We start from the raw sequence: 57671 nt of genomic DNA, 5'->3' as shown, positions 1-57671 counted from the left end.
TTGCCTCCACTTCTATATTAATGCAATCTAAATCGGACCGATTCCCTGATGGTATGGGCAATGATTCTGATCAATTAGGGCGTAATATTATGGACCACCACCTTGGCGTAGGTGCTTCGGGTAAATTAGATGGATATGAGGACAAATTTTATAAGGGTAGAAAACCTAATGGAATTTACGTGCCCCGTTTCCGGAATTTAGGAGGTAATTCCAATGTAGCTGCTTTTAAGCGGGGCTATGGCTATCAAGGAAGCGGCAGCAGAAGTAACTGGGATGATGTTGTATCTGAATTGTCTCATGGCAAAGACTTAAAAGAAGCAATCCTGAAACCCGGAGGTTGGAACTTTGGAATGGGAGGTTTTGGAGAAGTGTTACCCTATGAAGATAATAGAATGACACTTGATTACAATAAACTGGATGGTTGGGGATTGCCAACGGTAACATTTGATGCTGAGTTCAAAGAAAACGAGTGGAAAATGCGTGAGGATATGAAAGAACAGGCATATGATATGCTGACAAAAGCCGGACTTCGCGATGTTAAAGCTTTTGACAGGCCGGGGGCACTTGGTTTAGGAATCCATGAAATGGGTACTGCAAGGATGGGCAGAGACCCTAAAACTTCGGTGCTTAACGGATTTAACCAGATACATACTGTTAAAAATGTATATGTCACGGACGGTGCCTTTATGACCTCTGCATCTTGCGTAAATCCGTCATTAACTTATATGGCCTTTACGGCACGTGCCGTAAACCACGCCGGCGAACAACTTAAAAAAGGATTAATATAATGGACAGAAGAGTAGCATTAAAAAATATGGGCCTGGCACTGGGTTATACAGTAGCCACTCCAACTCTATTTAGCCTTGTTCAGGGATGTAAAAATGCAGAAACCGTAAACTGGATCCCTGATTTTTTTACTAAAGAACAGGGTAACGTGCTTTATAAACTGGTAGATATCATTCTACCAAAAACAGACACGCCTTCTGCTTCGGAAGTTAACGTTCATATCTTCATAGATCGATTTACGAATGAGATTATGGAAGATGGTCAGCAAACACTGATCAAAGTTTCCTTCGAAAAGTTCATTGAGACGGCTTTAGAGGCCGCAGGTAAAAAGAAAGCGGATGATTTAACTTCTGAAGACCTGGAGCCTGTATTGGCGGAGTCCCTTCAAAAGAAGGATGAAGAGGAGATATTGAATGAAGATCTGATTATTAAAAATCCTTCGGCAATGATTAGAGGTGAAAATGAAGCATTATCGGATGAAGCATTTAGTTATTCGTTTACTAAGAATCTTCGGGATATGACAATTTGGGGATATAAAACTTCGGAATATGTAGGGGAAGAAGTGCTTGCTTATCTACCCGTACCCGGAGAATATATTGGATGTGGTGATGTTGATGAACTCACTGGTGGCAAAGATTGGTCTCTATAAATTATTAATTTGAAAAGAAGAAGTTTCATAAATAAATCAGCTTGCGCGGCAGGTGCCCTGTCCTTATCAGGGTTTTCAGCCCCGGGAGCTATTTTTGAGGATTCCTTAAAACATACTTTTCATCTGAAATATGCACCGCATCTGGGAATGTTTAAACATAGTGCCGGGGAAGATCCAATTGCACAACTTAACTTCATGGCAGACCAGGGGTTTACCGCCTTTGAAGATAATGGAATGATGCAGCGATCCGTTTCCCTGCAGGAAAAAATGGCCAGGACTATGCAAGGGAGGGGAATTGAAATGGGCGTCTTTGTTGCGCATAAGATATATTGGACAGAACCAAATCTGGCGTCAGGGGATTTAGGGAAACGGCAAGAGTTTTTAGACTATATAAAGCAAGCCATAGATGTAGCTCAGCGCGTAAATGCCAAATGGATGACAGTTGTACCGGGCCATTTAGATTTACATTTATCGATGGGATATCAAATGTCTCATGTTATTGAATCTTTGAAACAAGCAAGTGCACTGCTGGAGCCTCATGATTTAACAATGGTTCTTGAACCATTGAATTTTAGAAATCATCCCGGTCTTTTCCTCACAGAATCTCCACAGGCATATGAAATTTGCAAAGCTGTAAATTCCCCATCATGCAAAATACTCTTTGACATTTACCATCAACAAATTCAGGAAGGGAATCTTATTCCTAATATAGAAGCTTGCTGGGATGAAATTGCTTATTTCCAAATTGGCGATAACCCGGGCAGAAAGGAACCTACAACGGGAGAAATAAACTATAAAAATATCTTTAAGTTCATTTATGAAAAGGGTTTTAAGGGTATTTTGGGAATGGAACACGGGAATTCCAGGCCTAATAAAGAAGGTGAATTGGCGGTAATAAACGCCTACAAATCAGTTGATGCTTTTAATTGAACTTTCCTGATACTTTTGATATTCCCAATAGATATCATATCCCCAAGCAATAAATCTTATTATTGCCGTAATCCGGATAAATCATTGTCATTTAATAGTAAAATTGATGATATTAACATTTTTTATATGTTTTTTTTACAATTTGGTAATCTGAATCCGAATTTGGTCCGTATATAAAATTGTTAGCATTAATTAATATTCCCCTGGCAATGGACAATTATTTTATCATTTTATTAATTTACACAGCATTGATTCTTATATCTTATAATGTTGTAAGACCTATTTTTAAAAAATAGGATTAAAAGCACTATTTAGTAAAAATACTTCAGGCTTTTATGGGTGATGTACCCCAAAAATTAAACTTATACAGCGTTTACTTCCAAATGTAATCCTAATTACAATTCAATTTTATATTTATTCCCCGACTAATTTCTATAATTCTATACGTAATCCTTTGGGCATAATTTCATTACATTTTTACAATGAGTAGAGTATGGTTTATCATTTAAACCGTACATATTCGCATTTGTAAGCCAACCCGGTATTTAAGTGTAAAGAAAGAAAATTGTGCGCATGAAAAAACACCTACTGACAGATCCGAAAATGGGGTAGATCTGCCCCAGGTGTTTTTTAATTAATAAACACTATCTACACTATAACTGAAACGGTATAGTATAATCAGCCAACAGCATTTCAGTATAGGTTACGTTCATGAACCGCACATCAGACAATCATCGTCTGCAAGTCCTTCTTTAGAACGTGCGATCAATTCTTTCATTTCTGATTGTGACATTGGCTCAACATCCGATTCCTGTTGTTTAACAGGAGTGGTTTCAACAGGTAAAGCCACTGCCGCTTCCGGTGTTGCAGCAGAAACCTCCGCCTCCGCAGCCACACTAACTGGGACTTCCTTCTTCTTGGTGTTGTCCAGCGTAAACTTAATTGCGTCTACCGCTGCTTTGGTCCTTAAGTAATACATCCCGGTTTTAAGTCCACTTTTCCAGGCGTAAAAATGCATAGAAGTAAGTTTACCATAATTCGCATTCTCCATAAATAGATTTAAGGACTGGCTTTGATCTATGAAATAACCTCTTTGCCTGGACATATCAATAATATCTTTCATACTGAGTTCCCAAACAGTCTTATATAGTTCTTTTATGTCCTCTGGTATAATATCAATATGTTGTATGGAACCATTGGCACGCATCAGTTCCTGTTTCAGGTTTTCATTCCATAATCCCAATTTAACCAGATCTTCTAACAGGTGTTTATTGACCACAATAAATTCGCCTGAAAGAACTCTTCTGGTATAAATATTGGACGTATAGGGCTCAAAACATTCATTATTACCCAAGATCTGTGATGTTGAAGCTGTTGGCATCGGTGCTACTAAAAGTGAATTACGAACCCCGTGCTTTTCTATTTTCTTACGCAATTTGTCCCAATCCCATCTGCCTGATAGTTCTTCATCCTTTACGCCCCATAGATTATGCTGAAACTGACCCTGGGAAATAGGTGAGCCTTCATAAGTTGAATAAGCACCCTCTTCTTTTGCCTGCTCCATAGAGGCCGTAACAGCCGCGAAGTATAGGGTTTCAAATATCTCTTGATTTAATTGTTTTGCTTTATCACTTGTAAAAGGCAAACGCAGCATAATGAATGCATCCGCCAGACCCTGTACCCCCAATCCAATTGGCCGGTGTCTCAAATTGGAATTTCTTGCCTCTTCAACCGGGTAATAATTACGATCTATTACTCTGTTAAGGTTTTTAGTCACCCGTTTGGTTACCCTAAATAATTCTTTATGGTCAAATTCCCCGTTTTTAATAAACATTGGTAATGCAATAGATGCAAGGTTACATACTGCAACTTCATCTGGTGAGGTATATTCCAATATTTCGGTACATAAGTTTGAAGATCTGATTGTACCAAGATTCTTTTGATTACTTTTCCTGTTCGCCGCATCTTTATACAACATATAGGGGGTTCCGGTCTCTATTTGAGATTCAAGGATTTTTTCCCAAAGTTCCCTTGCCCTTATTGTTTTTCTGCCTTTTCCTGCTGCCTCATATTTCGTATATAAGGTCTCAAATTCTTCACTGTGATTTGTGAATAAGCCAGGGCATTCATTAGGACACATTAGTGTCCATTCCGCGTCGGCCTCCACTCTTTTCATAAAAAGATCTGGCACCCACATGGCGTAGAAAAGGTCCCTTGCCCTCATTTCTTCTTTGCCGTGGTTCTTTTTGAGATCCAAAAATTCAAAGATATCTGCATGCCAGGGTTCCACATATATGGCGAAACTACCTTTACGTTTTCCACCTCCCTGATCCACATAACGAGCCGTGTCATTAAATACCTGGAGCATAGGTACAATGCCATTAGAAGTACCATTTGTCCCTGCAATGTATGACCCGGTAGCCCTAATATTATGAATAGATAAACCAATACCTCCGGCAGATTGAGAAATTTTGGCAGTTTGCTTTAAGGTATCGTAAATACCATCTATACTATCATCTTTCATTGCCAATAAGAAACATGAAGACATTTGTGGTTTGGGAGTTCCCGAATTGAATAAGGTTGGGGTTGCATGTGTAAAATACTTCTTGGACATAAGTTCATAAGTCTCAATAGCTGCATCCAAATCGTTCAGGTGTATGCCAACTGCGACTCTCATCAGCATGTGCTGTGGCCTTTCCGCAATTTTCCCATTTAATTTTAAGAGGTAAGATCGCTCCAGTGTTTTAAATCCAAAATAGTCATACCCGAAATCCCTATTATAGATAATTGTTGAATCTAATTTATCAGCATTTTCAGAGATAACTTTAAACACCTCATCAGACAATAACGGCGCCTTTTTACCGGTTCTGGGATTTATATATTCATACAAATCCTTCATTGTTTCGTAAAAAGACTTTTTAGTGTTCTTATGTAAGTTAGATACAGAAATACGTGCGGCCAGTTTTGCATAATCCGGATGCGCCGTAGTCATCGTTGCGGCAATTTCAGCAGCAAGATTGTCCAGTTCAGAGGTGGTTACACCATCATATAAACCTTCAATTACCCGCATGGCTACCTTTACAGGATCTACCAGGCCATTAAGACCATAACAAAGTTTACGTACTCTTGCCGTGATTTTGTCGAACATCATCGGCTCTTTTCTTCCATCTCTTTTTACTACATACATGTGTTTATAATTATTTTAAGTGCTATGTTGGTTATGTTAAGCTGATTTTACGAGCCTAAGACTTTACTAAAATGAATTGATATCCCCATTAAAAAAGGGGTAATACTATGTCGTCCTTTTTCTAGAAATCAGCGTCGAAGCTTATCTTTTGGGCATCTACATCCTTATCTTTATTAAGAACGCCGGCTTTTTGATATTCAGAAACGCGTTTCTCAAAGAAATTGGTTTTCCCCTGAAGCGAGATCATATCCATAAAGTCAAAAGGATTTGTGGCATTGTACACCTTCTCACATTCCAATTCAACTAATAACCTATCTGTTACAAATTCCAGATATTGAGTCATTAGTTTAGCATTCATCCCAATTAGACTCACGGGAAGGGATTCTGTAATGAACTCACGTTCAATATTTAGAGCATCTACAAGAATTTCAGTAATTCGCTTTTTAGGAACTTTGTTAATCAGGTGTTTATTATGCAGGTGTACTGCGTAGTCGCAATGCATGCCCTCATCTCTTGAAATTAACTCATTAGAGAACGTTAGTCCGGGCATTAAACCTCGTTTTTTTAACCAAAATATGGAGCAAAAAGCACCAGAAAAAAAGATTCCCTCTACAGCTGCAAATGCAATTAATCTTTCTGCAAAGCTGGGGGAATCAATCCATTTCAAAGCCCAATCCGCTTTTTTCTTTATAGCCGGAAAATTTTCGATTGCCTTGAACAAAATCCCTTTTTCCTTTTCATCTTTAACATATGTATCTATCAACAAGGAATAGGTTTCGGAGTGAATATTCTCCATCATAATCTGGAATCCATAAAAGAACTTAGCTTCTGAATATTGAACTTCATTCACAAAATTTTCTGCCAGGTTTTCATTTACAATTCCGTCTGAAGCGGCAAAAAAAGCAAGTATATGTTTTATGAAATATTTTTCATCCTCGCTAAGTTTGTTGTTCCAGTCCGTAAGGTCTTCATGAAGATCAATCTCCTCTGCAGTCCAAAAACAGGCTTCACATTTTTTATACCACTCCCATAAATCGTCATGTTGAATGGGAAAAATTACAAATCTATCTTCGTTTTCCTGTAAAATTGGCTCAAAGGCTGCAGTCATTTTATTTCTTTTTATTAGTGTTATTGTAGGATGGAATTTCCTAAGAGTTAGGGCTAACAAAGATTCAAAAATGTTATCAAATTGTAAAGGAGGTTTTATTAAATAGTACCCAAAGTTTTTAACACCGTATGTTGAAATCTAGGTTCGCCAGTGATGTTTGCTGCCTTTTTAGGAAAGTGAGTTTTTAGAAAAATTTATATCATTTTCAAGCAGGAATAATTAAACCAAAAAGTATAATAAAACATACTTGCTGGTTTATTAATTTGAGTGCAATCAAGTTTTACAGACTTAAATCCCTTCCAGGCAAGGGTTAGCAAATGAATTTTGTATTTATTCCAATAAAAAGGACCGGCAGGTGCAATCTTTGGATGAATAAGGAATACCAAAGTAAATAAGTAGAGAATATTAATGATATACGGATCTAAGCATTCCGTAACATTGTTTAATGTCAAAACGCGCAAAGAGCTCTGATAGATGATCAAAAAGAAAAAAAATACCGCCAAACCGCACGGCTCGTTAGATGTTTAAATTGTAATTACTTCTTGGTTCTGCTGATCTAGGTAGTTCCCCCGAAACCTAAAAATCGAGCAAATAACATGACCAACATGATTGGTATGGTTATCCAATTAGCAATTCCATCTATGGGCTGCTTAAAAGCACCAGTAAATCTATAAAGACATACTTTCCCAGAGTCGCACTTATGGTTTGACGGCTTTTCCTTTTTCTTAAAAGTTAAAACCTTTATAATTCTTCAATGAACTTATTCTCAATGGACAAATTTAAGGCCATAAAACCAAATAATCGAGCTTTAATTCTATTTTCTTAAAGCGATAAAATCTCCTTCTATGGTTAAATTTTCGCCGAGGTGATTTTCAAAATCCACATTTATATTTCCTTCTACTAAATTTTCATTTACGTTATAAAGCCCAATGCTCCCATTTTTTGTAAAAAATGGTACTTCCCCATATTGATCAATATTGGCAAACCCAAAAACTCCAACAAAACGATCCAGGAAACCATCAATATTTCTTGACACCCTATATCTGCCTTCTTTTAATTTTGCCGAATCGTAGTTTTCTGAAATAAAAAACCCTATTGAATTTGCAGGTGTCGTCTGCCCGACCTTTAGAGCTAATTTAAAAGTAGTGTACTCTTTTCCTTTCCGGGTTTTCTTTGTAGCAGTCGTAAAATTTACTGTACCATGCAAGAGTAATTCACATTCTCCCCTAACCTTTAACACATAACTACCTTCAGGCAAAATTGGTTCATCCGCACTGACATTCAAATTTTTATTAACCGTAAAGAGCATCGGAAAAATTAACCATAGACCAACCTTAAGGGATTTAATAACAAAATGTGGCATGGTTGCTAATTTTAAAATATTACTTGGATCATTATTACTCTCAGAAACCCCGATCTTCAGCTAAAAGCTTATCAATATTATTTTCTCCCAGGACCACTTCATCAACATTAACAGAGTGTTCCTTATTATCCGTCAATACAGCAAGCAGTATAGCCAGGATTAAAAGGGTAAAAAATATAATACATTTTTTCATTGGATCTCATTAGATTTTTGAGCATATGCTCGTACTCGTAATTCCAAATTATTTTAAGACCAAATTATGTGGTAACAAATAATCCTCACAATCTATTTGTATAATTGGTATTAAAATATGTATAAATGGTACCTCCAAAGGGCGGTAAAAAATTCGTTTATTTTATTTCATTGATATTCAGATGATTATAAATAAATGGTTTCTCTCTATAGACACGAAATATTGGCAGCAAATTCTAAAATACGTCTCTTAGATGTCAGTTCTAAGTATTTTTCCGCCAACCATACGCCCATTCAATCTATCTATACATATTTTGAAATGAAAGGGAAGCAATAATTCTAAATTTGTAACTTTCAGGTATATTTAAAAGTAATGTTAGAAGCAGTTATAGTAGATGATGAAAAGAAAGCGCTTCAAAGTCTTTCATGGGAATTGACAAATTTCAGTGATGAAATTAGTATAGTTGCCTCTTTTACCGATCCTTTTGAAGCCTTATCTTATCTAAAAAACTCCACGCCGGATTGTTTATTTCTAGATATTGAAATGCCTACCATGGATGGTTTTCAATTCATTAAAAAATTGAGCAATAGAGATTTTCCCGTCGTGATTACTACGGCCTACAATCAATATGCCATAAAAGCACTGAAGAATGAAGCCATTGATTATCTTTTAAAACCCATTGATACAGACGATCTTAGTGAGACTATAGTAAAAATAAAAAAGTTTAATGCGAAAAATTATACTGCAGATAAACTTGAAAAGATATTATTGAATTTTAATTCCAATCAAAAGTATAAGAAAATAACTTTTAATACAGATGGAAAACTGGTATTCCTGGAGAGTGATCAAATTCTATACGCTGAATCGGACGGAAATTATAGCACCATTTATCTTAAAGATGGGCATAAGATGGTACTCACCAAAAAACTAAAAGAAGTTAATGAATTGCTCCCAAATGATTCCTTTTTCAGGATCCACAACTCTTATATAATTAATCTCACCAAAATTAAGGAGTTTCTTAAGACAGACGGTTACGTTGTGCTAGAATCCAATCATAAAATACCCGTATCACGTCAAAAAAAATCTGATTTTTTAGATTTGTTATAATCAATTCGAGAATTACTAATGGCAAAAAGTAGCAATACCCCCCGTATCCCTTCTTTTTTTACCCCTTATCTCGTGATATCATTTCTTCTTATCACGCTTGTTTTATTTCAGGCCAGGGCGCAGGACATTTCCAAAAATTTCAAAGAAACTACAGAAAACCTTATTTCAGAGGCCCCTAAAACTTTTAAAGGTTTGAATACTATTCTCGAACCCATTAAACGGGATACTAGTTTGATGCGTTATTTTGCAAACGCTTCTGAAATTGGTAATTACCCCGAAGGTATTTCCTATGCCTTAAATGAATTGGGAATATCCTACCGAAACTATTCACTATACAGCAAAGCCATTAAACTCCATGAAAAAGCTTTAGAGGCTGCCAATGTAAATGATAATAAAGAATTTCAAATTTATAGTTTTGCGCTGTTAAGTGCTGTCTATCGCAGAACAGAGGGTATCCCATCAGCTCTGGACTATGCGCAAAAGGCTGTACTACTTGCGGAGAATATAGAAAACCCTAATAACCATATTAAAAGGAATTTAAATTTCACTTTTAACAATATAGGCCATATTTACAGGACTTTAGGTCAGTATGACCTTGCGATTTACAATTTTAAGGAATCCGCAGTGCTCGAGGAAGAACTGGGTAATTCGCTTGGTATTGCAACAAACTATAAGGATATAGGTGAGTGTCTTGAGGCCGAAGGTGAATTGGAGGAAGCCTTAGAATATTATGAAAGATCACTGAACTTAAACAAAAGTGCGGGGTCTGTTAGACTAGATATATTATCAAATCTTGGAATTGCACATGTTTATGTTCATCTAGGTAAAGCCAGGGAAGCTATTGAAATTTTTAACACCATTCTAAAACCCGCTGAAGAACTTGGCGATATGAAAATCATCTCTGAGATTTACGTAAATATTGGTTGGGCACAGATCAAAAATAATCAGATAGAGGAAGCCGAATTCAACCTGAACAAAGGCCTTGAAATAGCTAAGAAATATAACCTGCTCACGGAGATGGAAGAGGCTTACTCCTTTTTATCTGAGTTATGGGAAGATCAGGATGATTTCAAAAAATCCAAAGAGTTTTTTCTAAAGGCAGATGAAGTAGAGGAAAAAATATCCAATGATCGTAACAAGCGTTACCTAGCTGATTTAGTTAACAGGTCGGAAACTGAAAAGAAGAACACCCAAATAGAAGTACTTGCCAAAGAGAATGAAATAATTAATCTAAGGTTGCGTAAAAATCAAAATACCTTATTAATAAGTTTGCTATTGGTTGCCCTTCTTACCATTATTCTATACATTTTATATAGACAAACTCAACTCAGAAGTGATAAGAAATTGCTTACTCTTGAACAAAGTATGCTCCGCAGCCAAATGAATCCACATTTCTTGTTCAATTCTCTCAATTCAATTAAGCTTTATATCATCAATAACGAAAAAAAGAATGCTGTTTTTTATCTGAATAAGTTTTCAAAGCTCGTGAGGAAAATACTAGAAGCCTCATCGGTCAGGGAAATCCCATTAGCCGAAGAACTTGAAACGGTTGAACTATACATGAATATAGAAAATATCCGTTTTTCTAATGAAATCCAGTTTGATATTGTCGTGGATGAGGGAATAGACACCCATATCATTAAAATTCCTTCCCTTATTTTACAACCTTTTTTGGAAAATGCCTTATGGCATGGACTTTCTTCAAAAGATGGTGACAAATCAATTTTATTGCACGTAAGTAAAGGTAATAATGCATATATAAATATTGAGATAACAGATAATGGGGTAGGCAGGGCAGTTGCGGAAAGACTAAAAGAAAGCAAAGTTTTAAAACGTAAATCCGTTGGGATAGCCATTACCAAAGAACGTTTGGCAAATTTTTCCAAGGATTATCAAAATACATTTAAATTAGAAATTGAAGACCTTTTTGATCCTGAAGGTAATGCTTCTGGCACAAAAGTAATTCTGCGTATCCCTATTATTTAAACCTGGCCTCTGCAATTTTTTCTAATTCTTCATACCAGTTTACGCCAAATTTTCTGATTAAAGCCTCCTTTACAAACTTATAAATAGGAATTTTCAATTCTTCCCCCAATGAGCAAGCCGGGTCACAAATCTCCCATTTATGATAATTCACTGCGGTAAGTTGCTCATACTCTTTAATTCTTACCGGATACAAATGACAGGATACGGGTTTTTTCCAACTTGTAGCGCCATTATTATATGCCTCTTCAAGACCACATTTTGCGACTCCCTTTTTGGAATATACCACATATGCGCATTCTTCCTTATTAATTAATGGTGTCTCCCACTCTCCATCCATCCCTTTTACGAAAGCACCTTGCTCCTCTATGGCCAGGATACCTTCGGGCCTGAGAAAAGGTTTAACATCCGCATAAATATCCACTAAAATTTCAGTCTCCTTATCTTCCAAAGGGGCACCGGCTTCACCATCTATACAACAGGCCCCCTTGCATGCTGATAAATTACATACAAATTCCTTTTCCAGAATATCGTCTGAGATAATTGATTTGCCAATTTCAAACATCCTATTGAATTAAGCTGTTAAAGATACTTTATTGAATTTTACATTCATAAAATATTTGACCTACTGTAATCCATAGACCTATTATATGACGTAAATTTGCCAGCTTATTAAAATATCAGCATAAAATGAATTTTAACTTTAGAGAAATAGCTACAGCGAGCATGATCCTTTTTGCCGTTATTGACATTATAGGCAGCATTCCTATTATAATCAGCCTGAGAAACAAAGTTGGTCATATACAATCTGGAAAAGCTACGATTGTGGCCGCATGTATTATGGTGGCTTTCCTTTTTATTGGTGAGGAAATTCTAAAGCTAATTGGTATAGATGTGAACTCATTTGCGGTAGCCGGAGCTTTTGTATTGTTCTTTCTGGCCGTTGAAATGATTTTGGGGATTGCCCTTTATAAAGATGATGAGCCAGAAAGTGCTTCTATAGTCCCTATTGCGTTTCCACTTATCGCAGGTGCCGGCACTATGACAGCCCTTCTCTCTTTAAGGGCTGAATTTCATGTAGAGAACATTATTGTTGCTATTGTAATTAATATTATTTTTGTTTATCTGGTGCTAAAGTCATCCAAATCCATTGAACGCGTATTAGGAAAGAATGGGATAAATATTATCAGAAAAGTGTTTGGTGTAATCTTGATGGCCATAGCAGTTAAATTATTTGCATCAAACATTAACCAACTTTTTTAGGATAGGGAATTTCCTGTTGTCTTATTAAAGAATTAGAAACAATTAATATGAATAAAACATTCACAATTATATTGATCGTCCTGGCGGTTGTGCTTATAACTTACAATGTTACTCTTATTGATTTTGAGGACCCCATCAAAGGAAATAGCATAGTAGCGTTAATTGGGATTGTTGCCTCTTTGTGTGCTATTTTATTATTGATAATATATCTTACTTCGAAGAAAATTCAGAAAAAAATAGAGGATAGCTAATTACTGGATTCTATCAAATCTTTTTCTTTCTTGTGGATGGTAGGTCGATCCAATTCCAGAACTTTTTGAAGCATTTTGTCCGAACTGGACCTGATTTTTGCATTTAGATTTGCTGAAAATAACTGTTCCGCTAAGGCACCTTTCAGGTATTGCTTAATCTTCTTTTCAAAATCATAGAAGTTTAATTTAATGTTTCGATCTATAGAATAATCGACAAATTTTTCAAAAAGAATATCATCCACATTAAATTCTCGTACAAACGACGTTTCATTATAATCAGAATATCTATTCCTGTCTTCCTCTAAATGTTCAAATATAAATCTGGACATAAATCCAAGACTCTCCAGACTCTCTACGGCTTCTTCTTCGTTAGTCCCTATAGGAACAAAAACATCAGGTATAATGCCACCACCTCCATAAACCACTTTTCCCTTTGGGGTGGTGAATTTTAAAGAATCTGCCACCTTTATACTATCCACCGAAATGAGTTCCCCATTCTGATAGCGATCCGTAAATTTTTGATAATAATCTTTACTTCCGTTTTTATATGTCTTCTGTATAGAGCGACCTGTAGGTGTGTAATATCTTGATACCGTTAAACGAACAGCAGAACCATCTCCCAATTCCATTTCGCGTTGTACCAACCCTTTGCCAAAGGACCTTCGGCCAACTATAGTTCCAATATCATTGTCCTGCAAAGAACCCGCTATAATTTCACTGGCCGAGGCCGAACGTTCATTTATTAAAACATAGACCGGTTTATCTTCGAAACTACCTTTTCTGGTAGCAAAAGTTTTTTCTATTTTACCCTTTTTATTTTTTGTATACAGGATGAGTTTTCCATCCTTTAAAAATTCATCTGCCAACTGTTCTGCTATACCCAGGTACCCGCCGGGATTGTCCCTGAGGTCAAGGGTAAGTTTATCTGCCCCCCGACGTTGTAAAATCCTAAGGGCCGTATTAAATTCTTTATAGGTAGTTTCGGCAAACCTGTTTATTTTAATATATCCCATTTCAGGTGTAAGCATATAATACGCCTGAACACTCTTTATGGGGATACGATCTCTTTTAATATTTACAGTAAATAACTTGTCTTCCGATTTGCGATATACCTCCAATTGAACAGATGATCCGCTTTGCCCTTTGAGCTTTTCAACAATAACTTCACTTCCTAATCTTTTGCCATAGAGCGTGTCATTACCTGCCTTTAATATACGATCCCCTGCCTTAATGCCCTTTAGGTAACTTGGTCCTTTTTCAATGGTACGTATTACAGTGATCGTATCTCTGTACATATAAAAATTTATTCCTATCCCAACAAAATCCCCTTTCATATTTTCAGCAACGCGCCTCATTTCTTTTTTGGGTATATAAACCGAATGGGGATCTAATTTATCAAGGATATTATTTACAGTAACATCTACTATACTATCCGTATTAATATCATCAACATACTCATAATCAATATAATCTATGAGTCTGTTAAGTTTATCCTTTTTAGAATTAGTGGTAAATAATTTCTCCGGGGTATCATTAAAATGAAGTTTCCCCCCAACAAAAATTCCCAAAGCTAGCGCCAGGGCAATAATTGTAGGCCATAAATAATGTTGCTTCTTCATAAGCTATTTATTCCGTATCTACACTTTCAATCGCAGGGAGATGCCGCAATTCCACTCCTGCTCTTTTAAGAAAATCCAATCCTGAATTATCCTTATATAATATTTGATATACCACACGTTTTATGCCAGATTGGTGAATTAACTTGCTGCACTCCCGACATGGAGATAAAGTGATATATAAAGTAGCTCCCTCACAAGACTGCGTGGAAGCCGCTACCTTGGAAAGCGCATTAGCCTCGGCATGAAGAACATACCACTTGGTATATCCTTCATCATCCTCACAAAAATTCTCAAAACCAGTTGGTGTCCCATTATAGCCATCTGAAATAATCATCCTATTCTTGACCACAATTGCACCAACCTGTTTGCGTTTACAATAGGATAATTTGCCCCATTCATGAGCCATTCTCAAATATGCCTTATCGTATTTTTCCTGTTTACTTCGCTTCACTAAACAGAATCTTTGTATGCGCCATTTAAATTCCGGTAAGGCACTAAGATACCTGCTTTGTAAAATTCCTACAACCTTAAACGGTTAATTTTTAATTAAAACCGTTGTTTGGTATAGAGAAACTCGCAAAACATAGGATTTAATCAATTTAAATTGATTTTCATCCGACCGCATGAAGTTACCATGGCCAGCTTTTGATGAGGAGTGGTATGGTAAGCAGAAAAATAATTACGGAAATTAATACGGTAAAAACTAGCTGTTTCATACCCAGTTTCTCCTGAAAAATATAGGCTAGCATTAAAATAGAAAATATGACCATGATTTGAGAAATTTCTATTCCACTGGCAAAGCCCAAAAGAGGGCCAATCTTATCCTCTTCATCCATCATCAGCATTTTGAAGTAATTGGAAAACCCGAACCCATGTATCAAGCCAAAAAAAGTTGTCGCAATTTCGGGCAGATATCCCTTATAATTGCCCTTGATAACTAAGGCTTTAAAAATATTGAACAGGGCAGTCACCAGGATCGTGATCGGAATTAAAAATTCTACCAATTGCACATCAACAACAACCACTTCATAGACGGACAACCCTAAAGATAAACAATGAGCTACAGTAAATAATGTAGCCAACACAATTACTTTCTTCCACTGTTTAAAAGTAAAAGGTGCGGCAAGGGCCAGAAGAAATAGAACATGATCATATGCTCCCCAATCCAAAACATGGTTAATACCAAGTTTGCAATAGAACCAAAAATCAAACATGAATAAATCCTTTTATTTCAATAGGGATTACAAATTAACCTTTAATACTGCCCAAACATTTCTGTCATTCCGAATGTTTCCCTACAATCCTCTTTCCTTTTGTATTTGTTCATAGGCCTTTTGAACTTCCTTAAACTTCTCCTCAGCGCCTTTTTTAATAGCCTCATTTTCTGTAATTACCTTATCCGGGTGGTATTTTTTGGCCATTTTACGATATGCCTTTTTTACCTCATCATCCGAAGCAACTTTTTCTATTTCCAAGATTTTGTAAGCATTATCAGCAGATTTTATAAACATAGCTTTTATGCTTTCAAAATCTTGCCATCCTACCCGAAGATAACCCGCTATTTCTTTTATTTTTTCTATTTCCAGGTTACTTACCGCACCATCTGCCTGTGCAATCCCAAAAAGAAAATGCAATAATTGCAATCTTACTTCATACCGGGTGCGTTGATTCAGGTAAGTGCAGATTCGCTGTGCAGAAATCTCTCGATTCTTTATGACTTCGTTAAATGTTCGAAATATTGCATTAGCTTTTTCTTTTCCGTAGGTACTAAGAAAATATTGTCTAACATAATCCAATTCCCGCTGACTGATCTGCCCGTCTGCCTTAATTACAATTGAACATAGGGATAGCAGGTTAAGTTCAAAATCTGCCGGCGATACTTGCTGTCTCGTAAAATCGCTGAAGACTGTTCTTGGACCAGATCCACTGGATAGATTATCAATTAAACTTCCGATTAAAAAGCCCAAAACAGCACCAGGAAAACGAAATAGGAAATAACCAATAATTGCGGCGAACCACCTAATCATAACTGTAGTAAAATTTGGGCAAATATAGAATAATATGAATGAATACGAGACTTAAAGAAAGGTTAAGCTTTTCGCTGGGATATTACAATTTCATTATCTTTGTCTTCAATTTAATTAAAAAAATGCTTATGTATCCTGAAGAATTAGTAAGACCAATGAGAGTAGACCTGGCTTCAGCCGGTTTTGAAGAATTATATACAGCAACTGCCGTTGAAAATGCCATTAAGCAAGATGGAACTACCCTGGTAGTAGTGAATTCTGTTTGCGGCTGTGCCGCTGCCAATGCCAGACCAGCTGCAAAATTAAGCCTGGAAAATGAAAAAAAACCTGATCATCTGGTTACTGTTTTTGCAGGTGTAGATACCGAAGCCGTGGATGCCGCGAGAAATCTTATGGTTCCATTTCCACCTTCATCACCTAGTATGGCCCTGTTTAAAAATGGTGAGCTTGTACATATGATTGAAAGACATCATATTGAGGGAAGACCTGCAGAATTGATTTCTGAGAACTTAGTTCAGGCTTACGAAGAATTCTGCTAGAAGTACCTGGCAATAATTAGACTTTATTTAATTTAAACCTTTAGGTTAAATCCTTATAAAAATTTGTAAAAACCCGCTTCTATAGGAGCGGTTTTTTATTTTTGTGTCATGCGAAAATTATTGGCCTATCCTCTTACTGTTCTATATTTTATTCTTTTTGGAATAACCCTGGTCATCTTTCACCCCATTCAATGGATTTGCTTTAACCTATTTGGTTATAATACCCATAAAAAATCAGTAAGTATCCTTAATTTATTTTTAATTCGGTGTACACATGTGTTAGGAACCAGGTATACCTTTACCAATCCTCACCAAATTCCAACAAACAAGCCGCTAATTATTGTTTCCAATCATCAGAGCATGAATGATATTCCGCCAATCATATGGTACATGCGTGCGCATCATCCCAAATTTGTAAGCAAAATTGAACTGGGAAAGGGCATTCCCAGCGTTTCATATAATCTCAGGCATGGCGGATCTGTGCTTATTGATAGAAAAGATGCCAAACAAGCGTTAACAGAAATATCCAAACTAGGGCGATATATTGAAAAAAATAACAGAAGCGCGGTAATATTTCCTGAAGGAACAAGGAGCAGGACCGGACATCCAAAAAAATTCCAGACAACAGGTTTAAAGATTCTTATGAAAAAAGCTCCATCGGCCCTGATAGTGCCTATTAGTATTAATAATTCCTGGAAGATGCTTCGGTATGGGAAATTCCCTTATGGGATTGGTTCTCATCTAAAGTTTCAGGTTCATCAACCTCTGGATAACAGTGGTAATGCTGATGAATTGATTGAAAAAGTTGAACAGTTGATAAACAGTGGGGTAACTTCTTATTCATGAACGAGAATTCCATAATCAAAAAGACAAAAATCTTTGTTAAGAATAGGTTTGTCGGAGCCGAAGGAGGTCATGATTGGTTCCATACCAAACGAGTATTGGCAAATTCTATCCATATAGCCAAAGAAGAAAATGCCGACTTATTCGTGGTGCAACTGGCAGCACTACTGCATGATATCGCCGATTCGAAATTCCATGATGGCGACGAAACAATAGGCCCAAAAATTGCTTCTGAATTTTTAAAAGGCCTGAAAGTAGACAAATCCAGCAGGGAACATGTCATAAGAATTATTGAAACTGTTTCATTTAAGAATAGCCTATCCCTTGAAAAAGAGCCCTTTAATTCTATTGAATTGCAGGTCGTACAAGATGCAGATCGCTTAGATGCCATTGGGGCTATAGGAATTGCAAGGGCTTTTAATTATGGGGGGTTTAAAAACAGAGCACTCTATAACCCTAAAATTGAACCAAAAACTACGATGAGCAAGGAAGAGTATAAATCTTCCGGTTCCCCAACGATCAATCACTTTTACGAAAAATTACTACTCTTAAAAGAAAAGATGAATACAATTACGGGAAGAAAGCTCGCAGAAAAACGCCATGCCTTTATGCTTAATTATCTGGACCAGTTTTATAAAGAGTGGGAAGGAATCTATTGATTACCGAAGTTTTCTTGTTGGGCCTATTAAGTACTGAAACAAAAGAATGGAAACAATCAGAGACTTCTACCATCTGAAAAAGTAGATTTAACTATCCCGGCAGGCGAAAAAACATTGGAATAGTGTTATCATGAAAGCTGTAATTTATTTAGCTACAGCTATTGACCATTAAATAGATTCCATTGTCCATGTTTATATTCATTGTGTAGTTCTCTGTTTAGTTTGGGGAATTTTCGCCCTTTGTAATATTTCAATTTAGCTAGTCTGGCCATTTCCTTTATTTGGTGGGCAATCTTGCCTTCGCCCGTATTGCGCAGACCAAACCTGCTATCGTTTAAAGTACCTCCGTGACATGATGCAATAAGATTCAGTACTTTTTCTGCCTTATCCGGCATCGCTTTGTTGATCCAATCCGAAAAAATATGACCGATAGCACCATTTAATCTGACTATGGTATAGCCGAAAGAAGACGCCCCATAATCTGCTGCTGCCTTTGAAAGCTTAATTAGCTCATGGCTATTTATTCCAGGTATAATTGGAGCTAGCATGGCATTTACCGGGATTTTGTTTTCGGTTAAAGCCTTGATTGTTTCTAAACGCTTCTTTATAGTTGCTGTCCTTGGTTCTAATATTCGTCTGGTATTTTCAGATAGCGTTGTAATGGAGATATTAACTCCTACCAATCCATAAGTATTCAATTCCTTTAACAAATCTAAATCCCTTAGGATCAAAGAATTCTTGGTTATGATTCCCACAGGATGGCGGTATTTCAAAAATACCTCAAGGCACGCCCTTGTTATTTTATACTCTTGTTCAGCTGGCTGGTAACAATCTGTATTTCCGGAAAGCACAATTGTATTGGCCTTCCATTTGCTGTTTTTCAATTTGGATTCAAGCAAGCTTGCGGCATTTTTCTTTATCAGGATTTGTCTTTCAAAATCCAATCCAGCACTCAATCCCCAATATTCGTGAGTATTACGGGCATAACAATAAATACAACCATGCTCACAGCCCTGGTATGGATTCATGGAATATTCCATACCCACATCCGGACTGGTTACTTTGTTAACAATTGATTTTGGAAAAACCGGCAGGTATTGTGTTTTCCTTTGTGATACTGCTTCTCCTTCCTTAGCACAAAAGTCAAGGAAGTCGCTCCGTATTTCATGAATATGCTTCAGAAATTTATTGGGTGTATTCTGTTGAGCCCCTCTTCCTTTTACATATTTTTTTTGTTTCAACAAATGGATTTTATCCAAATTTATGGATATTATCCGATTAAAACAATTATTTTAATTGATGGAGACGTTTACCAATTGTTTCTTTGTCCCCCTCTTAGCGTAAAACAGAACCGCACTATCGTCGTTATCCATAAGCGGCTTTGAAATCATTAGTGGCAAGCGAGCTTCTTTATCATCAATTATTTTTTCATAACTCATTTTACCCTGATCGTTGAGTTGGATTACAAATACATTTCTATTCCTGCTGAGACCCTGTTTGAAAATAATTCGTTCATTATTAAGTAACTGAGGGTTCTCTGCCGAGCTACTAATAAAAAAGTAAGTATCGTTATTTTTGGTATACGAACAGTAGGACACATAGGCACCATCACCTTGAGTTACTTCAGATTTATTAATATTTCTTGCCCATAGCATTTCCCCTTTCAGATTAAGCTTTGCACTTACTATGTCATTATGATGAAATCGTTCTACGCGCAGTCTCCCTCCGCTTGAATTGGCTTGTACGGAAGAGGTAACAAAATACTCTTCTGCATTAAATAATATTTCATCATTTTGTGTAAAACTCACATTCTTAAAAACAAGGTTCTTTACCTGTTCTACTTCCTCTTTACCAAATTTATCTGCCATAAATTGGCGTGAAAAAGGATTGTACTTTCTTATTTGTACATCAAGAGTTATTGGATCTAATTTAAAATACCCAATTCCATTGTACCTGTTATCCTTCCTGTTTGCATAAAACCCTACGCATATGAGATTGCCCTTCCTTAAAATAGGTTTGAGAGACTCTGAGTACTTCTCAGGAGCATCAAAGGTTTGGATACGGGCTCCTTGTTTTGAAAGCATTATTAATTCATACTGAAATTTACGTTCCTGCGCTTTAAATCTTTTTTTCTTAAAATAGGCCTTGCCAACGATGTATGCCCTATTAAGGTCCTGAGAAACGGCTATGTTTTCAAAAGCATAATTTTTATCCTCCACTTCATTTGAAAAATCTTGTTCTAATACTTTCTTGAGTGAAGCGTTATACAAATAAATATGATGTTTGTTTGTCTTACCCTTTTTAAAATGCGTACTAATTATAAAAGCGTTTTTGTCATCATTGAATAAGGCAGTTGTTGTAAATCCTTTGGTAAAATTTCTGTTATAATAGTTGCGGTCATATGGTTGTTGTACCTGATCCGATTTGATGGATAATAACTTCTCTTCTGTAAAATTAAATTCGGTTATTGGGCTTCGGTACACTAAATAATCATAGGACATCGTTTCCAGATTATAATTCAAAAACAGCAAATATAATTGTCCGTTTTTTACGAATCCCTCTATAAAATCGGGACCTTTCAATTTGTAATTGTATTCTGAAATCAGTTCCAGATCCTTGTTATAGTGTTCTATAAAATAACCTTTAGGTTTCAATATCATCCCGGTATAATAGGATCTTACTAAAACAGTACCTCCCTGGCCATCTTTAGATATAGAAACTAAATTGGAATACTTGTATCTGTCATTATACTTTTCTCCAAAATCATAGGAAAGAGGCATCTTTTGCCCGTACGCAAACATTGCAGTGAAGACTGCAAAAAAAACAATAAAATGAATTTTCATGTTAGATAATCAATTTAAAGCTCATCAGGTTCCCGGAAAGTCTGCTTTTCTTTTTTCTAAGAAGGCAGTAGTACCTTCTTTAAAATCAGCTGTTCCAAAACAGCTTCCAAATGCATTAATCTCTGTCTCAAACCCTTTCGCATTACTCTTAAAACCCTTATTTACGGCTTTTATTGCATAAGAAATTGCAACAGGAGAGTTATTCGTTATTTTGCCCGCAATTTTCCGGGATAGGGATAAAAGCTCTTGTTGGGGCACAACATAGTTAACAAGACCATACGATAAAGCCTTTTCTGCTGTGATCATTGCAGCTGTCATGATAAGTTCCATAGCCCTCCCTTTACCAATTAATTGAGGTAGCCGCTGAGTACCCCCATAACCGGGAATTACACCAAGTGAAACCTCAGGCAGGCCCATTTTTGCATTATCACTAGCCAGTCTGAAATGGCATGCCATGGCCAATTCAAGTCCTCCTCCAAGAGCAAAACCATTAATGGCAGCAATTACAGGTGTAGAAAGGTTTTCCAACAGGTTAAAAAGGTTTTGCTGTCCTTTAGAAGCAAGTTCTTTGCCCTGTTTAACAGAATAATTGGCAAATTCAGAGATGTCAGCGCCGGCTACAAATGCTTTCTCTCCGCTTCCGGTAAGTATAATGGCCCTGATATTTTTATCTTTTTCAAGGGCCTTAAATGCCTTACTCAACTCCCTGATCGTGGCCTTATTTAATGCATTTAATTTTTTTGGCCTGTTTATAATAACCGTGGCCAACCGGCCATCGTATTCTACTAGGATGTTTTCAAAGTTCATACTGGGTATAATGTTTAATTTTTTATGCCTTTGGGAAATAAAATCGTAAAGACAGTCCCTAATCCCGGTTGGGATGTAAAATTAATACTGCCGTTATACGTTTCAACAATATTTTTTACCATGCCCAGGCCTAAACCCATTCCGCTGGACTTGGTTGTAAATTTAGGTTCGAATACCTTATCCTTAAAACCATCCTGAATTCCAACACCATTGTCCGCCACTGAAATCTTTACTTTATCTTCCTCAGAAACTACCGAAACCAATATTCTTGGCGATTCTACTTCGGGAACTGCTTGTATGGCATTCTTTACTAAATTGGTAATTACCCTGATTAGTTGTGTACGGTCTAACCTGGCTATGATTTCTTCTTCATCTGCCAAAAAATGAATGTATTTTTCATTGAAAATATCTAACGCCAGTTTCACAATTTTTACAACATTTATATTTTCATTCTGCTGAGCCGGCATTTCCGCGAAACTTGAAAAGGCTGAGGCTATACTGCTCATTGTATCTATTTGCTGAATCAAAGTCTTAGAATACTCTCTTACTTTGGTTTGCACATCTGGGTCATCAGGGTCAAATTTCCTTTCAAAACTTTGAACGCTTAATCGCATTGGAGTAAGAGGGTTTTTAATTTCATGAGCTACCTGCTTCGCCATTTCGCGCCAGGCCTGCTCCCTTTCACTCCGTGCAAGTTTCGCCGCGCTAATCTCCAGTTCATCAATCATCTCATTATAGGAATCTATCAGTTTTCCTATTTCGTGACCAGGATTTTCAATGAATATTTTTTCGTTTCTTTTGGTCAGCCTGGTCTGTGTTATCTTATCGGAAATCGTCTGTAAAGAGCGGGTAATATATTTTGAAATAAAATAGGCCAAAACAATCGCAATCAGCAGCATAAAGAGATAGACCACCCCCAGGCGCATAAGAAATTCCCTCAGTTCCATATCGTTGAACGAATTATCCTGAAAATAAGGCAGGTTTAATATCCCAATAGGTTTATACTTTTCATCATTGATATAGGTATAAGAAGCCTGATATTTATCTCCTGCAGCGGTATCGTCCTGAACGTAGCGTTTCTGTACGGAGTTGGCCAACATATCAAGTATTTCAGGTGACAGATGAAGCGAAATAGAATCGTTCCGAAACCTTGGTTTAGAACTCTTGATTAAGTTCCCCCTCAAGTCGTAGATATTAAAATTCACATTCTGAACATCGGCTATCCTGTAAATTTCATCTTTAAATATTAGAGCAAGGTTTTCTGTTGTAACAGGGTAGGTAGTCTCTTGCAAGGTATATGCTATGCTTTGCTTTATTTGACCTTCCTTTCGCTCTAAACGAACCTGATGGTAGTCTTTAGACTGCTCTCGGTATTGATAAATAGTAACCCCGGCTATTAATACTGATGCAATAAGCACCAATAAAATCATAGCTACAAAAATCCGAGATCTAAGGGATAACTTTCTAAGCAAGGACTCCTTATTTGAGTTTAAAGATAGCAATAATCAGGCCAAAGCGTCCTATCAATTTCCTCAAATCAAAGAAGATTAAGCATTCGGATTTTTATCCCGAAACCTTTTGTACAATCGTATTCCAAGCATAAGTAGGATGCCAAGGACAATAATTCCTAAAACTCCAAATATCCAGTTAAAGGTTCCCTTCAATATTACCAGAAAAGTGACTGCAAATAAGATGATAGTAGCGCCTTCATTCCAAATACGCATAAAGTTTGAAGAATATTTTACTTCATCCCTTTGTAATTGAAGATATATCATGTGTGTTTTCATATGATAAAAAATTAGTAGTACTACAAAAAACAATTTAATATGCATCCATGGTTGTTCTAACCAGGCAGGAATCAAAAGCAGTAACCAAATTGCAAAAATTGTACACAAAATAGCTGAAGGCCAGGTAATTATATACCACAGCCGCTTTGTCATTAACTTAAACTGATTTGAAAGGATTTCTTTCTCCGGTGAAGGCTTTTCGTATGCTTCAATATGATAAATGAATAACCTCGGAATGTAAAACAACCCGGCGAACCATGTAACTACAAATATGAGGTGTAGTGCCTTTATGTAATTATAATATTCCTCCATTATTTTTTATATCGAATTGCTCCGATGCCGGCATTCCACAGTCTTTGGTTGAATTCCGGGAGATCCTTGTTTAAAAACGTATTGCCCTTCGTTTTTAATTGCTGCCATTCCTTATCTAATTCATTTTTGCGTGTTATTGATGAGCTATTAACCCTGGGGATAGCGCTGCTGGATTGATTAATTAGAAAAAGGTATTCTGCCGTAAATTTATTCGGAAAATTCTCTACATCATCATATGCCTTGGATTTACGTTGAATCATATCCTTATCCCACTTGTCCAATTCATCGAATAATCTCATCCCATCGTTCTTTAATACATCATCTTCCAGGTCTTCAAGGATGGTTTTGAGCTGAGTCTTTGCACTAAACAGTGTATTAACCATCTGGTGCATTTCTGTGAGATTTTGTTCCATTTCCCTCATAAAGGCATCGTATTCCTCATATTGACCCGCCCGGGTTTCAAATCCCAGGGTTTCAATTATCCTGGCTTTGGTACTGACACTTTTTTCACCCAATTTCAATTTCAAAGTATAAGTGCCCGGCGGTACCTTATGCCCCCTGAAGTTTGCCTCAATATATGTTCCGGGAATTCCGGGCATTATGGGATAACGCATGTCCCAAACAAACCTGTTTAATCCTTTTTCTTTAGAAAGCAGTGGTGCTGGCGGAGGTCCACCCCCATTGTGTTTTATATAGTTTGGATCCTTTTTGGAACCTATCTTTCTAATTAGCTCACCTTTTTCATTTACAATATCCAACGATATTTCAGTGGAATCAGTCATTTCCGGTAGTTCATAATACACCACCACTCCGTTAGCAGGGTTAACTCCATTAAAGGGGTCCGTACCTTTAAAACTGGATGTATTTCCGCTCATAGGGCTCCCCCATGAACCATTGTATGCATCCTCTGGTTGCATTATTTTAAGACCTGTATCCTGAAAATCATATTGATTAAGTGCTCCCAGGTCATCTAATATCCAAAATGATCTTCCCGAAGTAGCCACAATCAGATCACCCTGATGTACCTTAAGGTCGGTAATTGGTGCAATAGGCAAATTAAGCTGAAATGACTGCCAGGACACCCCTCCATTCCAGGATATATATATCCCCTTTTCTGTGCCGGCATAAAGGAGGTCTTTCCTTGCACTATCTTCCCTGACTACCCTGGTAAAGGAACCATAGGGGATCCCTGCACTTATATTAGTCCAACTCTTACCATAATCTGTGGTCTTATACAATGCAGGTGTGTAATCATTAAATTTATAGCGAGTAGTTGCAATGTAAGCTGTAGCGGGATCATGCGGAGAAATATCAATAGCATTAATTAAACACTCTTTAAGACCTTTAGGCGTTACATTCTCCCAGCTGGTTCCTCCATTTCTTGTAATATGCACATAACCATCATCACTCCCTGTCCATAGCACATCTTTTTCATGTGGTGATTCAATAATATATGAGATAGTTCCATAATTTTCAGCCCCTACAGCCTCAACAGTATATGGGCCTCCCCCTTTGCCCTGTTTATCGTCCATATCACGGGTAAGATCCGGAGAAATCTCTTCCCAATTCAGGCCTTTATCCCTGGTTCGTAAAACCAATTGGGCACAATGGTAAAAAGTATCCGTTTCATACTGGGACCTGATAATGGGGGCACTCCAATTATAAAGGTATTTCATATCCCTTGCCGCTCTTCCTAGATACTGTATGGGCGCGGCCATGATTTTTGTTCCTGACTTGGTCTTCATATCCAGAATTTCTATGGTACCCAAATAATTGCCTCCCATAACATACCTGGGATTATCAGGATCAAAAGCCAGAAAAGCACTTTCCCCACCTGCAGCATATGTCCAGTCTTCTTCTGTAATAGCATCTCTGCCCAAAGAAAGACTTGCAATCTTTACTGAAGTATTATCCTGTTGTCCACCATAAATGTTATAGGGAAAAAGCCTATCGGTACTTATACGATAAATTTGCGCAGTTGGCATAATATCCTGTGTTGACCAGGTTTTTCCATGATTAAAGCTGATAGCTGCTCCCCCGTCATTAGCTATAACCATATTCTTGGAATTATCAGGATTAATCCAGAGATCATGATAATCCCCGTGAGTACCGGTGATCATTTCCCAGGTTTTACCCCCATCAATAGATCGTAAAGCCTGAGCACTCATTACATAAACCGTATTCTCATTATTAGGATCAGGAAAGACCTCTATGTAATACCAGGCACGTTGAACCAGTCTGTTATCACCGCTAACCATTGTCCAGCTATTTCCAGCATTTTCAGAAACAAACAATCCACCTTTATCCTGATCAGAATCACTTTCGATTAATGCATAAACTTTATTGGAATTTGCAGGACTAACCGCAATGGCCATCTTACCTTTTTCCTCCGGTAAGCCTTCAAGCAATTCTGTCCAATTCCTTCCGCCATCAACAGATTTGTACAAGCCACTTCCTGAACCCCCACTAATGACTATATCAGGTTTCCTTTGGTGATGCCACATGGCCGCATATAATACTTCGGGTGTGTCAGGGTCCATAGACAGTTCAGAACAACCTGTCAGCGAATTGACAAATAATACCTTTTCCCAGCTTTCGCCTCCATCCAAAGATTTATAAATTCCCCGTTCTTCAGTAGGTGCATGAAGTGCGCCTTGAGCAGCAACATAAACAACATCGGGATTGTCCGGATGAATAACAATTCGGGAAATATGCTGCGTTTTACTCAACCCCATCTTCTTCCAGCTCTTCCCGGCATCTATAGACTTATAAACCCCATCTCCATAGGAAGTCATTACACCTCTCGGTGCATGTTCACCCATACCAACATAAACAATATTTGGATGAGAAGCCGAGACTGCGACCGCACCAACGGAACCAGTTTCAAAAAAGCCATCAGAGATGTTTTCCCAGCGCTGACCCGCATCCGAAGTTTTCCAAAGGCCTCCACCTGTAGTGCCCATATAATAGGTTAATGGATCTCCAACAACCCCAACGGCTGATACAGATCTCCCACCTCTGAAAGGTCCGATATTTCGATACTTAAGGGGTTTAAAATAAGTTTCTGCATCCTGGGCAAGGCCCAAACTTATTGTAAATGCAAGAATGAATACTAGATAAATTTGTTTTAACATAATGGTATAGGATCTTAAAAATAGCTACTTCTCGATGAATAAATAATTCAGATTTAAATCATTAAAGGCTTTATTAAATTCTTTGATCTCCTGGTCAAGCATTGCATCAAAAGACGTTAGCTGCTCATTAATTTTTAGAGTCAATTCATTCTTCACAGCAATGTCCTGTTCGGTGGGAGGAAAGTCATCTAAAGAGACCAAACTGTTTAAATGTGCCAGTTTGTTTGTAAGACGGATTGGAAAATTTAAAGGATCCTGGCCGCTTCGGTTCTTGGTTTGATACAGTGCTTTTTCAATCTCCCCAAAATCCTTTTTCATTTCCTTGGCCTTTTTTACTAAATCTTCAGTTGAGGAGTTCCCTTCGTATTGTTTGGTAAAAGCATCTAACCGGGCGTTGATTTTGCGTATTTTCTTTATGGATTGATGTGCTTTGTCAACTGTTGTATTTATATCGCTTATAAAATCATATTGCTTTTGCATATCGCTTACAGAAACTTCTGCTCTAGGATCAGCCAAAATAGTAAAGGTCTCTGACAAGTCTGTACCATTTCTGTTCAAAGCAACTTTGTAAGAACCCGGGACTGCTTTTGCTCCATCCAGGTTTGCCCACCATAGTATCATTCCTTCCAGCTTTTCTGCTCCTTTACCCCTGGTATCCCAGACATGAACATTGCCATTCTTTTTTACTTTTAATTTCTTATCCTTTTTGTCGCTATAGGTGCTAAAACTAGCCAGGGTATCACCAGACATTGACATATACGTTAGTGCTATACTGTCCTTTTTATCCCAGTCTTTTAAATAAAACTGAGTAACTACTCCGGCAGGGTGATTTTGGCCTTCAGTTTTTGAAGGCTCTTTTGCTGCCCTTCCCTTTGTCCTATATGCCGATTTTGGCTTATACAAAATGGTTGATGCGTTTTTCTTTGATTGATCCAACTGATGTAAGACAGTTAGGTCATCAATAATCCATAAACTACGCCCCTGGGTTGCAACTATCAGATTGTCATCTTTGACAGCAAGATCTGTTATAGGAACTACCGGTAAGTTAAGTTGGAAAGACTGCCAGTTTTGGCCATCATCAAAACTAATATACATTCCCGTTTCAGTTCCGGCATATAGCAGTCCCTTTCTTTTTGGGTCTTCCCGAAGCACCCGCGTAAAATGTTCACTGTTTATACCGTTCGTTATTTTTGACCACGTTTTTCCATAATCGGTAGTTTTGTAGAGGTAAGGTTTGAAGTCGCCCAACTTATAGCGCGTAGCGGCAACATAACAAGTTCCTTCCTCAAAGGCCGAAGGCTCAATGCTGTTTATCATACTCCACTCAGGCATTTCTGATGGTGTAATGTTTTCCCAACTTTCACCTCCGTTCCTTGTAATATGAATTAGTCCGTCATCACTTCCTACCCAAAGCAGGCCCTCTTTCAAAGGACTTTCATTGGCTGCAAAAATGGTGCAATAGTATTCAACACCCGTATTATCTTGTGTAATTGGCCCGCCACTGGAACGTAGTTTATCCGGATCATTTCTCGTCAGGTCATCACTCAAAAGTTTCCAGCTTTGTCCCTCATTTTCACTTACATGTACATGATTTGAAAAGGTGTATAATTTCTTTGGATTATGTTTGCTAAAAATGATGGGGAAGTTCCATTGAAACCGATATTTCATTCCCTCGGCACCGTAGCCCATTGGGTTATCCGGCCATACATTAATCCCACGAACAGTCCCTGCCTTGTGATTAACCCTGGTTAAAAAGCCCCCGTAACTACCGCCATAAACAATATCATTATTCAAAGGATCTACAGCAATGTGCGCGGATTCACCTCCAGCGGTTTCTTCCCAATCATCTTCACTAATACTACTACCATCACTTCTATGTTTGATACGGATAGTTGAATTATCCTGTTGGGCTACGTAAATACGGTATGGGAAATCATTATCTGTGGTCACCCTATAAAACTGGGCTGTGGGCTGATTATAATAGGTACTCCAGGTTGCACCACCATCATATGATACCTGCGCCCCTCCATCATCACCTATAATCATTCGTTTTGAGTTTTCAGGAGCAATCCATAAGTCATGGTGATCGCCGTGGGGGGCATTGAAAGTGTTGAAAGATTTGCCGCCATCTGTTGATTTATGATAGCGAACATTTAACACATAAACAACATCCTCGTCTTCTGTATCCGCATAGAGACGTGTATAGTACCAGGCTCTTTGTCTTAGTTTTCTTTCACTATTCACTTGCTTCCAATCTTTACCTCCATTTTCACTTCTATAGAGACCTCCCTTTTCTTTATGTTCCACTATAGCCCATATCCTTTCCGAGTTTTTTGGAGATACTGTAACCCCGATAATTCCTAAGGTATCCTTAGGGAAACCATCATTTTTGGACACTTCATTCCAGGTTTCTCCACTATCAGTGCTTTTCCATAAAGCTGAGCCATCTCCCCCGCTACTCAGGCTGTGAGGGGTTCTTTTGGCCCGCCATGTAGAAGCGAATAGAATTCTTGGGTTGTTAGGATCCATTACAAGGTCAACCGCACCGGCTTGCTCATTAACAAAAAGAGTTTTCCGCCAGGTCTTTCCACCATCAGTACTCTTGTAAATTCCACGATCTTTAGTCGGTTTATAGATATTACCCAATACAGCGGCATAAACAATATCCGGGTTATCAGGATGTATACGAATACGTGGAACATGTCTGCTCTTTTTAAGGCCGGCAGACTTCCAGGTCTTCCCGGCATCCTCAGTCTTCCAAACGCCATAACCAGAAGAAACATTACCTCGTAAGGTTTTCTCCCCGCCACCAACATATATTACATTAGGATCACTTTTAGCTACTTCCACAGCACCTATACTTCCGCCAAAATAGCCATCTGAAATATTTTCCCAGCTACGACCTCCATCTGTAGTTTTCCATACGCCCCCTCCTGCAGCTCCAAAATAAAAAAGATTGGGTTCTCCGGGAACACCTGTCACTGCCGCCGATCTCCCTCCACGAAAAGGGCCCACGGATCTGTATTCGAGGCTTGAATATAATGCTTCCGGAAATGCTGCCGCTGTGGTTGCTTTATTACCTTTTTTTTGAGCGAATGTCAGCGAGGTAAAAGAAAAAAGAACCAAAAGAAAAAGCCTGATTTTTGAGGAAATTAACTTCATGTTTGTATGCTTTGTGTTTGAAGGCCTAAATGTAGGGAAAATGTTGGGATTTGTACTCGTATTTTTGAGTCCGATATTTTTGCTTTGTTATCTTAATTAATCGTAATTTACTACTATTAAATTTCTGTTTTTAATTGAAAGAAATCCAATATCCTTTGATAGTCGCCAAAATAAATACTACTGGATTATTCAGCTTTACTAACTCCTATAATTTGGCCAATATATTCAGGATTTCGAATAAAAAGAAAATGGTAGAAATTTTAGATGTTACCCAATGATATTAGAAAAGAGAATTCCTTTGCGGTATTGGTTGAAAGAAATAAAATGGGATCTGCTTATTGTATCTGTGTTTTCCATAATTATTTATTTTTTTAAACTTTATATAATTAACCTGGAAATTCCAATAAGTATAGGAGCTTTTTTAGGAACAGCAATTGCCTTGTTATTATCTTTTAAGCTCTCACAGTCCTATGACCGCTGGTGGGAGGCCCGTAAAATTTGGGGAGCTATAGTTAATGATTCAAGAACTTTTGTTATACAATTGAAACAATTCTGCAAGGAATCCGATCAGGGTACCATAAAAACAATGGCCTATCGACAAATTGGCTGGTGTTATGCCTTGGGACAATATTTGCGAAGGCAGCCTATGATGGATCCTCTAGAAAACTTTATTTCTGAGGATGAACTATTAGTTGTAAAAGGAAAAAAACATATCCCGCTTACATTACTTGACCATAATGCACAAAGTGTAAGGTCCCTTTATAAAGCTAATTCAATCAATGATTTCCAACAAATTCAGTTAGACCGTACACTATTGAACCTAACAGCTTCAATGGGTATGGCTGAGCGGATAAAAAATACAGTGTTTCCAAGAACCTACAGAAATGTTCTGCATTTTTTTATTTATATCTTTTTGTTATTGTTGTCTTTGGCCCTTGAAAGTGTCTATGGGTTTTTGGAGGTTCCAATTTTGATATTGATTTCAATTCCTTTTTTTATGTTAGAAAAAATTGCCTTTGTTATTCAGGATCCTTTCGAAAATAAACCTACCGATACCGCTATGACAAGCATAGCCCGGGCCATTGAAATAAACATAAAGGAACTCCTGGAAGAAGAAGAATTACCTGAACCTACAAAAGATAACGGGTACTATATTATGTAAGTTCGTGTAAGTTCAGCAATGAAATGAAATGTAAACGCTATGACATCATATATACTCAAGCATAAGTTTTCTATACTGGGTTTTTTAATTGTGCTGGGAATTCTATCTGGTTGCAAGGAACAGACTGGTACAGAAAAAACGGCACCAATAGCTAAATTATATTGTACCTCTCTCGATAAATCTCAATTATTAAAAGAAATTGAGATTAAGGAGAGTGCTATTGCCGCAACAACTTCCGTGGTGGCGAAAATTAAGGTAGACCCCTCAACCACCTATCAGGAAATGGATGGGTTCGGTTATACACTTACGGGTGGCAGCGCATTACATCTTCAGAAAATGAATGCTCCAGCCCGATCTAAAATTTTAGAGGAACTCTTTGGGAATGGTCCCAACAGTATCGGAGTGAGTTATTTAAGGGTAAGTATTGGCGCTTCGGATCTTGATGAATATCCCTGGTCTTATAACGACCTGCCGCCCGGAAAATCAGATCCCGGTCTGAAGCATTTTACGTTGGCCTATGATACCCTATACCTCATCCCAACACTAAAGGAAATACTAAAGATAGCACCGCGAATTAAAATTATGGGGTCCCCATGGTCGCCACCGGCATGGATGAAGGACAATAAAGATACACGAGGAGGCAGCCTGCTAAAAAAATACTATCCTACCTATGCGAATTATTTTGTAAAATATATAAAAGCCATGGAAGCCGAGGGTATTCCTATTGATGCTATAACCATTCAAAATGAACCCTTACATCCTGGGAATAATCCTAGCCTGTTAATGCTTGCAGAGGATCAGGCGGAGTTCATTAAAAAATTTTTGGGGCCGGCTTTTAAAGAAAATGGAATAAAAACGAAAATAATTCTTTATGACCATAATGCAGACAGGCCAGATTATCCTATTTCTATCCTGGACGATCCGGAAGCTGCACAATATGTAGATGGCTCGGCATTTCATTTGTACGGTGGTACTATTGATGCTCTTTCCGATGTGCATAACGCCCACCCTGATAAGCATCTCTATTTTACGGAGCAATGGATAGGTGCACCTGGGAATTTTGAGGAGAATCTTAGCTGGCATATAGAAAATCTGATCATTGGTGCACCAAGAAATTGGAGTCGCAATGTATTGCAATGGAATCTTGCCGCAGATGAGAATCAACAGCCTCATACGGATAGAGGTGGTTGTACCCGGTGTCTTGGGGCTATTACCATAACAGGAGATAGTATCATTAGGAATCCGGCATACTATATTATTGCCCATGCCTCCAAATTTGTTGCCCCGGGTTCTGTTAGGATAGATTCTAATCAGGGCGATAATATTCTCAATGTAGCCTATAATACTCCCGATAATAAAACAGTAGTGCTATTGCAAAATAAGAAGAATGAAACTGTAGTTATTGAGCTCCATAAAGAAGATGAAAAATTAATAATCACTATGGGAGCCAAAGAAATAGCTACTTTGGTATGGGAATAAAATCATCAGACCAGTGATCTCTTCACTTCTTGTCTTAAGTAGAAACCGGTAACCAGGGTGGACAAAACATCGGCAATTGGGAAAGAAATCCAAACCCCCAATTCTCCTAAATAATTTGGTAAAATCAGGATCAAGGGGATAAAAAAGAATCCTTGTCTGGTTAAAGTCAGGAGCAAAGCCGGAACCGCCTTGCCAACTGCCTGAAAGTATGCAGCTCCTATGAGTTGAATAGAAATAATTGGTGTTGCGGCAAAAACCCAACGCATCGCAGATGGAGCATGCTCCATCACATAGGCGTTAGTTGCCATTTCCAGGGCTGACATATTGGGTTTATCGCTTAAAAATAAAGATGCTATTTCAGCCGGAAACACCATGAGACCAATAAATACCAAAGTTGCAACTAAGGAGGCGTATTTAATAGCTGTATTAATAGCCTCTTTAACACGATCGTATTTATGAGCTCCATAGTTATATCCGGCAATTGGCAGGAAACCCTGGGTAACGCCAAAAACAGGAAAAAGTGCGAACATTAACATTCGTCCAATTATTGCATAGACCGCAACCAGGGGTTCACCTCCAAGGTCGAACAAAATATTGTTCATAAGTAAATAAGTGACACTGGTCACCGCCTGTCGGGAGAGCGTAACAAATCCCAGAGAACCTATTTCCCCTATAATAGCCCTATTTAACCCAAAATGATGCCAGTTGAGTTTAAGTTCAGAATTTTTTGAATTGAAAAAGTAAAAAATATATGCAAAACACATTAGGTATCCTGCGGTGGTAGCCCATGCAGCACCGTGCATTCCCCAGTCAAAAACATAAATAAAAAGGTAATCCAAAACAAGGTTACCTATTGAGGGTATTATCATCGCTATCATGGCGAACTTTGGTTTACCCTCGGCCCGAATAACCGTGTTGCCCATCATACAGAGGGCTAAAAAAGGTACACCGTACAGTACTATGATATAATAGATCTTGGCAGGTTCAAAGATGGCGCCTTTCCCTCCAAAGGCCGGTATTAAGCTGTCTACATAGTACAGTCCTAATACCACCATAGATGTAGTTACCAGTAAGGTAAGCGTAATTTGATTGCCAAAGGTTTTTAGGGCTTTCTCTTTCTTATCACTCCCAAGGGCACGTGATATAATACTGCTCCCTCCTATTCCAATAGCCATTCCCAATGCCGCGATAAAAAAAGAAACAGGAAGTACAACATTAATAGCCGCTATGGCAATTGAGCCTATCCAGTTACCAACAAATATGGTGTCAACCAGTATATTTAGCGACATTACAAGAATGCCGATGGAAGCCGGCACTGCTTGTTTTATGAGGAGTTTCCCTATAGGTTCAGTACCTAATTGATCTGCAGAGACTTTAGCCATTATTGGGAAATGATCATAAAATTATAATTATATAGCCTGATGAACTGAGTTCTTAAAAGTCGAAAAAATACGAAATCAAAGCTTGCTATTAAACCGGCAGGGTTTTATTTTTATTCCATTCATTTATCCATTGTGCCATTAGGCTCACCCATGAATCATTATCGTTTAAGCAAGGAATATGTACATAATCCTCTCCTCCTGCTTCCAAGAATTGTTCTTTACCTTCCATTGCAATTTCTTCCAGAGTCTCAAGGCAATCGCTTACGAAGGCAGGAGTAATCACTGCCAATTTCTTAACGCCTTCTTTGGCCAAACGTTCAAATTCAAAATCCGTATATGGCTTTAACCATGGATCCCCGGCAAGACGAGATTGAAATGAACTACTCACCTTTTCTTCGGGCAGATTTAATTCTGTTTTTACTAATTCGGTAGTATCATAACACTGGTGTCTGTAGCAGGTGTGGTGTGCTACCGAATTAATCTGACAGCACTTCCCGTCAATTTTGCAGTGGAATTTAGTAGGATCTGACTTTCTAATGTGCCGTTCCGGTATCCCGTGATAAGAAAATAAAATATGGTCGTAATCAAAGTTTTGTAATCCCTCATAAATTCGTTCTGAAAGAACCTTTATGTAATCTGAATTCTTATAAAAGGCCGGTAGCGTAGTAATTTTTAACTCGGGAAAATAGTTCTGTTGTTCCTGCATGGTTTTCACCACCACAGTTTCATAGGAAGACATAGCGTAATGCGGGTAAAGTGGTACAAGTAATATTTCACTAACTCCTTTGTCTTTTAATTCCTTTAAGGCATTCTTAATGCTCATAGAACCATATCGCATCCCCAGGGCTACAGGCAGTTCGGTTTGCTGCCTTACCTTGGATGTAAACCGCTCTGAAATTACTATTAGAGGTGACCCCTCTTCCCACCAGATCTTAGCATAAGCTTTTGCAGATTTTTTAGGACGGGTTTGCAAAATTATTCCCCTTACCAGTAAATTTCGCAACCATTTTGGCACATCTATGACGCGCTCATCCATTAAAAATTCATCGAGATACGGTTTTACTTCCTTAGCTGTAGGAGCGTCCGGAGATCCTAAATTAACCAGTAATACACCCTTCATATTTCCCTGTTAAGCAATTTTTTTTAACAATACAAAAATACTACTTGGAATGAAACTCCGTTAAATTTAGGCGAATACTTTTCTGATGACCTTATAAACAATTCTTATTGAGCTAACCACTCAGACTTAGAATTTGTTGGATATTATTTGGTTTTGAAAAATATTTTAACTTAGCTAAAAGTCCCCCCGAGGGCCCAAACATACCAAAATAATGCGCTTACGCTTTGTATTCATTTGCTTTGTTTTTTCTGCGATGGGCTATGCCCAATCGGAAAATAGTTTACTCTGGGAAATTTCCGGAAATGGCTTAGAAAAGTCCTCCTATTTGTATGGCACAATGCACGTTAGTAAAAAAGTAGCTTTTAGGCTGGATGATGTTTTTTATGAGGCCCTGGACAAAAGTGAAATAGTTGCCCTGGAATCTAATCCCGAAACCTGGCTGGATAGTGAAGAGCGCTTCGGTTCAAATTCACTGAAAGAAGGTTATGGTTTTACTACCAAAGGCTTTTATACCCACGCTTTTGCCTTACCGCACCCACGTAAAAAAGATCTTGCTTCTTATCTGGCTTTTGAAGAACGATTGGTCAATGGTATCCTTTATAGAACCAATGAATACAATCAAAACTTTGAAGAAGATACTTATTTGGATATGTTCATCTACCGGGCAGGAAGTCGGTTTAACAAACCCATTCTTGCGTTGGAGAAACTAGAGGAATCAGCTACCCTTGTCGGAAGGGCAAGTTTGAATTCTATGAAAATGAAGCCTGATGAATGGTTGCAAAAACGAATGCAGCAACAAGATTTAATGTTTTTAATGCAAGATGCTTACAGAGAGCGCAACTTAAGCCTGCTCGACTCGATTGATAAGGCTATGTACACCGACCATTATTTGAAGAATATGCTCTATATCCGCAATGAAAATATGGCAAAAAGTTTGGATTCGGCTATTCAAAATGCCAAAGTATTTGCAGGAATAGGAGCGGCTCATTTACCCGGTGATCATGGAGTCATTGCTTTATTGAGGCAAAAAGGATATGTTGTTCGGCCTTTAGTTTCAGAAGCCACTGAGAAAGGACAAAAACTCAAGGAAAAATTCTCAAAGAAAATTAAAAAGCATGCTCTTACAATGGTAGGGCCGGAAGATAAATTTTTTACCATTTCACTCCCAAATAAATTATATCCGGTATCAGAAAAAATTACTACAGTTTATGTTTCACCGGATTTAGCAAATGGCAGTTATTTTATGGTGAATAGGATTCCAACATATTCCAGTCTAAAACCAGGTGGTGACTATACTTTAGAGGATATTGATCAATTGTTGTTTGAAAATATACCTGGTAGTATATTAAGTAAAACCCCTGTTGCCAACAAGAGATTCAAAGGCCTGGATATAAGGAACAAATTAAAAAACGGCGATCACCAAAGATATCAGATTTACGTTACACCCCTGGAAATCCTGATATTTAAAATGGGAGGTAAAGGTGATTACATAGTAAATAATTCAGATCGAATATTTAATAGCCTAAAATTTAAAAAGCCGGATGAAGGAAGCAGGTTAATATCTTCAGCGTATAAAGATTTTGAAATATCCATGCCGGAGCTGCATAGATATACTAATACGACCAGAATTGGCAGTCGGCATATTGAAGGATACGATCCTGAAACGAAATCCTACTATTTCTTAAAGAAGAATACTCTGAATGACTTAAATTATATTGAGGAAGATACTTTTGAGCTTAAACAGATTCAAAAACGACTATATCAGGATCTCAAACTTAAACCTCAATACAATGATTATGAAGCTGAAGCTCTTACGTCTAAATCCGTTTGGGATTCGGTAACTGGGCAAGATTTATACCTTAAAACCGTAATCAAACGCGGCGATTATTATTTACTTGGTGTTCGGACAACAAATGAAAAAAACGCTAAAGATTTTTTCAATTCTTTTAAATTAAAAGAAATCGCATATCCAGAAGTATTCAAAAAGGTCGTGGATACAGCCTTGCATTTCAGCACTATTACATCAGTTGATCCGCCCAAATTTGTTCAACACAGCAATTATCGGTTCGGAAACAAGAAAAAAACAAAGGCTTACAGCCCTTATTCCAAAAAGACAATTTATCAGAATAAAAATAATGAGGCTATCGAAGTTGAGATAACTAAATCTCATGACTACCTTACCTTTTCTAATGTTGATTCCATTTGGGAATTGCGCAAAAAACACTATTTAGATAAACATTTTCACATTAAAAATGAAAAAACCACAGTATATGACGAAGGATATCATGAGATAGAATTCGTAATAACAGATTCCGCCAGTACCCGGGGTATTTTGCTCAAAAATGTAATACGCGGCGGGCTATTTTATGAAATTAAGACCGTAATTGATACCATTTCAAAACCCAGCGCTTTTGTCAAGGCTTTTTATGATAATTTTAAACCAGAAGGAGAACCCATAGGAAGAGATCTCCTGGAGGATAAAACTTCAGATTTTTTTAGGGCACTAAGAGAAAATGATAGTATTGTTTTGAAAGGCCACAAGTATCTTTTGTTTGATGAACGCCATGTTGATTCATTAAGCTACTACATCTCACATTACCCTTTTGATGAAGATAAAAAACAAATACAATCATACCTTATCACCAGACTTGGAGAAATAGAACACGATAAAGTCGTCCCGTTCTTTACAAACTTGTATACAGAATCATACAATAACTCCACTGCTCAAATTAAAATTCTGCAGTCCATTGCTCGTAAAAAAGATGAAAAATCAGTGGATCTATTGCTCCAACTTATGTCACAAGATCTGCCTTTACTTACAAATGCCAAGGAAATAAAAAATATTTTCAAACCTTATCATGACAGTTTGGGATTGGCAAAGAAATTATATCCACAAATATTGGAATACAGTTTGATTGCCGAATACAAAGCACCTATTTTTTCACTTTTGGCTAAACTTAAGAAGGAGGGCTTTATTAAGCCTTCAGTATACAAGAAATACCGGGCACAACTATTAAGTGATGCCAAGATTCTATTGAAAAGACACCTTGGTGAACAAAACAATACGCAGCCCAGGACAAGGCTGGCAAATTATACAAGGTTGAGAAACAATGAAATATTGGAAGATTATGTTGTTTTGCTTTATCCTTTTGCCCGAGAAAAAGAAATGGATAAGTTTTTCAACCGAATCCTACTTGTAAAAGATCCTCAAATACGCAGTACTTATTTAACACTCCTGGCTTCGGAAGGAAAGGATATTCCCACGGCTGTGATAAACGCCATGGCGTATGACATTAATACAAGGATATTATTGTATAACAAATTGATGGCGCAAGGGAAATCCGATATTTTCCCGCATCAATACAGTTCTCAGCAATCTTTGGCTGAAGCCTATATTTACAAGGATAGAAAATTTGATAGAAATAAAGACACCATTATTTATATTGGACATAAATCTCTAATCTACAGAAATAAATCTTGTTCTGCATTTTACTTTAAATCCCAAAACAATCAGGATTATCACAAGAATTTTAAAATACACATGGTGGTATTTGATGATGATGATCCTTTCAATTCAGTTCCTTTTTATGTTAATGACGGGCTGCGAATGGCGGATACAGATACTGAGAAAGAGACTGTGGAATTCGTGACAGAAACCTTTCTATTAAAAGACCGTTACAGGGCAATTCCCTATAAGCCAAACAATTACAGAACTTATGGGAGTATAGGCTTCTAAGTTGTATTTTTGCAGTAATTGCAAACAGCCATGAAAATATTTCCATTACTACTATTCTTTTTCATATCCCTTAACACTAGTGCCCAGGCTGTTATTTGTTCTGATCAGGACAAAATTGCTTTTGATGCTAAAATGGGAGAAATACAAAACCTTGAGCAATCGGATATTGGCGGAACCATGGTCCTTGTTGGCAAAACATTTCTTGGAATTCCATATGCAGCCAAAACTTTGGAAATTGGAGAAACCGAGTCGCTGGTAATAAATTTGCACGGTCTGGATTGTACGACCTTTGTTGAAAACGTTTTGGCTTTTAGCAACTTAATTATCGAAGACAAAATGAATTTTGATGCATATGCCGATGAACTGGAAAATATACGCTACAAGGATGGTAAGTTAGATGGCTATGCATCACGATTGCATTATTTTTCTGAATGGATTGCAAATAATGAAAAGAAAGGACTGCTGAAGGATATTACTGCAGAAATAGGAGGTCAGCAAATCAATAAAGTTATTAACTTTATGAGTACTCATAGAGATCTATATCCCTTCTTAAAAGATGAAGATAACTATCAGAAAATCAGGGAATCTGAAAATTATCTCAATCAGCAATCCATATGTTTTTTACCACAGGATCTTATTGAGGCCAATGAAAGCAGCATACGAAGCGGTGATATTATTGCGCTGACAACCTCCATCAATGGGTTGGATATAACCCATACTGGAATTGCCTCCAAAGAACAAGACGGTCGCATTCACTTATTACATGCTTCTTCTTCAGGAGAAGTTGAGGTTTCGGAAATGCCATTAGTGGATTACTTAAAAAAAGTAAAGAACAATACAGGAATAATGGTGGCCCGACCACTATAGCCAATTACTTGTATTTCTTTTGATTTGGATATCTGAATTTTTACAGAGAACTGCAGCTATCTCCCCAGACAATAATTTATACCCCCCAACAAATGTTTTTGAAAATCGGGTTCATCATAGGATTCCTCCGTATGACCCCCTCCTGTATAAAAGACACGTCCCCCATCAAACTCATGATACCAGGCAATTGGATGATTATCACCGTTTGTACCTCCTTCATAAGAAGATTCATCCAGGAAAATCAGTACCTGCATCTCTGTATTTACAAGCTTGTAGTTGTACCATTCATCAGTGCGCACCCAGCTGTCCTTTAAATGCGCTGTAGCCGGGTGTTTTTTGTCAACGACATTCATTTTGGCCTCTCTGACATTCGGGTTGTTCGGGTGACTTGTAAAATATGCCCCTACTAATTTACCATACCAGGGCCAGTCATATTCTGTGTCGCTTGCTGCATGAATACCCATATAATTACCCCCATTATTGATGTACGTTTTAAATGCTTTTTCCCCATCAGGACCCAAAACATCTAAAGTTGTACTTAAGAATAAGACCAAATCATATTTTTTTAAATTAGCATCATTGAATTGCAATGAATCTTCTGTTTGAACAATTGAAAAATTATTCGTTAATCCTAGATTTTTAAGGGTACTTACCCCTTTTTCAATGGATTTGTGCCTATACCCCATAGTTTTTGTATAGACCAGAATTTGAGCCATATCTTCTTTTATTAAAGGTATATTCTCTTCTTTTGTTTGCGATTGAGAAAATGTGATGAACAAGACACAAAAAAGCAAAGCGGCAATAAATCTTCCAGGTATTTTCATGAGTGTGTTATATAGATGATTAAATCTTAAAAATTTATTTGAATAATACAATTAATTCTGCAATGACATTAAATATTTCTTTGGAGTAGTCCCATATTTCTTTTTAAAGGAAGCAATAAAATGGCTGGATGTACTATAACCAATTCTATGCCCAACTTCATTTACATTATACTCACCAGATTCAAGCATTTTACGGGCGAAGTCCATTTTATAATCAAACAAAAAACTAAATACGGGTTCCCCATACACTTGTTTAAATCCCTCTTTTAATTTTTTTAGTGGAAGGCCAATCTCTTCGGATAGTTGAGCCAGGGTAGGAGGTTCTGCCATTCTTTGTATCATGATTTCCTTGGCCTGCCTTATTCGTTTTATATTATCCTCGTCTACGAGGAAGGGACATTGTTCCAAATCTGCATCTTCACTTTTGTTAAAATACAATGCGATAAGCTCGTATACCTTAGCTTTAATATAAAGCGACTTAATGGATGGATGCAGGTTATAATTAATTATCTGGCTTAGGATGACCGCGATGGCGGGAGTTACACTTTCCTGTGCATAATATTTTTTCTCCTTGTTGTCTTCACTTAAAAAAGGAATATAATCTGCCTCTTTGGAAAATAGAGAGTGAAACCTTCTTATTGTCATTATAATCGATACCATCCATGAATTACCGTTAAGTTCCAGGTTCATAGGAAGGTCTAATTGTGTGTTATACAATAGCAAAGAATTTTCTTCTGTTACCTCAAGCGCATAATGGCCTCCGCTGAAGATAAATTTAGCGTTCCCTTTAAGGCAGAAGTGAAATTGTATATAGCTGCTATCAATATCACGTATAACCTTTTGAACCTCCGGGCTTTCGTTTTGGATTTTTAAAACATAAAAATCTTCGTTTATCAGGACTTCTCTAAAAGAACCTTGAGCGATGTTTTTGTCCACCATTTTCGTGAATTCATGAACCATCTATTTAGATAGATTCTAAATAAAAAGCTTGTTGATATCTGTTAAGGGCATAAAAGTAAGGGTTTTTGTAAAATTTGAGAGATTTTTATGTAAAAAAAACTTAGAGCGATAAATTTTGTACCGCCAGCGTTATTTTTATTCCTTGGATGCTATTATTTTTGTGAGCTATATTGACAATTAATGAAGAGGTATCATATCTCCAAACATAATTCTTTCTATACGGTAGGGTTGAGCTATAAAAATGCTGATGCCGTTACAAGGGGAAAATTTAGCTTAGACCGTGAAGCGACGGATGCGCTATTATCCGAAGCTAAATCTGTTGGGATTGATGGACTTCTGATTATTTCTACTTGCAATCGAACAGAATTGCACGGCTTTGCACAGCACCCCTTTCAATTAATTAAACTTCTTTGTGATCATTCCAAAGGATCAATTGAAGAATTTCAGGAAGTAGCTTACGTATTTAAGAATTATGAAGCAATTAATCATTTGTTTCTTGTGGGCACAGGCTTGGATAGCCAAATTTTAGGAGATTTTGAAATTATAAGTCAATTAAAGCGAAGTTTCTCCCGCTCCAAAAAACATGATCTTACCAATCACTTTTTTGAACGGCTTATTAATTCTGTCATTCAGGCCAGTAAACGAATTAAAAATGAAACCGAAATCTCTTCGGGGGCTACTTCCGTTGCATTCGCATCTGTGCAGTACATATTAAAAAACGTCCCGAATATCGCGGATAAAAATATTTTACTTTTTGGAACTGGGAAAATAGGTAGAAATACTTGTGAAAACCTTATTAAACATACCAATCATTCGCACATAACGCTAATTAACAGAACAAAAACCAAAGCTGAAAAAATTGCGGGGAAATTCAATCTTGTGGTAAAAGATTTCGGAGATTTGCAAACGGAAATTCGAAAGGCTGATGTTCTAATCGTGGCAACCGGAGCAAATACCCCGACTATTTCCAAGGAGCTAATTTATACAAATAAACCACTTCTGATCCTGGATTTATCAATCCCCAAAAATGTAGCCGATAGTGTACCTGAGGTAGATGATGTAACAGTATTGCACCTGGATCATCTTTCGCAAATTACCGACGAAACCCTTGAACGAAGAAAACAATACATCCCTCAGGCTGAAACAATAATAGATGAGGTAAAATCTGATTTTAACAGCTGGCTCGAATCCAGAAAATTTGCTCCTGTCATAAGTGCTCTTAAAAAGAAACTTAAATCAATAAAAGAGGAAGAACTGGATTTTCAGTCTAAGAAGATTACGGATTTCAATGCAGAACATGCCGATATCATCTCAGAAAGAATTATACATAAGATTACCAAACAATTTGCCAACCATCTGAAGGATTCCGAGAATGAAGCTGATGATAGCTTGGAACTCATACAGAGGGTCTTTCAACTAGAATTAAACTCCTAATGAAAAATGTTTTTCGAATTGGGACACGCGATAGTGAACTTGCACTATGGCAGGCGAATGACGTTAAGAAAAAACTTGAAGGGCTGGGGTATTCGGCACAATTAATCCCCGTAAAATCTGATGGGGATTTGGACTTAACTCAACCTCTTTATTCCATGGGGATTACCGGAATATTCACAAAGACCCTGGACATGGCACTCCTTTCCGGTAAAATTGATATTGCAGTACATTCTATGAAAGATGTTCCCACGGTTTTACCAAATGGAATTATTCAGGCAGCCGTATTGAAACGCGGTAATTATAAAGATATTCTAGTACATAAAGGATTAGATTTTCTAAACACTGAAGGAATTATAGCTACCGGAAGTTTAAGAAGAAAAGCGCAATGGCTGCATCGCTATCCCTTACATGAAGTAGTTGGCCTAAGGGGGAATGTAAACACACGTCTAAAAAAACTGGAAGACAATTCCTGGAATGCAGCAGTATTTGCAGCCGCAGGTTTGGAACGGTTAAAGAAGGTGCCTGCAAACTATACAGAGCTTAACTGGATGATCCCAGCTCCTGCACAGGGGGCCATGATGGCAGTTACAAAAAAAGAGGATCAGTTTAGCAAGGAGGCACTTGCCTCAATAAATCACAAAAGAACAGAAATTTGCACCAGGGTAGAACGCGAGTTCTTAAATGAATTGGAAGGTGGTTGTACGGCACCAATCGGGGCCTTGGCTACAATTGAGAATCAGTTTTTGCATTTTAAGGGTATTTTACTTTCTCTTGATGGTCAACGCACGGTCAGCATCAACGAGAAAATAGAGCTCACTCAAGTTGATGGTTTTGGTAAAACAAGCGCCAGGGCGTTACTTATGAATGGAGGAGAAGAATTGATGCGGGAAATAAAAGTCAGTTTAAACCAATGATAAACCTCCTTTCCACAAGACTCCTTAGTACTGATCAAAAGAAGTTTTTAACTAATGCCGGTTTGCATTTTCAGGAATACGAAGCCATAAGAGTCCATTTTAAAGAATTCCAATTAGACGACAATTTTGATCATTATATTTTTACAAGTCAGAATGCCGTCAAATCGTTTTTAAAACGGGAATCGCTTTACCTTAAAAATAAAGAGTTAACTAAAAGCTGTTTTTGTGTAGGCGAAAAGACAAAACTCCTTTTGGAAGAAAATGACCACAAAGTGATTAAAATGACCAAAAATGCATCGGAATTAGGCTATTTTATATCAAAAAATTATAAAAATGATTCTTTTTTATTCTTTTGTGGAAATAGAAGGCTTAATGATTTACCTGAAATTTTAATAAAAAACAAGCTTCATTTTAAGGAACTTGAGGTCTACCAAACCATACTGATACCTCAACAATTTTCAGAGTCTTTTGATGGGATTTTATTTTTTAGCCCAAGTGGAGTGCAGAGCTTTACTTCAGCAAATGAACTGGGTAAAAGTACAGCATTTTGCATAGGTGATACCACCGCAAGAGAAGCAGCTTTACATACAGATTCTATCGTAGTTGCTGATAACCCTACTATAGAAAGCCTGCTGAAAAGGGTGACATTTCATTATAATTTGAGCATAGAAAAATAATATGAGTATAAAAAACGATCTGTTTTTAAGAGCATTACGAGGTGAAACAGTAGAGCGTCCTCCCGTGTGGATGATGCGACAGGCAGGTAGATACCTGCCTGAATTTATGAAAATTAAGGAGAAATATGATTTCTTTACAAGATGTCAAACTCCGGAACTAGCTTCTGAAATTACTGTCCAGCCTATCAGGCGTTTTGGTATGGATGCTGCCATTCTTTTTAGCGATATTCTTGTAATCCCTCAAGCCATGCAGATCGAAGTGCAAATGAAGCCGGATTTCGGGCCTTATTTGCCCCAACCTATTCGCTCCGGAAAAGATGTAGACCGGGTATTGGTCCCTGATGTTAATAAGGAGTTAGATTATGTAATGCAGGCTATTGTTGCAACTAAGGAGAAATTACAGGATGAGATTCCACTGATAGGCTTTGCAGGATCCCCATGGACTATTCTTTGCTATTGTGTACAGGGGCAAGGAAGTAAAACCTTTGATAAGGCCAAAGAATTCTGTTTTACACAACCAGTAGCCGCGCATAATTTATTGCAGAAAATTACCGATACAACTATCTCGTATTTGAAAGCTAAAGTGAAAGCAGGTGTCAACGCAGTTCAGGTTTTTGATTCCTGGGGCGGTATGCTTTCACCAGTTGACTATAAAGAATTTTCCTGGAACTATATCCAGCAAATAATCGACGCACTCAAAGATGAGACCGAGGTAATCGTTTTTGGTAAGGGCTGTTGGTTTGCTTTAGGTGATATGGCCAAATCTGGTGCGACAGCGATCGGGGTGGATTGGACATGCTCTGCCAGGAATGCCAGATATTTAACTGGAGGGAATATCACATTACAGGGAAATTTTGATCCATCAAGATTATTATCCCCCCCGGAGGTGATTAAAAAAATGGTCACTCAGATGATTGATGAATTTGGAAAAGATAGATATGTAGTTAATTTGGGTCACGGAATTCTACCCAATGTTCCCGTGGAAAACGCAAAGGCATTCATTGAAGCCGTAAAAGACTACAAGCCCTAAGATAGCAAGGTCTTTTAATTTATAAAGTTAGGGTATCGGAAAAATGCGGGTATACATGGAAAAAGATTTTGTTAAAAAGCTATATCCCACAGAATGAACAACCCCTTGATATGAAATTATTTACAAGATCATATGAAAAATAAATTCTACTCCTTTATAGAAGAGCTCCAGGAAACTATCACGTCCAAATTAGAGGAAATTGATGGTTCTGCTAAGTTTCATGAAGATCTTTGGAAACGGCCCGAAGGAGGTGGTGGCCGTACCAGGGTGATTGAGAATGGAGGGGTCTTTGAAAAAGGTGGCGTAAACATATCCGCTGTTCATGGTGAACTCCCCAAGAGTATGCAAACCTATTTTGGTGTTGTGGATGCTGACTTCTATGCATGCGGACTAAGTCTTGTGCTCCATCCTGTAAATCCCATGGTTCCAACGGTACATGCCAATTGGCGCTATTTTGAAATGTATGATAAAGAAGGGGCAATAGTTGATCAATGGTTCGGAGGTGGTCTGGATCTTACACCCTATTATCTGTTTGAGGAAGACGTCAGGCATTTTCATTCCGTTTGTAAAGCATCTTGTGATGCCCATGATCCCAATTTTTATAAAATTTATAAAAAGAAATGTGATGACTATTTCTGGAATAGTCATAGAAATGAAGCTCGAGGTGTAGGAGGCTTATTTTTTGATTACTGCAAAGTCACGGAGACAATGAGTATTGAAAACTGGTATGATTTTGTCACTGAGGTTGCCAACGGGTTTTTAAAAGCCTATATACCTATTGTTATAAAAAGAAAAAATCTCAGCTATAGCAATAAGCAAAGGACTTGGCAGGAAATTCGTCGTGGCCGCTATGTTGAATTTAATTTGGTTCACGATAAGGGAACACTATTCGGATTAAAAACAAATGGCCGTATTGAAAGTATCCTTATGAGCTTACCGCCACATGTTCAGTGGAAATATGATCATCATCCTGAAGAAGGAAGCGAGGAGGCTGTTTTATTAGAAGTCTTAGAAAATCCAAAATCGTGGGTTTAACGCATTTAATTTCTAATTATAATGTGAATACGGTTTAATTATGAAACAAAAAATATATCAAATAGATGCATTTACCGGTCAGTTATATTCCGGAAATCCTGCTGCCGTATGTATTCTGGATAGCTGGATAGAAGATGACCTAATGCAAAAGATTGCTATGGAAAATAACCTTGCGGAGACCGCCTTCGCTGTTAAAAAGGGTGCCGAATATATCATAAGATGGTTCACACCCGAGTTGGAGGTAGATTTGTGCGGCCATGCTACCCTTGCCACAGCTTTTGTCATTTATAATTATTACGAGCATAATGAATCTAAAATTGAGTTTTTCTCCCCGAGAAGTGGGAAGTTAGCGGTGGAAAAAGGTAAAAATGGCTTGTTAATCATGGATTTCCCTGCAGATGAAATTAAAAATTCAGAACCCGTACAAGCTATTAACGAAGCAATAGGAAAAAAGCCGTTATATACATTAAAAGGAAAGACGGACTATCTTCTCATTTATGAAAATCAGCGTCAGATAGAAGATATAACCCCAAATTTCTTTCTTTTAAATCAGGTTGAAGCCAGAGGTATAATAGTATCTGCTCCAGGGGATAGCACAGATTTTGTGTCCCGCTTTTTTGCTCCCCAATGCGGCGTTAATGAAGATCCGGTGACCGGTTCCGCTCATACGAGCCTTATTCCTTATTGGGCAAAAGTTATGGGCAAATCAAAGCTTACCGCAAAACAACTCTCTAAAAGAGGAGGCGATATTTTTTGTGAATTCCTGGACAGCAGGGTAAAAATTGCAGGAAAAGCAGTTCCCTATTTAAAAGGTGAGATTATTTTATAGAATACCCGCATTTCTGTTACCTTTAAACTTAAAATTAAGTCAATGTATCCACTTCGAAGAAATAGAAGATTACGAGCAAACAATGCCATCAGACATTTGGTGCGCGAAACAATTTTAACCCCCAGCGATTTTTTGGTTCCACTATTTGTTGTGGAAGGTCACTCGGTTAAAGAGGAAATTCCATCGATGCCTAATTATTATAGATTAAGTCTGGATAATTTAGGTAAAGAAGCGAAAGAGCTATGGAATATGGGCCTATGTGCGGTTCTACTTTTTGTAAAAGTGCCTGAATCACTAAAGGATAATAAGGGAACTGAGGCCCTAAACGAACATGGGCTAATGCAACGCGCTATTAATACGGTGAAAAGTGCATGTCCGGAGATGTTGGTTATGACAGATGTTGCCCTGGACCCTTATTCTTCGCTCGGACACGATGGGATAGTAGCTGATGGTCAAATCCTCAATGATGAAACCAGTGAGATCTTAGCACAGATGAGTATTTCTCATGCTGAGGCGGGAGCAGACTTTGTTGCACCAAGTGATATGATGGATGGCAGAATCCAAATTATAAGAGAAGCTCTTGAGGATGAAGAATTGACAAATACAGGAATTATGTCTTACTGCGCAAAGTATGCAAGTGGTTTCTACGGCCCGTTTCGTGATGCGCTGGAATCTGCACCTGTGGATAAAGACAATGTACCTAAGGATAAGCAAACCTACCAAATGGACCCATCTAACAGAATAGAGGCCATTAAAGAAGCTCATATGGATGTTGATGAGGGCGCGGATATAGTTATGATTAAACCCGGAATTTGTTATCTGGATATTGTGAGGGAAATCAAAAATGAAGTGGAAGTGCCTGTGGCAGTCTACCAGGTATCAGGAGAATATGCCATGCTCAAGGCCGCCGCTGCAAAAGGTTGGTTAGATCATGACGCCGTTATGATGGAACAATTGATCTCGATTAAAAGAGCTGGTGCGGATATCATCGCCAGCTACTTTGCGAAAGATGCCGTGAAACTAATGGGATAGTCAATTTACCATATCATTTTATGCGTAGCTTTCCTTTATATAATTATAGATTTGTTTTTTTTATACTTTTTGGTATTTTTTTGAATACCCTTACTTCTCAGGAACCTATTACGGAAGAAGGTAAAATCGTAAATCATTTCAACCAAAACTCCGGAAAACTGATCCCCATAGTTTCCGTTTCTAAGGATACCAGCCATAAAGTTGATTCTATTATAACCAATGGAATAATTGAACAAGCTTTTCCCGGAGCTCAGGTTTTGGTTGCCAGAAAAGGTGAGGTTATCTTTCATAAAGCCTACGGTTTTCATACCTATGACAGCCTGCATCCCGTAACTCTCAATGCAATATATGACCTGGCTTCGGTTACAAAAATTACCGGTCCTTTACCAGCACTAATGAAATTATATGATGAAGGTAAACTCGATTTAGACCTCCCTTTGAGCACATATTGGAAAGCCTGGAAGCAAATAAAAGACAAAAAAGATATAACGCTTAGGGAATTGTTAGCCCATCAGGCGGGTATGGAGCCCTATATTATTTTTCTAAAAAAAGTGCATAAAAATGGTCGGTTAAAACGAAAATATATCCATAACAAGCCCTCAGCCAAATTTGAAAATCAGGCATATGACAACATTTTTGTGAAAAATAGATTTAAGAAGAAAATATTTAAGGCAATTGACCGATCTGAAGTGGATGAAAAAAAGAGTTATCGCTATTCCGGACTGGCATTTTTACTATTCCCCCAACTTATTTCACAAATAACCGGAAATAGTTATGAGTACTACTTGCAAAAAAATTTCTATATCCCCATGGGCGCAGCCACCCTGGGGTATAAACCTAAAACCAAAGCTTTTCGCAATACCATTATCCCGACAGAGGTAGATACACTATTCAGAAAAGATCTTGTAAAGGGATGGGTACATGATGAAAATGCGGCACTTTTGGGAGGTATTTCGGGAAATGCCGGGCTTTTTGGAACTGCCAGGGATATGTATAAAATAATGCAAATGTATCAGAATTATGGTACTCTGAATGGTCGAAGATATCTTTCCGAAGCAACTCTTAAAGAGTTTACAAAAGTTCAGTATCCAAAGAATAACAACAGGCGCGGACTTGGATTTGACAAGCCGTTGTTAAACAATAAGGAATTGCCCATATCTGAATCATATCCGGCCGTGAGCGCTAGTAAAGACAGTTTTGGACATAGTGGTTTTACGGGAACCTTTGTATGGGCAGATCCAATAAACCAATTGGTATATATTTTTTTATCAAATCGTGTTAATCCTACCCGCCAAAATCGAAATTTATATAATTTGAATATCCGGACACAACTGCATCAATTGTTTTACGAAGACAGTAGATCGCTGAATTTATCAAAATAGTAAATCATATTATTAGTATTTTAGTATTCTAATTGAACCAAATGGAATTACTTCTCTTTTATGCTTTCATCTCAATCTTTTTTTCTTTTTTATGTTCTATTTTGGAAGCCGTTCTCTTAAGTGTTACTCCAACTTTTATAAACGTAAAGAAAAAAGAAGGGAAACAATATGCCTATACCCTGGAAGGGTTAAAAAAGGATGTAGACCAGCCTCTGATTGCAATCCTTACCTTAAATACAATTGCCCACACTGTAGGTGCAATCCTAGTAGGGGTACAGGCTAAGGTGGCTTATCAGGAATTTTATGGGAGTGCGACCCGCACAATTTTCGGTATTCCTTATACCGAAGAAGTCATGGTAGGTGTTGTGTCAACAATAATGACCATATTAATTCTGGTCCTTTCAGAAATTATCCCTAAGACTATTGGCGCAACTTATTGGAAAAAACTTGCCAACATTAGTTCTAAAATTCTGAAAATAATGGTTTTGCTCTTAAAATGGACTGGTTTGCTTTGGGTACTTCAGTTATTTACACGGCTAATTGGCAAAAAAGAGGTGCATGGCAGTGTCCTCAGCAGAGAAGATTTTACTACAATGGCTGATATCGCTCATGAAGAAGGGGTTTTTCAGGAATCTGAATCTAAAGTGATCAAAAATCTATTAAAATTTGATGAAGTATGTGCAAAGGATATAATGACGCCCAGAGCTGTGATGAAAATTGCCGAGGAATCTATGTCCGTTAAAGAGTTTTTTGAAGAAAATCCAAAATTAAGATTTTCCAGGATTCCCGTATACACAGGGAGTGTTGACATTATTAATGGCTATGTTCTAAAAGATAACGTTCTGGAAGAGATTATAAATGAAAATGTAGATATTCCTTTGGCAACAATAAAAAGAGACCTCCTTGTTACTAAGAGAAATACCCCAATTCCACAACTGTTTGAGACTTTGATTGCAAAAAGGGAACATATTGCCCTCGTGGTTGACGAATATGGCTCTGTAAGCGGACTCGTTACTATGGAAGATGTCATTGAAACCTTATTGGGACTTGAAATCATGGATGAAAGCGATAATGTAGAAGATTTACAGCTCCTGGCACGAAAAAAATGGGAAGTCCGCGCAAAAAGAACAGGTATAATAGAATAATAAAATGACAACTGCCTTCATGAAAACACCCCTGGGTGATGCCAAACTGGAAGGAGATGAAAATGGTCTTTCCTCTGTTACAGTGCTTGAGCATTATGAGGCAGAAAACGATATAATTCCCGAAGCCTTAGAAGAAGCCGTATACCAGTTAAATGAATATTTTGAAGGTAACAGGAAACATTTTGACCTATTATTAAATCCTGAAGGGACTGAATTTCAAAAAAAGGTTTGGAACGCATTATTGGAGATACCTTACGGTAAAACGATGTCTTATCTGGAGCTTTCAAAGAAACTAGGCGATGTAAAGGCGATTCGTGCAGTAGCTTCTGCCAATGGTAAAAACCCATTATGGATCATTGTCCCGTGCCATAGGGTAATCGGTTCCGATGGTTCATTAACTGGTTATGCAGGTGGACTGCACCGCAAAAAATGGCTGTTAAACCATGAGAGTCCCACAAAGCAACAATCGCTTTTCTAATTCCCCAGACTGATTGGTTTGTACCATCTTCTATTAAACATTAATTCCGGCGCAAACGGGCTATTTGTCGTACATTATCTACCTATTACCTTCAATAATATTGCAAAGGCCCAAATTTGGCCATAGGCAAACAAACTATATGGTTGGTTAACTGGTTTTTAGTTCCTAATAAAGTTTGTTGGTGCAAATTCAAGGCTGGTATTCTTCAATAATTCACCTTTTTCGGAAATAACCAGAACCCCGCCCTCAAGGGTTTCTATATCCACAAATATGGCGTAACCCATAAGAAATGTGTTGCTTTCTTCGTCAAAATCAAAAGCGGTAAGTTCAATTTCCTGTCCAAGTTCCTCCTGAACTTGAAGTACAATAGAGATCATATCAATGATTCTGTTCTCTTCTGAAATAAAATCGTATATGGCCGGACCGAAAGGAACAGATGAAGGTTGTGCATATAGATTTAGATAATAAAGTTTGTCATCTACAATTTGGGCCAAAGACTGTATTGGTCCAGGAGAAAAATACCTGTTTACTGAGAAGGAATCCCGCTTTATTACTTCCAATGTTTGTATATCATAGGTATTAAGTTCATAATCTCCTTCAGAATTCCCTGAAGCAATGATCAAATTCCCCTCTTTATCTATCAAAATACTCGGGACTGTTTTTCCAAATTCAAAAGTTTGTACCAGGGTATTACTGTCAACATCTATTACCACAAGTTTGTAATCGGATCGTTCATCCAAAAACGTGATAAACAGACGACCCCCATAATAGAGGGGTTCAAATACATCAGTCACATTAAATTCCAGGAACAAATCTATTTCTTGATCAGTAGCCAGGTTAAATGTCCGTATACTGTAATTCGTGGACCCCTCGGGGACATAAAATCCCATAAATATTTTATCTTCTGAATTGGTCCCCCAAATAACTGATCTATCATCTGATACCCTATAAAACTCATTTATAAAGGTGCTTTCACCAGTTATGTAATTTCTTTGCACGGCAGAAAAACTGCCAGTTGCAAAACTAAAAAACGTAATAAGGTCGGATACCTGCCTCAACGTAAGGTACTCTCTGTTGATATTGCTTTCCGTCGTTAAGTTGAATAAATCTCCTTTATCCACAAGTCCATCGTAGTTGAACTGAAAAACACTTTGAAAATTCTCCCCTATTACCGTATAATTAGGGAATTGAACTTCAGAATCAAAACCGGGTTGATTATCGTCATTGCTACAAGCTGGAAATAGTGTGACAATAATACAGAGGTAGAGAACCCATGGGAACCTATAAGATTTCATGCAACTTTTTTTTTTAAAGATACACAATATCTTGTATGTAGCCGTAATAGCAATTTACTTTGAGCTTTAGCGCACAAAGGTTTACGATCTAATTAATAACAAACTGGGATTTATGATCAGGATTGAAAGAATTGTCAGTACTAGTTAGTACCAACTGTGTTATCTGTCTTAACATCTTTGGAAGTATCCAAAACAGCACCTTCTCCCGGGGTGACAATTTCTAAATCATCTTCATTATCTGAATCATCATTTGTACAGGAGACTACAAAAGAAAGAGAAAATAAAAAAGCCAGAGAAAGTAGCTTTTTGACGACATTTATATAGAATTTTGGTTTCATATCAACAAAAATCAGTAGATCTATTAAGGTAATTTAAAACGATTTTTTGTTCGTTTTATTGAATCCCGGGATTACAATTCGATAAACTGCATCCTTTTTGCAAGAACTACTCTTATCTTGGAATAAACTACTTATCAAGGAGAGGATAAGAATTCTGAATATTGTTCTTATCTTTAAGTGAATTGACCCAAAGATCATCAACTTACTAAAAGGGTGAATTTAATTCAACATGAAGTTTATTTATAGTTATTTGGGATGATAAAGAATCTAAATCTTGAACATATTCTTTTTTTAGACATCGAAACTGTTCCCGAAGTACCCGAATATGCCCAATTAGATGATTACAAAAAAGAACTTTGGGAACATAAGTCGCAATATCAGCGAAAAGATGAGTATACTGCTGAAGAATTTTACGATAGGGCAGGGATTTGGGCAGAATTTGGAAAAATAATATGCATCTCCGTTGGGTATTTCATAAGTAAAGAAGGAATACGAAATTTTAGGGTTACTACTTTCCACGGAAAGGAAGAGAAGATACTAAAAGACTTTAAAAGATTGGTAAATGAACATTTCAGTCGCCCTAAAAATCTCCTTTGCGCCCATAATGGAAAGGAATTTGACTTTCCCTATATTGCCCGCAGACTAATCATTAATGGTATTTCACTGCCATATAAGCTGGACCTTTTCGGTAAAAAACCCTGGGAAGTGCCACATTTGGATACTATGGAGCTCTGGAAATTTGGGGATTTCAAGCATTATACCTCCTTAAAGTTAATGGCCAATGTTCTGGGTATTCCCTCCCCTAAACAAGATATTGATGGTAGTATGGTCCGGGAAGTTTATTATGAAGAAGGAGATTTGGATCGCATAGTGGCTTATTGTGAACTAGATGTTATCACTTTAGCACAAGTCTTTCTTAAGCTGCGCAATGAGCCATTATTAGGTGAAGATCAAATAATACATATCTAAAACACAGAATATAGTATCCCGGAAATACATTAATTGAACTTCAATTGAATGTATACAGGGAAATGGTCACTATAGCCCCCTTTATACTTTTGACCTACGTATGTTCTAAATGGATTTCCGGCATATTTACCTCCCCATTCTTTTAGTTGATGGTCGTCAAAAATATTGGCATACGCAAAACTATGTGTGCCTGCTGCATAATTGAAAAAGCTATGTGAAACCAAAATCTGATCAAAAAGTGACCAGCTTCTTCTGTAGTTTGCACTACCCCTTTCCGGGGTCCATAGTTTTTCCATTGGATTGTACAAGGATTTAGACTCAACCAGGTTACGAATGCTCTGGGCGTCAGGACCATCGTTAAAATCCCCCATTACAACGTAATTCGGGTTTGAATAATTCTTTTCAATTTGCGACATATAATCGCTTATAATCCCGGCAGCTTTGATTCTTTTATATTCGGTATCCAACTCCCCATCCCTTCTAGAAGGCCAGTGATTTACAAAAACATGAATTTCCTCACCGTTTAATAATCCATGGACATAAAGGATATCCCTGGTTGTATCTCTTTCCCCTTCGGGATTGTATATTAGTAAGGGAATGGGCGTTGAATATAAGATGTTAAAGTTTGATTTGAGATATAGCAAAGCGGTATCTATTCCCCGCTCATCAGGAGAATTATAATGAACATAGCCGTAATCTTCATTTTTTAATGCTCCTGAAGAAATTAAGTCCTTTATAACTTTTTCATTTTCAACTTCTGCAATTCCGACAAGTACAGGTGGCCGGTTTGAATTTTTCAAGCCAATTCCTGATATGGTGTTTGCTAATTTGAGTAATTTCTTCTTATACCTTCTTTTCGTCCATTTCTTCTTGCCCTTTGGGGTAAAATCTTTATCTAAGGTATTAGGGTCATCGCCTATATCAAATAAGTTCTCAAGATTGTAGAACGCAATTGTATGAATGTTTTTGAGTTTATTCCTTTTCAGAAATGAAAATAGCATAAGTTTTTCTTTGGGTTTTCAAAATTACGAAAATCACTTGATTCCAATTACTTAGATTTGCACTATAATTTGTAAGATGTTAGAGAAGCAGAATATAGAATATGAAAAAACCATTCTGGTGGGTGTAATGAACAAACACCAGAATGAGGAGAAGGTAAAGGAATATCTTGATGAACTGGAGTTTCTTACGTATACGGCAGGAGGAGAAGTAATGCAACGTTTTGTGCAACGCATTGAAGTCCCTAATCCAAAAACCTATATAGGAAGTGGTAAAATCCTGGAAATAGCAGACTATGTAAAAGAAAACGAAATAGGGTCAGTCATATTTGATGATGAACTTTCTGCGGTACAACAGCGAAATATTGAGAAAATATTGCGCTGTAAAATACTCGATAGAACAGGCTTAATCCTTGACATTTTTGCTCAGAGAGCCAAAACAAGTTATGCACGTACACAGGTAGAACTTGCCCAGTATGAATATTTATTGCCACGGCTTACCGGATTATGGACACACCTTGAAAGACAAAGAGGGGGTATTGGTATGAGAGGACCGGGGGAAACTGAAATTGAAACCGATCGTCGAATAGTCAGGGATAGAATAGCACTTTTAAAAAAGAAACTTACCAAAATTGACCGTCAGATGAGCACCCAGCGAGGTAATCGTGGTTCTCTGGTACGTGTTGCCCTCGTAGGGTATACCAACGTAGGTAAATCTACCCTTATGAATGTGATTAGTAAAAGCAAGGTCTTTGCGGAAGATAAATTATTTGCTACCCTCGACACCACAGTGAGAAAGGTGGTGCTGGGCAATCTACCCTTTCTCCTTAGTGATACCGTTGGATTTATTCGTAAACTTCCAACACAACTGGTTGAAAGTTTTAAAGGCACTTTAGATGAAGTAAGAGAGGCAGATTTGTTGCTACACATTGTTGATATTTCACATCCGAATTTTGAAGACCATATAAGTTCTGTAAAACAGGTATTAAATGAAATTGGCTGTTCAGATAAGAAAACAATAATGGTCTTTAACAAAATTGACTTGTACGAACAGGAAACAATAGATGTGGATGACCTGGTTACGGAGAGAACTTCAAGGCACTTTACGATTGATGAATGGAAACATACCTGGATGCAGCAATTAGGTGAGAATGCCATCTTTATATCTGCACTTAAAAAGGAGAATCTTGATGAGTTCAGAAAAAAAGTATACGATAAGGTTAGGGAAATCCATATTTCCCGATTTCCATATAATAATTTCCTCTATCCGGAACACCTTGATGAATATTAAATCAAATCCACTATTTTTTGAATAATTTTATGAATCCCATTTTCAATACTACTTTCATATTGGAATAGTAAATGTGTCATTTGTCCGACAATTTTTACACTTCATATTTTTCACAACATTCTTAATGCAATTCACAACAATAATTTCAGAATATAAAAGAACAGACATACATTTACATTGTAATTAAGTGAAAGTGTTTAACCCCAAATCAAAGCATAACTTAATTTAAGTGTTATTCCTCCCAATTTTAATTGGGATGATTCGAACCCAAATCGGCACTTAACCAAAATATTAGATTACAAACCCAATTTTACAAACCTACTTTTCTAATAAAGCCCTGACGGAAACGCCGGGGTTTTTTTATGGTATCAAACTGTTTGCGCTGTCAAAATAGAAATGAAAAACAAAATCTTCCTGATCTTCAGAACTATGAAAATAGCAGGGTTTAAGATGAAGTGTCAAATCTAAAGTGTATTTCATCGTTAGAAATAAACCACTCATATTTTTCACAACATAAGGGGATAGTTACACAACATATTTTGTGTTCAAAAGCTTGCTCTGCATATCTTTACATTGTAATTAAGTGATAGTGTTCAACCCCAAATCTGACCCTGAACTTAATCTTAAGTATTCGATTCCCCAGATCGATTCTTAACCAAAACAATAATTACCAACCAAATTTTACAGACCTGCTTAACTAAAAAAACCCTGACATTACTGTCAGGGTTTTTTAATATCATCC

At 37.5% G+C, this 57671-nt stretch carries 49 protein-coding genes (1 of these 49 running past the window's edge); 26 read left to right on the top strand and 23 right to left on the bottom strand.

Features of this window, described 5'->3' with window-relative positions; translation table 11 throughout:
- The 3 genes in view from Q0X77_RS04755 to Q0X77_RS04745 are tightly spaced (at most 9 nt apart) and all read left to right on the top strand, a layout consistent with a single transcriptional unit that may run on beyond the window.
- Positions 1-788, top strand: the final stretch of a protein-coding gene (locus Q0X77_RS04755; protein WP_297793807.1) for a GMC family oxidoreductase. 931 nt of this gene lie to the left of the window's left edge; only the last 788 of its 1719 coding nucleotides appear in the window; its start codon lies beyond the left edge, outside the window; it ends in the stop codon at positions 786-788.
- Complete coding sequence (locus Q0X77_RS04750) at positions 788-1435, top strand: gluconate 2-dehydrogenase subunit 3 family protein (RefSeq protein WP_297793804.1); 648 nt, start codon at positions 788-790, stop codon at positions 1433-1435. Before Q0X77_RS04755 ends, Q0X77_RS04750 begins: the two co-directional genes overlap by 1 nt.
- 9 nt (positions 1436-1444) lie before the next feature.
- Positions 1445-2365, top strand: a complete 921-nt coding sequence (locus tag Q0X77_RS04745; protein ID WP_297793801.1) for a TIM barrel protein — start codon at positions 1445-1447, stop codon at positions 2363-2365.
- Positions 2366-3074: 709 nt separating this feature from the next.
- On the opposite strand, the gene Q0X77_RS04740 is transcribed toward Q0X77_RS04745, so the two are convergent.
- The 4 genes from Q0X77_RS04740 to Q0X77_RS04725 all read right to left on the bottom strand — a co-directional run bounded on the left by Q0X77_RS04740 (position 3075) and on the right by Q0X77_RS04725 (position 8216).
- On the bottom strand, positions 3075-5552 hold the full coding sequence (locus Q0X77_RS04740; protein WP_297793799.1) for a ribonucleoside-diphosphate reductase subunit alpha: 2478 nt from the start codon (positions 5550-5552) through the stop codon (positions 3075-3077).
- Positions 5553-5673: 121 nt separating this feature from the next.
- Positions 5674-6660 carry a ribonucleotide-diphosphate reductase subunit beta gene (locus tag Q0X77_RS04735; protein ID WP_297793795.1) on the bottom strand — a complete coding sequence of 329 codons (987 nt, stop codon included), beginning with the start codon at positions 6658-6660 and terminating at the stop codon, positions 5674-5676.
- A gap of 814 nt (positions 6661-7474) precedes the next feature.
- Positions 7475-8023 carry a hypothetical protein gene (locus Q0X77_RS04730; protein ID WP_297793792.1) on the bottom strand — a complete coding sequence of 183 codons (549 nt, stop codon included), beginning with the start codon at positions 8021-8023 and terminating at the stop codon, positions 7475-7477.
- A gap of 40 nt (positions 8024-8063) precedes the next feature.
- Positions 8064-8216, bottom strand: a complete 153-nt coding sequence (locus Q0X77_RS04725; protein ID WP_297793789.1) for a hypothetical protein — start codon at positions 8214-8216, stop codon at positions 8064-8066.
- 372 nt (positions 8217-8588) lie between these two features.
- Here Q0X77_RS04725 and Q0X77_RS04720 point away from each other — a divergent pair, with 372 nt between their 5' ends.
- Both Q0X77_RS04720 and Q0X77_RS04715 read left to right on the top strand, forming a co-directional pair.
- Positions 8589-9323, top strand: a complete 735-nt coding sequence (locus tag Q0X77_RS04720; protein ID WP_297793786.1) for a LytTR family DNA-binding domain-containing protein — start codon at positions 8589-8591, stop codon at positions 9321-9323.
- 18 nt (positions 9324-9341) lie between these two features.
- A complete protein-coding gene (locus Q0X77_RS04715; protein ID WP_297793784.1) occupies positions 9342-11309 on the top strand; it encodes a tetratricopeptide repeat protein in 1968 nt (655 codons plus the stop codon).
- Here the strand turns inward: Q0X77_RS04715 and Q0X77_RS04710 are convergent.
- Entirely contained in the window at positions 11302-11871 is a 570-nt protein-coding gene (locus tag Q0X77_RS04710) for a DUF3109 family protein (RefSeq protein ID WP_297793781.1), read from the bottom strand. The genes Q0X77_RS04715 and Q0X77_RS04710 overlap by 8 nt on opposite strands.
- Before the next feature lie 125 nt (positions 11872-11996).
- Here Q0X77_RS04710 and Q0X77_RS04705 point away from each other — a divergent pair, with 125 nt between their 5' ends.
- On the top strand, positions 11997-12569 hold the full coding sequence (locus Q0X77_RS04705) for a MarC family protein (protein WP_297793779.1): 573 nt from the start codon (positions 11997-11999) through the stop codon (positions 12567-12569).
- Between the two features lie 47 nt (positions 12570-12616).
- The gene (locus Q0X77_RS04700) at positions 12617-12820 is read left to right on the top strand and encodes a hypothetical protein (RefSeq protein WP_297793776.1); all 204 of its coding nucleotides are present in this window, start codon (positions 12617-12619) and stop codon (positions 12818-12820) included.
- Here Q0X77_RS04700 and Q0X77_RS04695 read toward each other — a convergent pair.
- From Q0X77_RS04695 to Q0X77_RS04680, 4 genes are all read right to left on the bottom strand, one after another.
- Positions 12817-14439, bottom strand: coding sequence for a S41 family peptidase (locus tag Q0X77_RS04695; RefSeq protein ID WP_297793773.1), 1623 nt, complete (start codon positions 14437-14439; stop codon positions 12817-12819). The genes Q0X77_RS04700 and Q0X77_RS04695 overlap by 4 nt on opposite strands.
- A 7-nt stretch (positions 14440-14446) precedes the next feature.
- Complete coding sequence (locus Q0X77_RS04690; protein WP_297793770.1) at positions 14447-14890, bottom strand: dCMP deaminase family protein; 444 nt, start codon at positions 14888-14890, stop codon at positions 14447-14449.
- A gap of 178 nt (positions 14891-15068) precedes the next feature.
- Positions 15069-15653 (bottom strand): HupE/UreJ family protein, encoded by a 585-nt coding sequence (locus tag Q0X77_RS04685; protein WP_297793766.1) that lies wholly within the window; start codon positions 15651-15653, stop codon positions 15069-15071.
- An 81-nt stretch (positions 15654-15734) separates the two neighbouring features.
- Positions 15735-16466, bottom strand: a complete 732-nt coding sequence (locus Q0X77_RS04680; RefSeq protein ID WP_297793762.1) for a TerB family tellurite resistance protein — start codon at positions 16464-16466, stop codon at positions 15735-15737.
- A 128-nt stretch (positions 16467-16594) separates the two neighbouring features.
- On the opposite strand from Q0X77_RS04680, the gene Q0X77_RS04675 reads away from it, so the two are divergent.
- From Q0X77_RS04675 to Q0X77_RS04665, 3 genes are all read left to right on the top strand, one after another.
- The gene (locus tag Q0X77_RS04675; RefSeq protein ID WP_297793830.1) at positions 16595-17005 is read left to right on the top strand and encodes a BrxA/BrxB family bacilliredoxin; all 411 of its coding nucleotides are present in this window, start codon (positions 16595-16597) and stop codon (positions 17003-17005) included.
- A gap of 108 nt (positions 17006-17113) precedes the next feature.
- Positions 17114-17851, top strand: a complete 738-nt coding sequence (locus Q0X77_RS04670) for a 1-acyl-sn-glycerol-3-phosphate acyltransferase (RefSeq protein WP_297793759.1) — start codon at positions 17114-17116, stop codon at positions 17849-17851.
- A complete protein-coding gene (locus Q0X77_RS04665; protein ID WP_297793756.1) occupies positions 17848-18507 on the top strand; it encodes an HD domain-containing protein in 660 nt (219 codons plus the stop codon). Before Q0X77_RS04670 ends, Q0X77_RS04665 begins: the two co-directional genes overlap by 4 nt.
- A 158-nt stretch (positions 18508-18665) precedes the next feature.
- Here Q0X77_RS04665 and Q0X77_RS04660 read toward each other — a convergent pair whose 3' ends face one another.
- The 7 genes from Q0X77_RS04660 to Q0X77_RS04630 form a co-directional block, all read right to left on the bottom strand.
- Positions 18666-19748, bottom strand: coding sequence for a PA0069 family radical SAM protein (locus Q0X77_RS04660; RefSeq protein ID WP_297793753.1), 1083 nt, complete (start codon positions 19746-19748; stop codon positions 18666-18668).
- A 51-nt stretch (positions 19749-19799) separates the two neighbouring features.
- A complete protein-coding gene (locus Q0X77_RS04655) occupies positions 19800-21350 on the bottom strand; it encodes a hypothetical protein (RefSeq protein ID WP_297793750.1) in 1551 nt (516 codons plus the stop codon).
- A gap of 24 nt (positions 21351-21374) precedes the next feature.
- Positions 21375-22157: an enoyl-CoA hydratase-related protein gene (locus Q0X77_RS04650; protein ID WP_297793747.1), complete on the bottom strand. Its 783-nt coding sequence runs from the start codon at positions 22155-22157 to the stop codon at positions 21375-21377.
- A gap of 14 nt (positions 22158-22171) precedes the next feature.
- Positions 22172-23587 carry an ATP-binding protein gene (locus Q0X77_RS04645; RefSeq protein ID WP_297793744.1) on the bottom strand — a complete coding sequence of 472 codons (1416 nt, stop codon included), beginning with the start codon at positions 23585-23587 and terminating at the stop codon, positions 22172-22174.
- A 117-nt stretch (positions 23588-23704) separates the two neighbouring features.
- Positions 23705-24256 carry a CopD family protein gene (locus Q0X77_RS04640; protein WP_297793741.1) on the bottom strand — a complete coding sequence of 184 codons (552 nt, stop codon included), beginning with the start codon at positions 24254-24256 and terminating at the stop codon, positions 23705-23707.
- Positions 24256-27390 carry a glycosyl hydrolase gene (locus Q0X77_RS04635; RefSeq protein WP_297793738.1) on the bottom strand — a complete coding sequence of 1045 codons (3135 nt, stop codon included), beginning with the start codon at positions 27388-27390 and terminating at the stop codon, positions 24256-24258. Before Q0X77_RS04635 ends, Q0X77_RS04640 begins: the two co-directional genes overlap by 1 nt.
- Before the next feature lie 24 nt (positions 27391-27414).
- Complete coding sequence (locus Q0X77_RS04630; RefSeq protein WP_297793735.1) at positions 27415-30552, bottom strand: glycosyl hydrolase; 3138 nt, start codon at positions 30550-30552, stop codon at positions 27415-27417.
- 274 nt (positions 30553-30826) lie between these two features.
- Here Q0X77_RS04630 and Q0X77_RS04625 point away from each other — a divergent pair, with 274 nt between their 5' ends.
- Positions 30827-31714, top strand: a complete 888-nt coding sequence (locus Q0X77_RS04625) for a bestrophin family protein (RefSeq protein ID WP_297793732.1) — start codon at positions 30827-30829, stop codon at positions 31712-31714.
- A gap of 39 nt (positions 31715-31753) precedes the next feature.
- A complete protein-coding gene (locus Q0X77_RS04620; protein WP_297793730.1) occupies positions 31754-33193 on the top strand; it encodes a glycoside hydrolase family 30 beta sandwich domain-containing protein in 1440 nt (479 codons plus the stop codon).
- Positions 33194-33198: 5 nt separating this feature from the next.
- Here Q0X77_RS04620 and Q0X77_RS04615 read toward each other — a convergent pair whose 3' ends face one another.
- Both Q0X77_RS04615 and hemH read right to left on the bottom strand, forming a co-directional pair.
- Positions 33199-34575: an MATE family efflux transporter gene (locus Q0X77_RS04615; RefSeq protein ID WP_297793727.1), complete on the bottom strand. Its 1377-nt coding sequence runs from the start codon at positions 34573-34575 to the stop codon at positions 33199-33201.
- 88 nt (positions 34576-34663) lie between these two features.
- On the bottom strand, positions 34664-35695 hold the full coding sequence (hemH, locus tag Q0X77_RS04610) for a ferrochelatase (RefSeq protein WP_297793725.1): 1032 nt from the start codon (positions 35693-35695) through the stop codon (positions 34664-34666).
- 211 nt (positions 35696-35906) lie between these two features.
- Between hemH and Q0X77_RS04605 the strand changes: the two genes are divergently transcribed.
- Both Q0X77_RS04605 and Q0X77_RS04600 read left to right on the top strand, forming a co-directional pair.
- A complete protein-coding gene (locus tag Q0X77_RS04605) occupies positions 35907-39431 on the top strand; it encodes a TraB/GumN family protein (protein ID WP_297793721.1) in 3525 nt (1174 codons plus the stop codon).
- 30 nt (positions 39432-39461) lie between these two features.
- A complete protein-coding gene (locus Q0X77_RS04600; protein ID WP_297793718.1) occupies positions 39462-40298 on the top strand; it encodes an N-acetylmuramoyl-L-alanine amidase-like domain-containing protein in 837 nt (278 codons plus the stop codon).
- Between the two features lie 56 nt (positions 40299-40354).
- Here the strand turns inward: Q0X77_RS04600 and Q0X77_RS04595 are convergent, their stop codons facing one another.
- Together Q0X77_RS04595 and Q0X77_RS04590 are read right to left on the bottom strand one after the other, a co-directional pair.
- Positions 40355-41014 (bottom strand): ThuA domain-containing protein, encoded by a 660-nt coding sequence (locus tag Q0X77_RS04595; protein WP_297793826.1) that lies wholly within the window; start codon positions 41012-41014, stop codon positions 40355-40357.
- A gap of 159 nt (positions 41015-41173) precedes the next feature.
- A complete protein-coding gene (locus tag Q0X77_RS04590) occupies positions 41174-42082 on the bottom strand; it encodes an AraC family transcriptional regulator (RefSeq protein ID WP_297793715.1) in 909 nt (302 codons plus the stop codon).
- A gap of 180 nt (positions 42083-42262) precedes the next feature.
- Here Q0X77_RS04590 and hemA point away from each other — a divergent pair, with 180 nt between their 5' ends.
- The 10 genes from hemA (at position 42263) to Q0X77_RS04540 (ending at position 52038) form a co-directional block, all read left to right on the top strand.
- Positions 42263-43516, top strand: coding sequence for a glutamyl-tRNA reductase (hemA, locus tag Q0X77_RS04585; protein ID WP_297793712.1), 1254 nt, complete (start codon positions 42263-42265; stop codon positions 43514-43516).
- Positions 43516-44430 (top strand): hydroxymethylbilane synthase, encoded by a 915-nt coding sequence (gene hemC, locus Q0X77_RS04580; protein WP_297793709.1) that lies wholly within the window; start codon positions 43516-43518, stop codon positions 44428-44430. The genes hemA and hemC overlap by 1 nt, the downstream gene beginning before the upstream one ends.
- Positions 44427-45107, top strand: coding sequence for a uroporphyrinogen-III synthase (locus Q0X77_RS04575; protein ID WP_297793705.1), 681 nt, complete (start codon positions 44427-44429; stop codon positions 45105-45107). The genes hemC and Q0X77_RS04575 overlap by 4 nt, the downstream gene beginning before the upstream one ends.
- Position 45108: 1 nt before the next feature.
- Positions 45109-46137, top strand: coding sequence for a uroporphyrinogen decarboxylase (gene hemE, locus Q0X77_RS04570; protein WP_297793702.1), 1029 nt, complete (start codon positions 45109-45111; stop codon positions 46135-46137).
- A 132-nt stretch (positions 46138-46269) separates the two neighbouring features.
- Positions 46270-47172, top strand: coding sequence for an oxygen-dependent coproporphyrinogen oxidase (gene hemF, locus Q0X77_RS04565; RefSeq protein ID WP_297793700.1), 903 nt, complete (start codon positions 46270-46272; stop codon positions 47170-47172).
- Positions 47173-47212: 40 nt separating this feature from the next.
- A complete protein-coding gene (locus Q0X77_RS04560) occupies positions 47213-48001 on the top strand; it encodes a PhzF family phenazine biosynthesis protein (RefSeq protein ID WP_297793697.1) in 789 nt (262 codons plus the stop codon).
- A 42-nt stretch (positions 48002-48043) separates the two neighbouring features.
- A complete protein-coding gene (gene hemB, locus Q0X77_RS04555) occupies positions 48044-49033 on the top strand; it encodes a porphobilinogen synthase (RefSeq protein ID WP_297793694.1) in 990 nt (329 codons plus the stop codon).
- A gap of 80 nt (positions 49034-49113) precedes the next feature.
- Positions 49114-50415, top strand: coding sequence for a serine hydrolase (locus Q0X77_RS04550; protein WP_297793691.1), 1302 nt, complete (start codon positions 49114-49116; stop codon positions 50413-50415).
- Between the two features lie 41 nt (positions 50416-50456).
- A complete protein-coding gene (locus Q0X77_RS04545) occupies positions 50457-51560 on the top strand; it encodes a CNNM domain-containing protein (RefSeq protein WP_297793688.1) in 1104 nt (367 codons plus the stop codon).
- A gap of 4 nt (positions 51561-51564) precedes the next feature.
- A complete protein-coding gene (locus tag Q0X77_RS04540; protein WP_297793685.1) occupies positions 51565-52038 on the top strand; it encodes a methylated-DNA--[protein]-cysteine S-methyltransferase in 474 nt (157 codons plus the stop codon).
- 158 nt (positions 52039-52196) lie between these two features.
- Here Q0X77_RS04540 and Q0X77_RS04535 read toward each other — a convergent pair whose 3' ends face one another.
- Together Q0X77_RS04535 and Q0X77_RS04530 are read right to left on the bottom strand one after the other, a co-directional pair.
- Positions 52197-53333 carry a hypothetical protein gene (locus tag Q0X77_RS04535; RefSeq protein WP_297793683.1) on the bottom strand — a complete coding sequence of 379 codons (1137 nt, stop codon included), beginning with the start codon at positions 53331-53333 and terminating at the stop codon, positions 52197-52199.
- A 140-nt stretch (positions 53334-53473) separates the two neighbouring features.
- Positions 53474-53671: a hypothetical protein gene (locus Q0X77_RS04530; RefSeq protein ID WP_297793680.1), complete on the bottom strand. Its 198-nt coding sequence runs from the start codon at positions 53669-53671 to the stop codon at positions 53474-53476.
- A 255-nt stretch (positions 53672-53926) separates the two neighbouring features.
- On the opposite strand from Q0X77_RS04530, the gene Q0X77_RS04525 reads away from it, so the two are divergent.
- Positions 53927-54640 (top strand): 3'-5' exonuclease, encoded by a 714-nt coding sequence (locus Q0X77_RS04525; protein ID WP_297793679.1) that lies wholly within the window; start codon positions 53927-53929, stop codon positions 54638-54640.
- Positions 54641-54669: 29 nt separating this feature from the next.
- Here Q0X77_RS04525 and Q0X77_RS04520 read toward each other — a convergent pair whose 3' ends face one another.
- Complete coding sequence (locus Q0X77_RS04520; protein ID WP_297793677.1) at positions 54670-55641, bottom strand: endonuclease/exonuclease/phosphatase family protein; 972 nt, start codon at positions 55639-55641, stop codon at positions 54670-54672.
- A gap of 76 nt (positions 55642-55717) precedes the next feature.
- Between Q0X77_RS04520 and hflX the strand changes: the two genes are divergently transcribed.
- Positions 55718-56929 carry a GTPase HflX gene (gene hflX / locus Q0X77_RS04515; protein WP_297793674.1) on the top strand — a complete coding sequence of 404 codons (1212 nt, stop codon included), beginning with the start codon at positions 55718-55720 and terminating at the stop codon, positions 56927-56929.
- Positions 56930-57671 lie beyond the last annotated feature (742 nt).

It is taken from the genome of uncultured Eudoraea sp., assembly GCF_947258925.1.
Classification (GTDB): Bacteria; Bacteroidota; Bacteroidia; order Flavobacteriales; family Flavobacteriaceae; genus Eudoraea.
The sequence above is the reverse complement of the archived record's forward strand: the minus strand, read 5'-3'. Positions and strand labels throughout refer to the sequence as shown.

What these genes read in the sequence shown, in the direction of transcription:
- Q0X77_RS04540 (WP_297793685.1), top strand. Translation starts at nt 51,565, where the DNA reads ATGACAACTGCCTTCATGAAAACACCCCTGGGTGATGCCAAACTGGAA.
- hemF (WP_297793700.1), top strand. Translation starts at nt 46,270, where the DNA reads ATGAAAAATAAATTCTACTCCTTTATAGAAGAGCTCCAGGAAACTATC.
- Q0X77_RS04575 (WP_297793705.1), top strand. Translation starts at nt 44,427, where the DNA reads ATGATAAACCTCCTTTCCACAAGACTCCTTAGTACTGATCAAAAGAAG.
- Q0X77_RS04710 (WP_297793781.1), bottom strand. Translation starts at nt 11,871, where the DNA reads ATGTTTGAAATTGGCAAATCAATTATCTCAGACGATATTCTGGAAAAG.
- Q0X77_RS04695 (WP_297793773.1), bottom strand. Translation starts at nt 14,439, where the DNA reads ATGAAGAAGCAACATTATTTATGGCCTACAATTATTGCCCTGGCGCTA.
- Q0X77_RS04625 (WP_297793732.1), top strand. Translation starts at nt 30,827, where the DNA reads ATGATATTAGAAAAGAGAATTCCTTTGCGGTATTGGTTGAAAGAAATA.
- hemB (WP_297793694.1), top strand. Translation starts at nt 48,044, where the DNA reads ATGTATCCACTTCGAAGAAATAGAAGATTACGAGCAAACAATGCCATC.
- Q0X77_RS04630 (WP_297793735.1), bottom strand. Translation starts at nt 30,552, where the DNA reads ATGAAGTTAATTTCCTCAAAAATCAGGCTTTTTCTTTTGGTTCTTTTT.
- Q0X77_RS04700 (WP_297793776.1), top strand. Translation starts at nt 12,617, where the DNA reads ATGAATAAAACATTCACAATTATATTGATCGTCCTGGCGGTTGTGCTT.
- Q0X77_RS04640 (WP_297793741.1), bottom strand. Translation starts at nt 24,256, where the DNA reads ATGGAGGAATATTATAATTACATAAAGGCACTACACCTCATATTTGTA.
- Q0X77_RS04635 (WP_297793738.1), bottom strand. Translation starts at nt 27,390, where the DNA reads ATGTTAAAACAAATTTATCTAGTATTCATTCTTGCATTTACAATAAGT.
- Q0X77_RS04600 (WP_297793718.1), top strand. Translation starts at nt 39,462, where the DNA reads ATGAAAATATTTCCATTACTACTATTCTTTTTCATATCCCTTAACACT.
- Q0X77_RS04675 (WP_297793830.1), top strand. Translation starts at nt 16,595, where the DNA reads ATGTATCCTGAAGAATTAGTAAGACCAATGAGAGTAGACCTGGCTTCA.
- Q0X77_RS04655 (WP_297793750.1), bottom strand. Translation starts at nt 21,350, where the DNA reads ATGAAAATTCATTTTATTGTTTTTTTTGCAGTCTTCACTGCAATGTTT.
- Q0X77_RS04615 (WP_297793727.1), bottom strand. Translation starts at nt 34,575, where the DNA reads ATGGCTAAAGTCTCTGCAGATCAATTAGGTACTGAACCTATAGGGAAA.
- Q0X77_RS04535 (WP_297793683.1), bottom strand. Translation starts at nt 53,333, where the DNA reads ATGAAATCTTATAGGTTCCCATGGGTTCTCTACCTCTGTATTATTGTC.
- Q0X77_RS04665 (WP_297793756.1), top strand. Translation starts at nt 17,848, where the DNA reads ATGAACGAGAATTCCATAATCAAAAAGACAAAAATCTTTGTTAAGAAT.
- Q0X77_RS04730 (WP_297793792.1), bottom strand. Translation starts at nt 8,023, where the DNA reads ATGCCACATTTTGTTATTAAATCCCTTAAGGTTGGTCTATGGTTAATT.
- Q0X77_RS04590 (WP_297793715.1), bottom strand. Translation starts at nt 42,082, where the DNA reads ATGGTTCATGAATTCACGAAAATGGTGGACAAAAACATCGCTCAAGGT.
- hemE (WP_297793702.1), top strand. Translation starts at nt 45,109, where the DNA reads ATGAGTATAAAAAACGATCTGTTTTTAAGAGCATTACGAGGTGAAACA.
- hemA (WP_297793712.1), top strand. Translation starts at nt 42,263, where the DNA reads ATGAAGAGGTATCATATCTCCAAACATAATTCTTTCTATACGGTAGGG.
- Q0X77_RS04650 (WP_297793747.1), bottom strand. Translation starts at nt 22,157, where the DNA reads ATGAACTTTGAAAACATCCTAGTAGAATACGATGGCCGGTTGGCCACG.
- Q0X77_RS04545 (WP_297793688.1), top strand. Translation starts at nt 50,457, where the DNA reads ATGGAATTACTTCTCTTTTATGCTTTCATCTCAATCTTTTTTTCTTTT.
- Q0X77_RS04735 (WP_297793795.1), bottom strand. Translation starts at nt 6,660, where the DNA reads ATGACTGCAGCCTTTGAGCCAATTTTACAGGAAAACGAAGATAGATTT.
- Q0X77_RS04720 (WP_297793786.1), top strand. Translation starts at nt 8,589, where the DNA reads ATGTTAGAAGCAGTTATAGTAGATGATGAAAAGAAAGCGCTTCAAAGT.
- hemC (WP_297793709.1), top strand. Translation starts at nt 43,516, where the DNA reads ATGAAAAATGTTTTTCGAATTGGGACACGCGATAGTGAACTTGCACTA.
- Q0X77_RS04725 (WP_297793789.1), bottom strand. Translation starts at nt 8,216, where the DNA reads ATGAAAAAATGTATTATATTTTTTACCCTTTTAATCCTGGCTATACTG.
- Q0X77_RS04645 (WP_297793744.1), bottom strand. Translation starts at nt 23,587, where the DNA reads ATGATTTTATTGGTGCTTATTGCATCAGTATTAATAGCCGGGGTTACT.
- Q0X77_RS04715 (WP_297793784.1), top strand. Translation starts at nt 9,342, where the DNA reads ATGGCAAAAAGTAGCAATACCCCCCGTATCCCTTCTTTTTTTACCCCT.
- Q0X77_RS04595 (WP_297793826.1), bottom strand. Translation starts at nt 41,014, where the DNA reads ATGGCTCAAATTCTGGTCTATACAAAAACTATGGGGTATAGGCACAAA.
- Q0X77_RS04670 (WP_297793759.1), top strand. Translation starts at nt 17,114, where the DNA reads ATGCGAAAATTATTGGCCTATCCTCTTACTGTTCTATATTTTATTCTT.
- Q0X77_RS04620 (WP_297793730.1), top strand. Translation starts at nt 31,754, where the DNA reads ATGACATCATATATACTCAAGCATAAGTTTTCTATACTGGGTTTTTTA.
- Q0X77_RS04525 (WP_297793679.1), top strand. Translation starts at nt 53,927, where the DNA reads ATGATAAAGAATCTAAATCTTGAACATATTCTTTTTTTAGACATCGAA.
- Q0X77_RS04530 (WP_297793680.1), bottom strand. Translation starts at nt 53,671, where the DNA reads ATGAAACCAAAATTCTATATAAATGTCGTCAAAAAGCTACTTTCTCTG.
- Q0X77_RS04560 (WP_297793697.1), top strand. Translation starts at nt 47,213, where the DNA reads ATGAAACAAAAAATATATCAAATAGATGCATTTACCGGTCAGTTATAT.
- hemH (WP_297793725.1), bottom strand. Translation starts at nt 35,695, where the DNA reads ATGAAGGGTGTATTACTGGTTAATTTAGGATCTCCGGACGCTCCTACA.
- Q0X77_RS04705 (WP_297793779.1), top strand. Translation starts at nt 11,997, where the DNA reads ATGAATTTTAACTTTAGAGAAATAGCTACAGCGAGCATGATCCTTTTT.
- Q0X77_RS04680 (WP_297793762.1), bottom strand. Translation starts at nt 16,466, where the DNA reads ATGATTAGGTGGTTCGCCGCAATTATTGGTTATTTCCTATTTCGTTTT.
- Q0X77_RS04605 (WP_297793721.1), top strand. Translation starts at nt 35,907, where the DNA reads ATGCGCTTACGCTTTGTATTCATTTGCTTTGTTTTTTCTGCGATGGGC.
- Q0X77_RS04750 (WP_297793804.1), top strand. Translation starts at nt 788, where the DNA reads ATGGACAGAAGAGTAGCATTAAAAAATATGGGCCTGGCACTGGGTTAT.
- Q0X77_RS04685 (WP_297793766.1), bottom strand. Translation starts at nt 15,653, where the DNA reads ATGTTTGATTTTTGGTTCTATTGCAAACTTGGTATTAACCATGTTTTG.
- Q0X77_RS04520 (WP_297793677.1), bottom strand. Translation starts at nt 55,641, where the DNA reads ATGCTATTTTCATTTCTGAAAAGGAATAAACTCAAAAACATTCATACA.
- Q0X77_RS04740 (WP_297793799.1), bottom strand. Translation starts at nt 5,552, where the DNA reads ATGTATGTAGTAAAAAGAGATGGAAGAAAAGAGCCGATGATGTTCGAC.
- hflX (WP_297793674.1), top strand. Translation starts at nt 55,718, where the DNA reads ATGTTAGAGAAGCAGAATATAGAATATGAAAAAACCATTCTGGTGGGT.